Origin of the sequence: Sphingobacterium tenebrionis (assembly GCF_037126265.1) — a bacterium.
GTDB classification, from domain to species: Bacteria; Bacteroidota; Bacteroidia; order Sphingobacteriales; family Sphingobacteriaceae; genus Sphingobacterium; species Sphingobacterium tenebrionis.
Genome location: NZ_JAYLLN010000017.1, coordinates 1 through 57,671 on the forward strand (window position 1 = coordinate 1; position 57,671 = coordinate 57,671).

Here is a 57,671-nt window from a genome sequence, read left to right on the forward strand (position 1 = left end):
ATAAAAACCTTCACGGAAAGAGAATTTGCCGCTACCGTTTTAGGTAATCTTTCTAAAAGGATAACTTAAACAATTAACCCTTTCTATTATTATACAAATCTAAAGGACGGGTAAAGATTGCTTCGTTCCTCGCAATGACGAGCCCCCTTACTTCAATTTCTCCGTTAAGAAAACAATCTCTTTATAATTATCCTTTTCATACACAATACCCATCAGTTTCGGTTTGATCAACACAATATCCGAATACGCAGAATACGATCCTTTATACCCAGCCGGGCTTTTCGCAATCACTTTATTAAAATACCAGGTTTTTCCCTTATCCTTCGACAACCTCAACGTCAAATTATCCCTGTTATTCTGATCCGCAGCATTAATATGCGCCAAGATAAAACCCTTCCCCTTCTTCCAAGAAAGCACAGCTCCCTGGTTGATCGGATCAGGCAGATTCGGATCTGGTGCTGAAGAAACCCAAGATTCACCCCCATCATGAGAAATAGAAATAATCCGTTGCTTCGGTTGGATCTGTTGATTTCTCGAACTCATATACACCTCATTATCCCCGATCTGTGCTGCCAAAGACTCATTAGATCCCTTAAAAGGCACATTATCACTCAACTGAAAAGTCTTTCCGTGATCATCGGAATAAAATGCATGTGCATTCCAATCCTTTCCGGCAGGGGCAGGGTCGCCAGCACTATGATTAGCTGCCACATAGATCCTTCCTTTCTTCGGTCCGGAAACAAATTGAAAAGCATGGCCAGGCGTATTCGCATATGTTCTCCAATCTTCTGAGAAATTATAAGAAGGGTTCAACTGCGGTTGCTTCGGACGATGCGTCTGCGTGGTAATATTTACCGGTTCCGACCAGGTCTTCGCACCATCCACCGAAGTAATGTACCATACCTCACGAAGTCCTTTTCCTTTTCTCACCTCGCCCTCATGGTTATTACCAGTATTATAGAACAAAAATATTCTTCCTTTAGGATATTGCGGATCCGTTAGGTCCACTACTGGCGCCATATTACCCGCCTGCAACTTATCATAATCAGCAGCAATCGCCAATTTCCCCCAAGTTTTCCCATTGTCCTCACTGATCTTATACACAATATCCACATTTCCATAATCTCCAGCATGGTCAACTCGTCCTTCCGCAAAGGCTATCAGGTCACCGTTTTTGTTTTTGATCAAAGCCGGGATGCGGTAACTGGCATAGCCATCTTCTCCAGAACGGAAAACAACGGTTTCCTGGGCCTGTGTGCCCGAAATAAAGCAAGCAGCAAGTAAGGATAAAAGTAATTTTTTCATATATGATGTTTTTGTTGGTTTACGGTATCGGTGTAAAGGTATACATCCATTTCACTGGATTCTGCCAATCTTTCCCTGCAAATTTACCCACAGGAACCTTGATTAGCACCTCATTCCAGCCTTTTTTTAATTTTATTTTTGTTGGCATCCGGAAAGAATACCCTTCATCGATCAATGGAACTTCCAAGCTACCCTTTCGGCCTGGAAAAAGCCAAGAAGGAGCAGGGATAGCCGAGCCATTTACAAAAACCCGGCTCGAAAGGTCATCCCAAGTCCCTTCCTTAGGTGTATCGCTAGCATAGGATCGGGAAAGGTTTCCAAATCCGATCCAAAAGGAACGAACTTCCTCCTTGTCACTCCATATTTTTGTCCTTGCATACCAGGTGCTGTTCGGTTTTGGATCATCAAGCGCGCCTTTGACAACATCCGCCCACCAGTGCCTTAAGATCACCGTGGCACCAACCTGTGTTTTGGCTACTTTCAAATGATCCGCAAAAGGAGCTTGCTCAATATCAAAACGCTTTTGAAGATCGCCTCCATTGTCAAAAGGACCAATCAGTTCCCATTTTAGCTTCGTCTGCTGCACATAGGGAAAAGGCATCCCTTCAAAAAATCGTTCCTTATGCTGCAATAATCTCGTCTCAAATTCCGAAAACGCCTCGAACGATGCCGTTCCTTCCTGCGGTAAATTAGCCTTCCATTCCGTTTCTCCATTGCCCCGCCAAGCCCTTTCTGCAAAGGTTAACAATCCTGGGTAGATAGCACTCTGTAGGAACATATCTTCCGGATGGGCTACCGCCCGATCTGGCCAGGAACATAATATAGCACCTTTCAACTGTTCACTTTCCTGCTTTTGCTCGGCAAACTGCCGGAAGAAAAGGGTGGTTACAGTTTCCAAGGGGTCCATATGGTTGATGTAGAGGTGCTTGGAATCGATGAACTCAAACTGGCTAGCCTGATCGATGGCTTTAGGACCACCCATCCACAACTGCCGAACAGTTCTTGCCTGCAGGTTACTTCCAGGATCCCAACCATAGGTTTTAAATCCCAAATCTTCCACAAATCGCGTGATTTCAGGCATGAAATTCTTATTGCTGATTTTGACCTCATCGCCCCCAATGTGCAGATGCGTTAAGGAAGGATAGGTTTCCTTAAACTCCTTTAATAGGGATTTGATATAGTACATCCCCGAATCCGACTGCATATTATGCCCAAAGTACCTTTCGAAGGCAGCACTATGGCCTGGCATATCGATTTCGGGCAAGAAAAGAATATGCCTTTTTTTACAATAATCGATCAGTTCCTTAAATTCCTTTTCGGTATAATACTTTCCAGGCCAACGGGTCATATTTTTGCTGGCCGTTAAGCCCGGATATTTTTTGCTCTCCAATCGCCAAGCGATGTCCTCCGTGAAATGAAAATGCAGCACATTCAATTTATACTTCGCCATCACATCGATCTGCTCCTTGAGCATAGCCATGGGCTGATAATTTCGGCCTACATCCAGTAAAAATCCCCGAAAGGAAAAAGCGGGAATATCCCTTATTTTGACATAAGGGAGCTTTTTGTTCTCCAGTAACAATTGCTCCAATGTTTTAAGGGCATAGAATAAGCCAGTCTCCTGCTCAGCTCCAATCGTAATCCCCTTCGCATTGATCTCTAAATTATAACCTTCGTTTCCTAATTCGGTCTTGGTCAATAATTGTAAAGTAAAAAGAGGCTTTCTTCTCCCTTCTTCAAAATCCTTTATATTATTCTGTTCAAAAAACTGTTTAACAAGGCCCATCTCATTCTTGAAAAAAAGATAATTTGGAATAAAAATCCCTTTATCCAAATTCAGTGTACCTTTCTTCCAGCTCAGCTCTTGAGGAAGGGGGATGAGTGCCTGTTGGGCAAATAAGCTCGTAGGAATACGCAGCAACAAGACCAATAAAAGAAAATAAGTAAATTTTAGTTTCATTATTCCAACGATTAAGAGTTTATGGATTTATCGGCCAAGAATTGCTGTATGATCTGAGAACAATACCATTCTTGCCTTGGTAGATGGAATGGTCCTTTGAACAGATTCCCTTTGGCAGTTTGGGCGATCCGGCCATCCCGATGCAGGTAACCAAACCATTCGCCATTTTCCTTATCATGAAAATAGGCATAGGCATAGTCATGGATCTGTTTATGCATTTCGGCATATTTCTTTTCATTGGTCATCAGAAAGGCCAGAAGGCAAGCGATGATCGCCTCGTTCTGAGGCCACCAGAATTTCATGTCCTGCCAATATTCCTGAACTGGTTTATCATAAACATCCCGGTAATACAATATTCCGCCATGTTCTTTATCCCAACCTCTTTCCCACATATAATCCAACATTCTACAACCTAAATCGATCATCGCTGGATCGTTATTTCTATATCGGGCTTCGTGCAGGATAAACCAGGCCCCTTCAATCGCATGTCCCGGATTCAAGGTCCTACCATCGATGTGGTCAATGATACTTCCATCCGGTGCCACTTGTTCCATCACACAACGGATATCATCCTTCACAAAATTGCTTTCGATTTCTTTTATCCAATTGGCAATTGCCACATCACAACGGGGATCTCCGATGCTTTCCCGCAATTGTTGTGCGGTGTTGATCATGATCATCGGTATGCCAATACCCTTGGATGGTCTCGTATCCTCAAACTTCGGATCCATTTTAAGGCTTCCATCTGCATATTGCATACAAGTACCAAAGATTTTCCGCGCCAATTCCGCAGCCTCTTCATCGCCCGATGCTTTCGCATAAGCAGCGAAGGCGATCACCGCAAAGGTCTCCGAGAAAAAATAGCGACGCATCCGGATCGGGTTGCCAGCTCTATCCACGTGGAAATACATTTTTCCTTCCGCGTTGAAACATTTTTCCTTCAGGAAGGCGTATCCCAGTTGGGCACCTTTCAACCACTCTTCTTTCTGCTCCACTGTATTGTACAGGGTTGCCAATAGCCAGCATGCCCGGCCTTGAATCCATACCGCCTTATCTGTATCGATCAAACTGCCATCCGCATCACGCATCAGCAGGTATCCTCCAAATTCCTCATCAAAAGACCTTGGAAACCAAAAAGGGACCGTATCGTTCAACAATTGGTTCTTATAAAAATCGGCAAGTTCGGCAAGTTCCTGGGTCGTATACATGGTGTTATTTTATAGCTATAGAAAAGGTCGATGCGGGAGTACCCATCTCATTCTGCAGATTTGCCCTGGTAAAAGGCTCATAGGCATATAGTATTCGGGTCGGTTTCTCCGCGGTGGTTATGATAATGTTGTTTTTTTCGATTTGAACGGCTTCAAGATCCACTATTTTTCCATAGATATCCATGATCTGGAAGCCTTTTAAGGGCTGATTTCCTTTCGTGGAAAGGCTTTTGCAGTTATTGAATTTAAGCACATACCGGTTGCTTCCTTTTAGCTCATAGCTTACGGCATAAGGAGCATCAGCGTTTATTGGCTTCTTGAATTCATGTTGTTGGACCAGGGCCGATAGCCTCAAACCCACTGGAACCTTATCCCTTGGATGTACATCCGTCGAGTCGCCAAGATCCGAGGAAACGGCCATATGTACGTTTGGCAGCTTTTGGCTTAATAGGAGTTGACTCTCCCGAAATCTTGGCCAAGATGGACGGTTCAGGCTGGAAAGCTGAACGACATAAAAGGGAACATGCTGCTGCAGTTCCTCCCGCCATGATTGAACCAATGTTCCGAAAAGATGTTCATGTAATTCCAGGTTATGGGCATTACTTTCCCCTTGATACCATAGAATAGCCTTAAACTGTACATCCTTCCATAAAGCCATACCAGCCTCATAATTGTAGGCAGGTTCATACGGGTGTCTTTGGTTTTTGAGCGTGGAGTTCTTTAAGTTTACGGATGCTCTCTCCCGACAAAAATCCTGGATGAAATCAGCAGTTTTCCAAGAATGTATATAAGAGGCTAACAGGTCATCATCCTCCAGAGCTTTCCTCGGAATCCAGGATTCCGTATTCGATCCACCCACAGCCAATTCAATTATCCCTACTGGTACCCCTGATTTCAATTGTATATCCTGGGCAAAAGAAAGGGCGACGGCCGAGAAATCAGCGGCATGTTCTTTTGTCGGCTTTTCCCATGTACCATTAAAGTAGGCTAAGTCGTTTACTTGTTGCAGGATTTCCGCAGTCCAAGCCTGGTTATTGGTCTCTGCAATCGCTTTATGCTTGAATAACCTGATGTTAGGATTGTTGCTGGTCTTTTCGATCCACTCTTTCGATTGCAGGGCATGTTTTAAAGGAAAGGCCATGTTGGATTGGCCCGAAGCTAAATATACATCCCCAAACAATATATCTTCTAAAGTTAGGTTTTCCCCTTGTGCATGAATGACGATATCCGTTGGGCCTGAGGTTGGAGTGGGCGGAAGATCTACTTTCCAATTTCCCAAATAATCTGCTTGTGTTTGGTAGGTTCTACCTTTAAGTTGCACACTGATTTCCGAGAAAGCATTCGATTTTCCTTTTAACACATTCTTCCTATCTCGTTGCAACACCATATGGGAACCAAAAGGATGCTCCACCGAAAGTTCTTGTTCCTTCGGAACCAAATGTCCATGCACTTGTTTGGCGATCATTGCTGCACCTGCTTCCGAGGGATGGAGGAAATCGTTGAACAGATCGATCCGACTGGCAAGGGATTGATGATTATCGATCAATGGGATATCATGCTGCTTGGCAATAGCTACGATCTCTTTTTGAATCTGATCATACCAATCCCGAGTCCCCGATAAAAAACGAGGATGACCACTGAAAATCGGCGTCATCTTACAGATATAGAATTCCACGGCGGGATTGTTCTGCCAGAAAAGTGATAATAGTTGATGATAATCTTTTCTGAATTCCATCTGATAATTAGGCCAATTCCGCGGATCGGTATCATTTAATCCAAGCGCGATAACCACGATATCAGGCTGGAACTCCAACGCTGCTTTTAATTCTTCAGATTTTAAATAGGGGTTATGCCCATGCTGGAGCAATGTAGCCCCATTTCTCCCAAAATTTTCAACGATATAATCTTCACCCAATAAGGACTGAAGTTGGTCTGGATAGGATTTTCCCTTGGCCAATCCATAGCCTTTGGTAACCGAATCACCGATACAGGCCACCTTCTTTTTTTGTTGGGCAAGAAGGAGTTGAATGGAAAAGAGGAATATAAGAATGGAACTAAGATACGGCTTCATGTGACTTTGGTCTTAAAACGGCTAATTGAATGATCAGCACCAAGAGCACGATACCTGCCAAAAGGGCAAAATCACTTCCCAAACGGCCTTCATCGGCAGATGCACCTAAGATCTTTGTAATGTATGCACCAGCAAAAACACCGACCATATTCATGATCCCATAAGCGGTTGCTCTGTATTTGGAAGATACAAACTGGCAAAGGATCGGCATATTATTGGCGTCGAACATGCCAAATCCAAACCCGAACATCAAACCTGCTGCGACGATTGCATAGACATTGTCGCCAAATCCCATCAGGATCACGGCAGGGATGGTCAAGGCCAAGCCAATGGCACTGGTATAGATCCTTCCTTTAATGTTTTTCTGTATCCAACGGTCGGATAATATTCCCCCCAGGATGACCCCAAAGAAGGAGGATAGCGCAATGGTAATGGTGGCCAATGGGCCAGCTTGTTCCATCGGGATATGCAGGTTTTCAGAGAAAAGGGTTGGCAGCCAATTCTTCGTTGCCCATCCCGGCAGACTGGGGATGGCAAAATATAATAGGATGACCCAAAACGCAATATTGGAAAATAGCACCGATAAGCCTTTCCATACAGGTACTTTTTCCTTTACTAGGGTGTTGGTTTCGCTGCGGTGCGGAGCCTCTTGAAGGAAGAAGATCAATATAAAGGAATATATAATCCCGATCAGTCCGAAGAGGATAAAGGTATAATGCCAGGAATAGGAGGCAGCGACGGTGGCACCAAATCCCCCTAAGGCCTGTCCAAAATAAAACCCGGTCATGTGTATACCTATGGCCAGTGATCTGGTCTTGTCGGAATGGTAATCGGCGATTAAAGATAAACCTGCAGGGATGTATAGGGCTTCACTAACGCCCATAATAGCCCGTAGGGCATATAATTGTTCGTAGGTATCTGCATAGCCCATAGCCATGGTTACGGCCGACCATACAAACAGACTCCCCACGATCAACCATTTTCTGTTCCATTTGTCGGCTACAATACCCGCTACCGGGCTCATAAATCCATAGATCCATAAAAAGATAGCCATGAGGTTGCCAAATACGGCGGCACTCTCCAATTCAGAAATATCCAGGGCCATCGCTGGTCGCATGGTCGATAGAATTTGCCTATCCATGTAGTTCAGAAGAGCCACAAACCATAATAATCCGACAATCACCCAAGGATATTTTCTGCTATTTTTCATGGTAGTAAAAAATTATTTTAATTGCCCCAATAAGATCTGATCTGTTCTTACGCCGGCTTTGATCTCCCCCGAAGGAATAATCAATAAATCTTGATGTAATAGGGCAGTTGTCGTTACTGTTCCTGCTGATGGTAATGCTGCTAATGTTTTCCAGGTCAAATCACTTAGGTTTAACGCCAATGCCTGGCGTTCAAAACCAGGATGGTTCACCAAGATATTGTTTTTGGCGGTAATAAGGCTATCCTTTTTAGAAGGATCGCTATTTAAGTTGATGTTGGCGATGGCCTGTTCTACCTGATGGAAAGTACGGGCATCATCTCCTGAAAACAATAGGAGATGGTTTTTATATAATACACCGGTTCCTGCAGCCATCGGCTTTGCTAATCTACTGATTGCTTTTATTTCCTTGCTGCCTATATTCACTTCAAGGACCTGATCGTAGATATCGCTCTTGGCATTCACATTCTTCTTTCTACCCCCAACGATATATATCTTTTCTTTTCCGTCGGCCAACACTACAGCATTGGAAATCGGGTAGGGCAGGGTCAGGAATTCTTGCCAGCCCTTATTATCTTGATCGATTTGATAGCAATATATCTTATTGGAAACCAATTCGGCATTTTCCCCACCAACGAAATAAAGTTTGTCCGAAAGATGCACAAGCCCAGCGTTGGTCAACGCTAAGGGCAACTCGGATAGTTCTTCCGTTTTCAGCTCCTTATTTTCCGAGATCGAATAGGCTTGGAAGTTCTTGATAGCTCCAGTAGAGTCTTCTCCACCAGCTCTATAAAGCTTATCATCCATAACCACATTGGCCGCGTAGGCAATTTCCCTATCCAAAGCAATTTCTTCTTTGAACTGCAATTCCTTTCCTACGATATCATAGAGGTAAATGGAGTTGTGATAATTCTTTTTACCACCCTCCCAAGGCATTCCGTCAGGAAAATTTGCGCCTCCAGCAATAAGTAACTTATCCTGTAGTATGCCGGTAACAGGACCTGCAAGACCCAGATGCGCCTTTTCTTCCTGCATAGGCAGGTTTGCCGAAGGTAGCCATTGTACTGCTAAGGATGTGTTTTTCGGTTCACATCCCGTTAATAGTATGGTCATGATCATAAACCCGATGTTTCGCATCAACGAATTGATTTAAAATGTTCAAAACCGAGGTCAGCCACATCTGCTTGGAATAAGGCAAACTGCTCCTCTGTCATATTGGCAATAGGTAAGCGGAATGTTCCACAATCCAAACCTATTAATTTCATATAGGCCTTTCCGGTTGCAATACCTCCATATTTGCCCAATAACCGGATCATATCGATCGATTTTTGCTGAAGGGCATTGGCGTTCTGGAAATCAGAATTTTCATAGGCTTCCATAAGGTCCAAGTAAAGCGGGGCGGCGTAATTATACGTACTGCCCACTGCACCTTTAGATCCAAGGATTAGGGAAGATAACATGTTTTCATCTCTTCCCCATAACATATCATATTTTCTGTTCTTAAAATTTAAACAGGAAAGGAAATCCATAAAATCTTCATGGGTATATTTTATGCCTTTAAAGGTTGGAATCTGTTCATCGATTTCTTGCAAAAGGTCGATCATGTTGAAGGTTCCACCCGTCAAAACCGGGATATGGTAATAGTAGAATGCAGTCTTTGGCGCAGCAGAAGCAATTTCCTGGCAGCATTTGGCCAATTGTTTTACGTTGGCCGGTTTGAAATAATAGGGGGAGGTAAAGGAAATGGCATCTGCACCTTCCTGTTCCGCTATTCTTGCCAATTCTTGGCATTCTTTCACATTTGTTCCTCCAAGAAACATCATCAACGCAAAATCATCATCGCTTTTGGTTAGGGCAGTCCATGCTTTTAAGGTGGCTACTTTTTCCTGGAAGGTTAGGGATACACCCTCACCCGTAGATCCGCAGATGAATGCTCCTTTAATCTGGTTCTTTTTTAAAGAATCATAGTAAGAAGGGATGAGTTCTAGGTTCAATTCGCCTTGTTCGTCGAATGGGGTAAAAGGGGCAGCAATTAATCCTTCAATTTTTTTATTAAGCATGGGTTCTGAAATTTTCTCAGGGTAAATGTTACGTTTTGTTCTAATTGATTAATATTTGATTACAAACATATTTTTGCCTAAATGGTTCTGGTCTGTAATTTTTATACCTTATACATGTTTAATAATCGAATATATTTTATAAATTAGATTATGTCATACATATAATGATTTCAAATGTAAGACTTAATGTTTTACTTCCAAATTTTTTTTTGATATAATTGTACCTTTTAACATTAACTATTTAAATGCACATATGGAGTATCCGAATGAGAATATGGGGAAAATAGGCACCATAGACACCTCCAGTTTAGTCGACAAAGCAGAGGAACGCATTGTTCAATATATCCAAGAGAACAAGATGGTCATTGGTGATGTATTGCCCAAGGAGTTGGATCTTGCGCTTAATCTAGGGGTAAGTCGGACCGTCATCCGGGAAGCTCTTTTACGCCTGAAGACTATCGGGTTGGTGGAGTCCAAAAAACATAAGGGTGCAGTATTGCGCAATCCGGATGTATTGGGATCATTACGTAAAGTATTCCATCCATCTATTTTGGATGATGCTACCCTGAAGGATATGTTCGAACTTCGATTGGGATTAGAGGTCGGGATGGCCGATTTCATCGTAAAGAATATCACTGATGAGGATATCAAGGAACTAGAAGATATTGCGAACCAGGTAGGGTCGGGTGATACGGCGCAGACCTGGCAGGTGGAAGATGAGATCAGATTCCATAGCAAATTGTATAAGATTTCTAAAAATAGGATCCTGTTGGAGCTACAGGTGATGCTGATGCCGATTTTCAATTATGTTCATGAAAGTGGCCTATTATCGAGTGAGGTGGTGACGGGAGATTTTGTTTCCCATAAGGAATTGGTGGAAGTATTGAAAACGCGCGATGCAGATGCTTACCGGAATGCCATTCGGAAACATTTGAACAACCACTTCAAGAGGATTTTAGGCTAAGTTTGTTTCGTACAGGCTACTTACTGCAAGTGAGGTGTAAGTGATGTGTAAGTGAGTTGTAAGTGACTTTATGCACTTATATCTTGCTTACATCCTGCTTAGAATTTACATACATAGCGAATGAAAATCGAAGCTACTTCGACATTGGAAGGAACAGCGTCATTGCGAGAAACAGCGACATTGCGACATACAGCGTCATTGCGAGGAACGAAGCAATCTTTACACTAATCGAAAGATTGCTTCGTCGTACCTCCTCGCAATGACGAGATAGCCTCCTCGCAATGACGAGAGAATATAAAAAAAGCCAAGCATACCGCTTGGCTTAATTTATATTATATAAAATTCGGACTTTCTACTATTTAATTGGATATTCCTTGAAAATACCTTGAACCACTTCCGGTAATTTATTGATCGCTTTTTCTGGAGCTTTGATCTCTCCCGATCCACGAGCTTGCCATACCACGGAATTTGTTCTTCTATCCACCGCTTCTATGATCAAATGCGAATACCGGTATTTTTCCTTTCCGATAGGATAGGAAGGGCTCATGTAATAGCCCCAAGGACGGTACCATCCCCAGCCGCCCCAGCCACCCATGTGGCCATAGACCATACGGCTCTTGTTATTGACGATGGTCACATAGCGAAATAGGATATCCGGATCGTTCTTGCTGTATTGCATACCACGGGCTGCTAATTCCCGATTCGCTGCAGAAAGGATGTTCTCTCGCGCAATATCATTGTTGAAATAGTTTTTCGACAAGGAATCTACAGGCGGTAACCATCCATATGTTTTATATTGTGAAAAGTCTAATTGCTGCACCCTCGTCATGTTATAATTGTACGAGGCACAGGAAGCCAGGAATAACACGATTCCTGCCATGAAAAAAGTCCTAAGCGTCTTCATAATTCTCATTTTTTTAATTAGACTACATGGGTTGCTAAACGTTTAATGGCTAGAAAGAAAATTTTGCGACCAATGGCATGGCCCTTCCGGGACCAAATGCTTTCGGACTAACCCTCAAAATTGGTGGCGCTTGGAAGCGCTTGAACTCTGCATTGTTCAATAACTTATTGACCCGTAGAACCGTTGCTTCATCAAAGCCCAAGGCAATCACTTCGGTATATGGTTTTTCCTTTTCGATCAATTGGTAAAGTATGCTATCCAAGATGTCGTATTCCGGAAGGGAATCCGAATCTTTTTGACCAGGGCGAAGTTCTGCGGAAGGCGGTTTTACGATGGTGTTCAATGGGATGATCTCCCGGTCCCTATTGATGTATTTTGCCAATTGATAGGCCTGGGTTTTGTACACATCACCGATCACGGATAAGGAACCCGCCATATCGCCATACAAGGTTCCGTATCCCACAGCAGCCTCACTTTTATTGGATGTGTTCAATAAGATGTTTCCGAATTTGTTGGATAGGGCCATCAATAAGGTTCCACGCGTGCGAGCCTGGATGTTCTCTTCGGTGGTATCAGGGTTCCGACCTTCAAATGCTGGAGCCAATGTTGCCTCAAAAGCCGCTGCAATGTCTTTTATCGGAAGGATGAGCTTTTGGCATCCGGTGTTTTCCACTAAATCCAAGGCATCCTTCAAGGAATGGTCGCTGGAGTAAATGGAAGGCATCAAGACCGACAGCACGTTTTCTGCGCCCAAAGCTTCACAGGCAAGAGCGGCTACCAAGGCAGAATCCAAACCTCCGGAAAGCCCTAGAACGGCTTTCTGAAATCCTGATTTCTGGAAATAATCCCTTAAACCCAGGATGATCGCATCATGGATCAATGCAATTTCCTGATGTTCTACGGATTGATGCGCCTGCTCACTGTGCAGATCAATGCCTTTTAATTCCACAAATTGTAGGTCTTCTTCAAAGCTTTTCATTTCGCTTACCAATTCACCTTTTCTGTTGAGGGCCAAAGAACGGCCATCGAAAATAATATCCGTATGGGCGCCCACCTGATTTACATAAATCAGCGGGGCATTCCCTTTGATGACATTCCTGCTCAATACGTTTTTCCGATTTTCGAAATGGGTATAGGAAAAAGGGGATGCCGCAATATTGATGATCAAGTCGGGATGTTCCTTAGCAAGGTCCTGCATCAGGTCGCCAACATAGGAGTTTGGTCCATCATCATCCCAAAGATCCTCACAGACGGTTAATGCAATCGTGAGATCCTTGAACTTGATGCAATTACTTGACGGATTAGGCTCGAAATAACGGTATTCATCAAAGACGTCGTAATCTGGTAATAGGCTTTTCTTGACCACTTGTTTCACCTCGCCATCTGCCAATAAAAGGGCAGCATTGAACAAAGGTTTTCCTTCGGCATCCTTGTTAGGGACTGGTGCTCCAATGATACAGGCAATGCCTTCACAATATTTTGCGATTTCATCCACGCTGGCATAACAAGCCTTAAGGAAGGCGGTATTTCGTAGTAGATCTTTGGCTGGATATCCCCCAATTGCCAATTCTGCAAAGACGATCAGTTCTGCCCCTTGTTCCTTGGCATCCGTTATAGCCTTTACTATTTTTTTTGTGTTCTGTTCGAAATTACCGATATGATAGTTTAGTTGAGCTAATGCAATCTTCATATGTATGTGTTTAAGGTAAAATTAAACATAAATTTTAAAAAAATAAGGCGGCACCCAAGGGAATAGGTACCGCCTTATACTATATAAGTATGAATTGTTGAGCTTATATATTTTTGATATCGATTACTTCGACCTCGTATTCTACTGGAGAATCTTTAGGAACAATCACTTTACCCGAATTATCTTTTCTTTCTCTATTGTCGTATACAATTGGAGAAGGAGCAATAAACTTGAATTTAGTTCCTTTTTTGATTCCATTAGGAACCAGTCCGTATAAAATATCTGTTCCATTGATCGTTACGTTTCTTGGAAGGAATGCTCTGATCCAAGCTTGAGTAACATTGATATTGGAGTTTGGATTCAAATAGAATTGTTGAGCAGTACCTGTAGCATCTTCAAACACTTCACCAGTCAATAATAATTTACCTTTGTATTTTACCGTGATCTGAGGAGAGATGAAAGAGGAACCTTGAAGTACATATTCATACGATTCGTCTGTTGCTGGCGTAAGGATATCCAAATACATGCCTACTGAATCATTGTAATAACGATTGTCTGAATAATTTTCCGCTGCATAAGCTGCTAGGATCGGCTTTTGTTTATTCATTGTGGAATCGTAACGAGCTTTTTCTTTTGCATAATCCCAACCATCATCAATGGTATCATTCTTCATACATGAAGTGATACTGATAACTCCCAACAAAGCAATGATTAATAGTCTAAAGTTTTTCATAAAATGTTATAAGTATTGTGAATATTAAAGGAGATAACGCATAATCGTATCAATGTGCTACACCTAATCTGTTAAAATTATAAAATATTTAACATTTGCTTTATACTTATATAGTTAAATTTTCTTTGGGTCACCTTGAAATCACGGTCTAAAAAGAGACTGGTTGGGAATGTTGGCTTTTTCGAATCCTGCATCAATAAACGAAACAACTGATGGTATTGACCTGTTTTTTTTACGGTTTGGGGGTTTGTATAAAGTACCCCATCGAAGTAAATACTGTCCAGAGATTCGGCATCCATTTCTACTGCATAATAGTGTTCATTGAGCTTTTGAATCACTTTCGGATCCTTAAACGTTTCTCTTTGCATTTTTTTGCAATAGCTGCACCATTCCGTATGGAAAAATAAAAATACCGGTTTAGGGTTCCTTTCGAGCGAATCGCTGAGCTGCTCGAAAGGAATCCAGTTGATGGCTTCTTTGGTCAAAGGCTGCGCCTTAATTTCCCAAGAAATCAAGCCGATGAATAATATGCCTATTTGTAACAGTTTCATTAGTGAAAATGTCCTAATTTTATTCCAAATGTAAATGTCCTTGGACGGGATGGTCCATAGATATATTGGGAGTCACGGAGTGCGCCGGTATCAAAATCCTTTTGGAAAGCGTTGAAAATATTCTGGACCCCACCAAAAAGTTCGATACTGAATTCTTTCTTCACGGAAAATGTATAGCCAATCCGGGTATTGATCTCATAAAAATCATTCGCCTCCTTCAACAGCATCTTTTCGGGCTCAACCAGGTGCGGAACGATCATTTTTCCGGTATATACGGAAGTGAGGTCTAAACTCAATGCTTCTAATGGTTTCCAGTTGGCATTTAGGTAACCATAGATATTGGGTGTGCGGACGAACCGCTTACTGCTTACATTTTCATTGGCAGTTGGTCCCTCGAACAAAAGCTGTGCTTCCTTAAATTCTGAACGTTGAATCGTTCCTCCCGCCTGAAAGCTGTACCTCGAAGAAGGGGCAATATTCAGCTCTAGGTTGGATCCATAGACACGCGCTCCTGTTCCATTTCGCATCTCTTCGATGATCAGGTTCTCCTCTTCAGAGGTCATGATGGTGGTGAATGGATTGTTCAATTGGGTGAGGAATCCTTCTACCAAGAGGCTGGTCTGGGTAGTTCCGAAGTTCTTCGTGAAATTCAACGATCCGGTATATGCGTTGGAATATTCGGTTTCCAAGTTCTCACCGATCAGCACGAATACCTGTTGTCCGCCTACCGAGGTGACATGCATATCTTCATTGAAAGCTTGTGGAGCACGGAATCCGCGGGCAAAACCTCCTCGGAATTGCAGGTAATCGGTAATGTCATACAATAAGGTCACCCTTGGGCTGAAAGTGCCAAAGCTTTCGGAGGAGTTTCGTTGATGACCTGCCAATTCATAGTTTCCATCTACATAGGTATAATCGTACCGGGCGCCCAATAGGGATTTCAGATTATCCAAGATGTTCCATTCGTACTGCACATAGCTACCTAGGCCATGGGTCTTCTGATCGATCAGACGTTGGTAACCGGGAATATTATCTTTGGTGCGGTTGCTATTGAATTCGACACCGGCAGTCAAAACATCCTTTTCGAATGTATAGGTATACTGCGAGCCGGCTACCATGGCAAAATCATCCGTATCTCCATAGGAATTGGAGGCCAAAAGGCTATCCTGTTTGGTTCTGCCGCCACCTAAACCACCGTAAAAGCTTTCCCGGTTGGTGAATTGCGCAGAAGAATATAGGGAGATTTTATGTTTGTAATCTTTGGAATAATGGTCATAGGTCAATCCGCCGATAAAGGAATTTGTGCGCAATTGTTCGGTTACATCCGTAAAATGGGGCGCGAGATCCAATCGGTCGCCACCACGTCTGAACTCATTGAGCACACTGAGGTCCAAGGTGATCCGGTCGAAATCGGAGGGTTTGTAAAAAGCCTTGGAGCCGAAGGTGAGGTTCTTCAATTTGGTCATTTCGGAGAAACCATCGTTATTGGCATCATAGGCTTCCCGGTTTCTATGCATCCCATAGAAGGTGACGCCTGTTTGCAGGTCATTATCTACGTAGGAGCTGTTGAAATCCAAGCTATGGTCCCAGGCTTTTCCCCCGATCAGGGAATTGGTGGTTTTCAGTTGCCAATCGTTTTCAACCGGGTCTTTGGTGATGATGTTAATGGTTCCGGCAATGGCATTCGCGCCAAATAGGGCAGAACCTCCTGAACGGACTACCTCGATGCGGTCGATCATGCTGGTAGGGATCTGATCCAGGCCATAGACACTGTTCAGGGCACTGAAAACGGCGCGGCTATTGATCAGGATCTGGGAGTAGGCGCCTTCCATGCCGTTCAATCGAACTTGTGTAAATCCACAGTTCTGGCAGTTGTTCTCCACGCGAACTCCGGGTTGGTAGTTCAGCGTTTCGGACATCGCGACCGACTGGGTGGCATTGAATAATTTGGGGCTCAGCACATTGACAATCACCGGTGCTTTCTTGCGCTCCATGCCGTATCGGGAGGCACTTACTACGACCTCACTCAGGTTGAGGTTGTCTTCCTGCAGGGTGATGTTCAAGGGATTGTTCCTATCGGCTGCGGTCAGTTGTTTTTTGATGGTTTGAAAACCGATTGCGCGGATACTGATGCTTTTTATGGGCGTTTTACCTTCTTCCAGGATGAACTGTCCTAAGCTATCGGTGGATGTTCCTTGGTTGGATCCATCTACCTGTACGGTAGCATTGGCAATGGGTTCATCTTTTGGATTACTGATGGTTCCACGAATTTGTGCGTATAGGTTTGTTTGGCCCAAATAACATAGGGCTATTATCAGGCTTAACCTGAAAAAAATAGATTTCATAGTAAAATTTAGCAATGATCAATAAGGTATGGCCTGGGATTAAGCAGGCGACATACAAATACAATAAGGACCATGAAAATTTGATTTCATGGTTGGAATAAGATTATGCTAAATGGGTAGGAGGGTCTCTTCCGGTGTTGAAAGAGATGTATTGTTTGATTTCCGCGAAGGTTTTCTCCGCGAAATGGATTTCTGTAAGGACTTGTTGGATAGGAGCGGTGTAAGTTTGCGACTCCCAGTTTAGGTAACTGCCCTGGAAAACAATGTCCAGGTATTTGATTTCATCATCGGAGTGGTGTTGGTGATGTTTTTTTTCGCCAAGATCGTAAGGGTGGATGTGGGTGACAATCTCTCCGGTGGAGGTGACCTCTTTGTGCATAAAGACAATTCCGCTGATGATGATGCCGCAGATCCAGAAGAAGAGGAAATGGGCGATTATTAGGCGGTATGGATGTATTTTATGCATGCAGATGTGAAATCTGGGATAAATTTAGGGAATTTTTTCCGTGATTGGGAGATTTTTGCATCATTGCGAGGTGTTTTACGTCATTGCGAGGTGTTTTACGTCATTGGGAGGTTTTTTACGTCATTGCGAGGAACGAAGCAATCTTCCCGCATGTCATGCTGAGCGAAGTCGAAGCATCTACGTATGGTACCCGAACAGATCCTTCGACTTCGCTCAGGATGACACTTAAAGAAAGGATGACACTTAAAGAAAGATTGCTTCGTCGTGCCTCCTCGCAATGACGCGTTGTTGTCATGACGCGATGTTGTCAATGACGTAATATTGTCAATGACTCCTAACCCTTACACCAACTTATTATTCTCATCCGGGAAAATAACAGTTGGTTTAAAAGTTTTGGCTTCTTCGCGATCAATAGTCGCATAAGAAATCACGATCACAATATCACCAACCTGCACCAAACGAGCTGCAGCGCCATTCAAACAAAGAATTCCGGATCCACGTTCGCCAGGAATGACATAGGTTTCCAATCTGGCGCCGTTATTATTATTTACAATTTGTACTTTTTCTCCAACGATCAAGTCTGCCGCATCAATCAAATCTTCATCAATGGTGATGCTTCCAACATAATTCAACTCCGCTTGTGTAACACGAGCGCGGTGAATTTTCGATTTCATTACTTCAATAAACATAATGCAAAGTTAGGGTTTTCCCGTGTAATAGCTTTGTAAATTAATCAAGTGCTAATAAACAAATATTCTACGCTAAAATAATATTATCAATCAAACGCACATTTTCCACCCAGGCCGTAATCAAGGCAACATACTCTTTTCCGGCTTCAATTTCCGATACCGGTTCCAAGCTACTGGATTCACAGATCGCCAAATACTCCAACGTAACAGCCGGGTTCTCCGCAATCATCACCTTGCTATCTACCAATAATTCCGCTACTGATCGCTTCTTGATATTCGTCTTGATAAATCGCAATACCTTAGACAAAGTCAATGCATCCGCTTTCCCTTGTTCCGACAATCTTGCATTTCTAGAGCTTAATGCCAATCCTTCTTCACTACGCACCGTAGGGCAGATCAACAAATGGATAGGCAGCTCCTTAATATCGATCATCCGCTGGATCACCATCACCTGCTGGAAGTCTTTTTGCCCAAAACAAGCCTGGTCAGGTTCTACCAAAGAAAACAACTTGTAGACTATTTGTGTAACACCTTGGAAATGCCCAGGCCTATGCTCCCCTTCCCAGATCTTATCCAGATTGCCAAGATCAATATGCCACTCCGGATCGTTTTCAGGATACATCTCTTCCACCGATGGAAGGAAGAGGATATCACAATCTACCGACTCCAATAAAGCGATGTCCTTTTCAATAGGGCGAGGATAATTTTCCAGATCCTTTGGGTCATTGAATTGGGTTGGATTCACAAAAATGCTACAAACGATGATATCTGTCCTTGGTTTTGCGTATTCGATGAGGGATAAATGACCCTCATGCAAGGCGCCCATGGTGGGTACCAATGTTATTGTTTTTTCTTCTTGGCGGATATCTTGCAAAGCAGCTTGCAACTCCCCCTTTGTACGAAATATTTTCACGGCGGAAATTTAAAATTAGGTGCAAAAATGAGGAATAATCTTTAAATTATAAAACGATGATTTTTAATCAATTGTAAAATTGATAAATTATGTGTATCTTTGTAGACCGATTTTACTATTCAATAAATAAAAAAACAGTTGGAGATGGCAAAAACGAAAATCTTGTTTATTACCCATGAAATGTCGCCTTTCCTTGAATTAAGTAAAATTTCTGAAATAACACGCCAGTTACCACATGCAATGCAGGAAAAAGGATTCGAAATTCGGATTCTAATGCCTCGTTTTGGTAACATTAATGAGCGCAGAAATCGTCTTCATGAAGTGATAAGGTTGTCGGGAATGAACATTGTGGTGGACAATAATGATAATCCGCTAATTATTAAGGTAGCATCCTTGCCGGCAGCAAGAATGCAGGTTTACTTCTTAGATAATGAGGAGTATTTTCAGCGGAAGAAGGTTTTTCGTGATGAGCAAGGGAAATTCTTTGATGACAATAACGAACGTTCCTTGTTCTTCTGTAAAGGAGCTTTGGAAACTGTCAAGAAATTAGGTTGGTCACCGGATGTGGTACATTGCCACGGATGGTTTACCGCGATGGTACCGGCTTACCTAAAAACTGTATACCAAAACGATCCTACATTCAAGGATGCTAAGGTTTTCTATTCCCTTTACAAAGAGGATTTTGAGAACGCAAGCCTTGGAACGAAGTATGCTGAAATGGCTAGCCAATCAGATATCGCCGCTGATCAAGTGAAGGATTACGCATCCGGATCTTACGTGGATATCTGCAAAGGCGCACTTTCTTTCACGGATGTCGCTATCAAATGCGATGCTGACATCAACCCTGAAATTACCGCGTACATCCAAGAACATAATATTCGTACATTCGAACCGACTTCTGATGAAGATTACGAAGCATTCGGCGAATTATATGACGAGTTTGTAAACGAAGAAGTCTCAGCTTAGTAGAGTATAAAGTATTGAGTATTTAGTATTTAGACCTATGCGGGCTGTCAAAAGCAAGTATAGGTCTATTTATTAAATACTTTTTTAATGCGGTATCCATTTCTCGAGATAAAAAATCTCTTTTTATCTTTAATGTGGCATATTCAAACTATAAAAAGTCATAATGCAAACAAACTATACAGAGTCTTAATACTAACTACTAAATACTAAATACTAAACCATGATACGCGTAGGTTTTGGGTTTGATGTACACCAAATGAAAGAAGGACATCCATTTGTGGTAGGAGGAGTGACGTTGGATCATCATGCTGGGGCATTTGGGCATTCGGATGCGGATGTGTTGGCTCATGCGATCTGCGACGCTATTTTGGGTGCTGCAAATCTAGAGGATATTGGCTATCATTTCCCGAATACCGATGATAAATGGAAAGGTGCGAATAGTTTGGACCTTTTACGCCATTGTATTCAATTGATCAAGGATAAAGGATATTCTTTGGGAAATATTGATGCGATGTTATGTTTAGAGGCACCGAAGATCAAGCCTTATATTCCAGAAATGAAAAAGAACATTGCGGAAGCTGCGGGCATTACAGTAGAGGATATCTCTATTAAGGCTACCACCAATGAGAAGATGGGATTTATTGGCCGTGAAGAGGGCGTGGTGGCTTATGCGGTCTGCCTTTTGGAAAAATAATTGATAACAAGGATGACGGCAAACAATGCCAATAATCCACCAAGATAAAATGGAGCGCCTGGGAGATACACCGAGGCGTTCTTTTTTGTAAAAAAGGAGAAGAGGCTGGTCATCAGGATAGGGCCAATTATGGCCGTTAGGCTGATCACACAGGTCAATCCACCTTGAATCTGGCCTTGCTCATTGGCCGGTGTCTGGTTAGAGATGGAACTCTGTATGGCCGGTCCGGCAATTCCTGCAAATACATAAAAGAAACTGGCCACATACAGCCAAGCGGAGGTAGGGGCTAAACCCATCGCGATCAATGATCCTGCATTCAGGAGCAAGCCGATGATGATGCTCTTGGCAATCCCTAATTTGGGGATAATGATCCGGATCAATCCTGCTTGCACGATCGTAAGCAACACCCCAATAAAACCCAAAGAATAGCCTACCATACGTTCGTTCCATTGGAATTTCTCCATCGTAAAATAAGACCAGGTACTCTGTACGGCATGCGCCGCTACGTTGATCAGAAAGATGCAGATAACCAAGGTCTGGATCTGGGGATATTTTCCGATATGCCGGAAACTCCCGATTGGATTGGCATTGATCCATCTGAAGTTCCGTCGGTTTTCTTTATTTAAGGATTCTGGCACTACAAAATACCCGTATACAAAATTCAGGAAGGATAGACCAGCAGCGGCAAAGAAAGGTACGCGAGGTCCATAATGCCCCAGGATACCGCCCAGGACAGGCCCAATGATAAATCCTAATCCAAAAGCGGCACCCAATAGGCCGAAATTCTGGGCTTTGTTCTTCTTCGTGCTCACATCAGCTATGTATGCTGCAGCCACCGTATGGCTAGCGCCGGTAATACCAGCTACAATTCGTCCAACAAATAACCAGAAAATACTAGGAGCCCAGCCGATCAATAGGTAGTTCACAGCGAAACCGAACAAGGAGCAAAGCAGGACTGGTCTTCGGCCAAAATGATCACTCAAATTTCCAAGGATGGCCGCAAAGAAAAATTGCATGAAGGCATAACAGAAAGTCAGCCAACCCCCATACGAAGATGCCTGGCTTAAGTCGCCATGTATCAATTCTTTGATCAATGCTGGCATCACTGGAATGATGATACCCAATCCTATCGAATCTAAAACTACGGTGATGAAAATGAATAGTAAGCCAGCTTGTGATTTATTGTTGGGCATATATACTAAGGTAAAAGAAAATTATGGTATTTTTGTAGCGTTCAACAAACAATTGGCACACTTACTGATATTATGCATTTCATGGTTATCCAGTTTAAGTGGGTAATTGATTATTCATTACTATAACAAATGAAGAGAGAATCACAAAGTAGCAAACTTACCGAAGAGGATGTAAAAAGATATACACGGAATTATTGGAAATTTCTGTTGGGAATGATCGCTTTTGTAGCGTTGTTTTTAGTGAGTGTAAGGGTCGGTTTGTTTGGTAAATTGCCAACATTCAAGGATCTTGAAAATCCCAAAAGTAACCTTGCTTCCGAAATTATTACTGATGATAACCGCGTTTTGGGAACCTATTATGTCCATAACCGGTCTAACGTCAAATACAGTGAATTATCACCCTTCCTCGTGGAGGCTTTGGTTTCCACTGAAGATAAACGTTTCTACGAACACTCAGGTATTGACTATTCCAGAACTTTTTCAACGGTACTTTTAACCCTTGGCGGAAACAAGCAAGGGGGTAGTACCATTACCCAACAGTTGGCGCTGAACCTATTCGGAGAATCCAGAGCACGCAATCCGATCAAACGTATTATGCAGAAGTTGCAGGAATGGATTACCGCTGTACGCTTGGAACGTAACTATACCAAGGAAGAGATCATCATGATGTATTTCAATACAGTAGATTTCGGAGCTTACAATACCTATGGTATCAAATCGGGAGCAAGAACCTATTTCAATACGACTCCAGATAAATTAACGGCAGATCAAGCTGCGGTCTTGGTGCAGATGTTAAAGGGTACTTCCATGTATTCGCCAGTATCGAATCCAGAAAAGGCTTTAGCACGTCGTAATCTGGTTTTACAGAATATGCGCGATCAGAATTTCATCAGCAGTGAGGAGTTCGAGAAGAGCAAGGAAAAGCCTTTGGGTATCAAGTTGACCAAAGCCAATTATGGTGATGGATTGGCTCCATATTTCCGTGCGGTATTGAAGGAAGAGATCAAAAAAGAATTCCAACGTTTGGCGATTACCAAACCTGATGGAACACCATATGACCTGGATCGCGATGGATTGAAAATCTATACACCGATCAACTATAAAATGCAGCAATATGCGGAAGAGGCGCAGAAAGAGTGGATGAAGAAGCTGCAGAATGAATTTGATAAGCAATGGCGCCGTCGTAATGCCTTCACCGGAAAGAATGCCAACCTTTTGGTTACCGGAATGAAGCGGTCGGATAGATGGCATACCTTGAAATCAGAAGGGTTGTCGGAAAAGGATATCCGTAAGGAATTTGACAAGAAAGTAAAGATGAACCTCTTTACCTGGAGGGGAAATATTGATACCATGATGACGCCGATGGACTCCATCAAGTACACAAAATTGTTCTTGCGGAATGCGATGATGTCCATGGAGCCTCATACCGGCTACATCAAAGCTTGGGTTGGAGGTATCAATTTTGAACATTTCAAATACGATCAGGTACGCCTTGGTACCCGTCAGGTAGGATCTACGGCAAAACCATTTGTCTATGCTTACGCCATCGATAATGGTTATGGCCCATGTGTTTCCATTCCGAACCACATGAGAACTTATGGCGATTGGACACCAAAGGGAACCGTACAGGGAGGTGATCCTATAACCTTAAAAAATGCGATCAAATATTCCCAGAACTATGCGTCTGCTTATTTGATCTCCGAAGTGGGAGCATCATCTGTAGCCGATCTGACAAAAAGAATGGGTGTGAACTCCAATATTCCGAATAACCTTTCCATTGCATTGGGATCTTATGATGCATCCTTATTTGACATGGTAGGAGCCTATTCTGCTTTCGTAAATCAAGGTACTTGGGTAGAACCAACAATGATCTTACGAATTGAGGATAAAAATGGTGCTCCGATCTATGAAAAGGCACCTAAAGTATCCAAAGCATTGAACAGTGAAACGGCTTACGCCATGGTGGATATGCTGAAAGGTGTAGTGGATGGTGGTACAGGTAGTCGATTACGTTGGGATCCAAACTTCGGTGGATTGAAGAATCCAATTGGTGGTAAAACGGGTACAACGAACGATAACTCGGATGCTTGGTTCATCGGTATCACGCCAGAATTGGTGACCGGTGTTTGGACAGGTGCTGAGGATCGTGGTATCAGTTTCAGCAGTATGCAATATGGCCAGGGTGCGGCAGCAGCGATGCCGGTATTCGGCTTGTACATGCGGAAAGTTTATGCCGATAAAGGGCTAAACTACACCCAGGAGGATTTCCCGCCTCCAGCAGGTGGAATCACCAGATTTGAAATGAATTGTTCTAACTTTTCCCAATATTATGGACGTGATCCAAACCAATCGAACGGCAGTACAGAACTGATGGATGACGATCGGTTAGGATTTTAGGCATATCCTTAATGGAGTTTGATTATAAGAAAGAATTAGGAAAAATCCCCCATAAACCAGGTGTCTACCAGTATTTTGATAAGGAAGACACCCTGATTTATGTTGGTAAGGCCAAGGACCTTAGGAATAGGGTCAGTTCTTATTTTGTCAACACCCAACAACTCAATAGCAAAACCAAAGTTCTTGTCCGAAAAATCAATCGGATCGCCTTTACCATTGTAGATACGGAGATCGATGCCTGGTTATTGGAAAATAACCTCATCAAAAAGCATCAGCCACGCTACAATGTCATGCTGAAGGATGATAAGACTTATCCTTGGATTGTCATCAAGAACGAACGATTTCCCCGTGTTTTCTGGACCCGTAGATACATCAAGGATGGTTCCAGGTATTTTGGGCCTTATGCCTCTGTGGGCATGATGCACATCGTATTGGATATGATCCGGGAGCTCTTTCCCCTTCGCACCTGTAACCTCAGCCTGACCGAAGAGAACATTGCCAAAGGCAAGTTCAAGGTCTGTTTGGAATACCAGATCGGAAATTGTAAGGGACCATGCGAAGGCTATCAATCCGAAGAAGACTATGATCAGAACCTTTCTGATATCAAGGATATCCTGAACGGGAAGATCAGTATGGTGACCAACCGTCTTAAAGAGCAGATGCAGGAGGCAGTGCAGGGCATGGATTTCGAAAGGGCGCATAAACTGAAGATCAAACTCGATAAGCTCGATAATTACCAAAGCAAATCGACCGTTGTCAATTCTTCCATCAGCAATGTGGATGTGTTCAGCATCGCATCAGAAAGTAATTATGCTTTTGTCAACTTCCTTAGGGTGGTTAATGGGGTAATCATTCAGACCCAAACCGTGGAGCTGAAAAAGAGACTCGATGAGACCGATGCGGAATTATTGGCGATTGCCATTCCGGAGATCAGGTCCAGGTATAGTAGTCTCTCCCGAGAGATCATTGTGCCATTTGAATTGGATATCGAAGGCAATGAACAGATCAAGTTTGTGGTTCCAAAATTGGGCGAGAAACGGAAATTATTGGATCTGTCCCTTAAAAACGTAGCCTATTTCAAGAAAGAAAGATTACTTCAATACGAAAAACTCAATCCTGAGGTAAAAGTTGAAAGGGTATTGACCCAAATGCAGAAGGACCTTCGCTTGCCGGTTCTCCCGCGGCATATCGAATGTTTTGATAACTCGAACATACAAGGAAACTATCCTGTTTCTGCTATTGTGGTGTTCAAGGATGCGAAACCTTCCAAAAAAGATTATCGTCATTTCAACGTGAAAACGGTGGAAGGTCCGAATGACTTTGCAACGATGGAGGAGGCTGTTTTCCGTCGCTACAGGAGGTTATTGGATGAAGACCAGAGCTTACCTCAATTGATCATTATTGATGGTGGCAAGGGGCAATTGGGCGCCGCATTGAAGAGTTTAAAGCTTCTTGGGATCGAGAAGAAAGTGACTGTGATCGGGATTGCCAAACGATTGGAAGAATTGTATTATCCGGGCGATCAATATCCCCTTTATTTGGATAAAAAGTCCGAAACCCTGAAGATCATTCAGCACCTACGGGATGAGGCGCATCGTTTCGGTATTACCTTTCATAGAAACCAACGAAGTCGGAAGACCTTTGTTTCGGAATTGGACAATATTCCCGGTATAGGAAAAGTGACGGTTCAGAAATTGTTGACCAGCTTCCGTTCTGTAAAGAAAATAAAGGAAGCGACGGATGAGGAACTAAAAAAAGTGCTTAATCTGAAACAGATACAAGCACTTCGTCAATATTTTTCAGCGCAATAATAATTCCTGCGCCTTAATTATAGTTGGCGAATTATAAGAACCCCAGTTCTAATTTAGCCTCTTCGCTCATCATATCCTTGGTCCAAGGTGGATCAAAAGTAAGTTCTACGATAGCTTCTTCAATTCCTTCGATCGCTGCCACCTTTTGTTGAACCTCATTCATCAATTCCCCCGCTACAGGGCATCCGGGAGCTGTAAGCGTCATAACAATTTTAGCCTGCTTATTCTCCTTCGTAATAATCTCGTATACCAATCCCAAGTCCAGGATATTTGCCGGTTTCAATTCCGGGTCGTATACTGTTGCCAATGCCTCTTCTATCTGTGGGGCAAGCCCCAATCTATCCATTACGATGATATTCATGTTGATTTCTTTAAATTTTCGTGCGCTGCTCTTTAATTACCTCTTGGTATATATGCTCCAATTGGTTCATCACCAGCGTCTGTTCATAATGTTTCAGGAAGGTATCCCTGCAGTTCATCTTCATGATCTCCTTTTTATCAACCGGAATAGCTTGCCACTCTGCTAAGGTCTGGATGATCTGAGGGTGATTATGCGGATCGAATAACATTCCTGTATACAAAGGTACAACCATTTCATTTAATATGCCAATATTGCTGGCCAGAACAGGCACGCCAAGGGCATAAGCTTCCAGGACTGCCAAAGGCATGGATTCATAACACACCGACGGTACGATTACCGCTGATGCGCCAGCCATATGGTTACTGATCATCTGCTTATCCTGAAATCCAAAATAATGGATATTCGGATGGCTATTCGCTATTTTTTCTACCTCTTCCTGTAAGGGGCCCGTCCCAAAGATCTTTAATTCATGGTTGGATGCGGTCCAGGCATGTAATAAGGGTAAGATCCCTTTTTCTTCGGATAATCTTCCTACATAAACAAAAGCCTGACTTTGGATAATCTCGGTAGGAGCGACTTCCTTTACAAAATTTGGTTTCACCACGAAATTCTTGATGGGAACCTCAAAGGTCGATCGATGAAATAGATTTTTAGCGAATTCCGATAAGGCGATAAAACGATCTATTTTTTTGAAAGTTCCTCGTTTTCGATGAATCCAATAGGTAAACGCCGTCCAAAAGGTTTTGATATAGGAGTTCTCCAAGGCTTTTTTCCGAACAGCTTGCCAAGGGAATTTCTGGGTAATGGAATCCAAAAAGAGGTTTCCATCATGGAAAAGCGTAGCTGATGGACATAACAACCTAAAGTTATGCAGGGTCATGACCATCGGGATTCCTAATTTTTTGATATGCAATATGAACAATGGCCCCAAGGCATAGTGCATATTATGAATATGAATGATATCTGGTCTGAAATGTTTGATGCGTGTTTCCAAGCGATTAGCTTCTTTCCAATTTAATGGATAGCTCAGGTACTGCAGATAACCTGCCAAACCCTTTACATTTTTCACTGTAAAAAGTTCAACCTCATGCTTTTGGAGCAATGCTTCTATTTCCTGCTTTACAACGAAATCCTCGCCACCTATATGTTGATATTCGTTATGAATAATTAAGATTCGCATCCTGTGGATATAATTTACGCAATTTACATAGACTAAGCTGAATATTCAAATAGGCTATTCCATGCTATTCATGTTAAATGCTTATCTTTGTAACAATTTTTTAATAAGTATGTTTGAACAGAATCCCTACAGCAAACTCATCTCCAGTTATATTCAACGCGCCGAATTTCCGGCAGATCCAGCAGACCTCTACGACCCCATCCGATATATCCTTTCCCTAGCCGGAAAACGAATTCGTCCGATGTTGGTATTGATGTCGTCCAATATGTTCGGATTCAAGGATTTAACGCTTGCCTTGCCAGCATCGGCAGCCATTGAATATTTCCATAATTTCTCCTTGATCCACGATGATATCATGGACAAGGCGCCATTGAGAAGGGGTAAGGATACGGTTCATCAAAAATGGAACGATAATGTGGCTATTCTATCTGGTGATGCCTTGTTGGTCAAAGCCTATCAGGAATTGGGAAAATCCCCTGCGGACAAGATCCCAGCTTTGTTGGAGGTATTCAACAAAGTGGCGTTGGAGGTCTGCGAAGGCCAACAGATGGACATGGATTTTGAGAAAAGAACTTCCGTTAGGGAAGAGGAATACATACAAATGATCAAGCTGAAAACCTCTGTGCTACTGGGAGGCGCTTTGCAGATGGGGGCAATCCTGGCTTCAGCATCCAAGGAACAACAGCAAAAAATCTATGACTTTGGGGTAAACCTGGGCATTGCTTTTCAATTACAGGATGACTATTTGGATGTCTATGGAGATCCATCCAGCTTTGGAAAACAGGTTGGGGGAGATATTTTAAGCGATAAAAAAACAATCCTTCATATTCGTACGCAACAGCTATCGGAAGGGGCTGATTTATTGGAATTCAATGATTTAGTTTCTGCCCAAGAAATCACGAAGGAAGAGAAGGTGGGGCGGATGAAAAACTTATATGCAAAATATAACATTGATCAATACGCAGAAGAGGTAAAACAGCGTTATATGCATTTAGCTTATGCTCAACTCGAATCATTAGACATTGATCCGGAAAGCAAGCAGGAGATGTTTGTTCTGGCGGATATTCTCATGCATAGAGCGAAGTAAATTATGTTTTTTGTGTAGTTTTTTATATTTTGGTAATATAAGTGGATTGTATATAAATGGAGCCTTTAAAAATAACCATATTTCAAGCCTATCTTTTTTGGGAGAACGTGGATAAGAACCTGCAGAATCTTGGCTTAAGGTTGTCTGCGTTGCGCGAAAAGACAGATTTGATCATACTTCCGGAGATGTTCAATACGGGTTTCACCACCAATGTGGAGAAATGCGCAGAAACGATGTCCGGAAAAACCATGCATTGGCTTTTTGAGACCTCTCAGAAGTTCCAGTGTGTAGTGGCTGGTTCATTGATTATTGAAGAAGGTGGAAAATATTATAACCGCTTTGTATGGATGTCGCCGGATGGCAGTTTTGTACATTACGATAAAAGGCATCTATTCAGCATGGCCAATGAAGATAAAGTCTTTACGGCTGGTGATTCTCGAATTATCTTCCAATTGAAGGGTTGGAAAATCTGTCCGATGATCTGTTACGACCTGCGATTCCCAACCTGGTCGAGAAATCAAGGCGCTTCTTATGATCTATTGGTTTACACAGCCAGCTGGCCAGACAAACGTTCTGCACATTGGAGAGCATTGATTCCTGCGCGTGCTATCGAGAATCAGGCCTTTGTGATCGGTGTGAATAGGGTAGGACATGATGGGAAGGAAGTCTATTACTCCGGCGGATCTATGTGTATTTCTCCAAATGGGGATGTCGTTTATTACAAGCCAGAGGATGAAGACCTCTATACCTTTACATTAAATCCAAAGGATCTCGAAGAAAACCGAAATAGCTTTCCATTCTTGGACGATCAAGATGAATTTAAATTATTATAGTTTAATCCTGGTAGGGACGGTTTAGGATAGCTTGTTGAATAACAGCCTGTCTAAGATCGAAGTGTTCGTTTTTGTCCAATTCCTCTACCTGAACAGGTTCTAATCTTTTCAACTTACCTTTTAGGTTTTCATTCCTGCGCTGTTGGTTTTGGGTTTGCAGCCTTTTTACTTCATCAGGAAGTTCTGATGCTGGTTCAGGCTTACTTTCTTCCCTAATAACTGGTGCAGGTCTTCTTTCCTCTCTGATAACCGGCGCTGGACGTCGTTCTGGCTGCTTTTTTTGTTCGAATTCAGGATAATCTGTTACAGTCTGATGCTTGCGCTTTAACTCTTCCAAACGTTTTTTTGCTTTTGCTTGTTCCTCTTTATAAGACTGATAAATCTTATAAATGATACCGGCAACCACCAATAGAACTATACCAAAAGGATTCTCCATAGGCTAAATATACTCATTTTTGAATGCTAATCCATTGTTGTCCATAAAAAAATTTGCTTTTACCTATTTTTATTTTATTATTGCAATGTTAACTTGTTACCTTATTAACCTTTTTTCACAATGATTAGCAATACACTGTATGCTGATGAATTCTATTCCTTTCTAACGGGTAGAGTATCAACAGCAATTGGCCGAAGATTACAACGTAACTTCAAGGAGAGCGGATTAAACATTACTGCAGAACAATGGAGTATCCTCTATTTTCTATGGGATGCAGAGGGATTGAGCCAACAGGAAATTGCGCGTCTTACCTTTAGGGATAAACCTTCCGTATCCAGGTTGATCTCTAATCTTGAAAAACAGAAGATCCTGGTAAGGGTGAACAGCAGTGGAGATAAGCGGACCAACCAGATTTATTTAACTGCATTGGGCCATAAGATCAAAGATAAGTGTATGCTACAAGCAGAAAAAACTATCTCTGAGGCGATGTCTGGTGTCGATAAGAAATCGATGCAACAGGCTCAAGAACTCTTAGAGATAGTTTTTAACAATCTGAAGTAATCAGCAATATGATGTTAGTCGAATACTTCCGGAGCGAAGTCGCTACGGCTATTCACTAATTTTCCGGTAGATTTAAAGTAAATATCCTGGAAACTCAAAGTCGTCTGGTTATCCACTTTACGGAAGAACTTCTCTGCAGAAACATCCTCCAATGTTTTGAAACCACATGCTTCCATGATCTCTACAGTTGCGCGTAGGGTGTTTCTATGGAATTGGGCAACACGTACATATTTATCATCCACGTTCAATCCTTTGTAAAGGTGAGGCTGTTGTGTTGCCACCCCAACCGGACAAACGTCCTCATTACATTTCAGGGCTTGGATACATCCCAATGCGAACATCATTCCACGCGCTGAGTAACAAGCATCAGCACCCAAAGCAATAACTTTCAGGATATCAAACCCCGTAACGATACGGCTGGATACAATGATCTTGATGTGTTTCTTCAATCCAAAGTTGATCAAGGTCGTGGTTACAAAGGCTAATGCATCATACAATGGCATACCTAAGTTATCGGTAAACTCCAATGGTGCCGCACCGGTACCACCCTCCGAGCCATCCACCGAGATAAAGTCTGGCATGATCTGCGTTTCTTGCATCGCCTGACAGATATCAATAAACTCCTGTTTATCTCCGATACATAGTTTGAAACCAACCGGTTTACCATCCGATAGATCACGTAATTGTTGGATGAAGTTCATCATGCCTACGGCAGAATTGAATGCGGAGTGCGCAGGAGGCGACATTACATCCGTTCCAGGTACTACGTGACGAATAGCAGCAACCTCTGGGGTGTTCTTAGCCGCAGGAAGAATACCTCCATGACCAGGTTTTGCACCTTGAGAAAGCTTCAATTCGATCATCTTCACATATGGACGGGTAGATTTTTCGCGGAATAGGTTTGGTTCAAAATAACCATTTTCATCCCTACATCCGAAATAACCTGTACCTACTTGCCAGATTAGATCCCCACCACTGATGTGGTATTGGCTGATACCCCCTTCGCCGGTATTATGGGCAAAATTCTGTAGGGCAGCACCCTTATTTAAAGCGGTGATGGCCGTGCGGCTCAACGCACCGTAACTCATCGCTGAGATGTTGAATACACTTAAACTATATGGTTGTTTACAGGCACTGTTCCCCACCATGGTACGAAGGTTATGGTCATCGATATGTACCGGGAAGATACTGTGCGCTGCCCATTCGTTTCCGATGGTTTGTGGGTCGGTCTGCATACCGAAAGCAACGGTTTCACGTTGGTTCTTCGCACGTTGGTAAACGATACTTCTTTGGCGTCTGTTGAATGGACGACCATCGGTATCCGATTCCCAGAAATACTGACGTAATTCCGGACGGATAGACTCCAAGAAATAACGGAAATAACCAACCAACGGGTAATTGCGCAAAATCGCGTGGCTTGTTTGAAAGCTGTGATATACCGCGACGATCAATAAAGGCATTGGGATCAGTAACAACCAGAACCATCTTGGTGTAAAGATTAGACCAAAAGAGATGATAATCAAATTGATGACGATCATGATACCGAGAATGAGATTTCTTACAGGCATGATGCTTATAATTTTGCTTATTTTAATTCTTTAATTAAGATGCAAAATTAGGATTTACTTGCTGATAAAAAAAGAATTAATCCCGTCCGAGAAGATTTAGTGAATTATTAATTTTCTCCGTCCTTCGCTCTTGTTTTTGTAATAAGGTCGGATATTTTTTGGTAAATAAGTTGCCAATCAGGATTGCTACTGATAAACTGCAAATGCTTCTGCATCGTAGTTTTGTCATTTCGAATGGCAGGGCCCGTCTGAACCTGCTCAGGAAGGTGATTTTGGACCTTCGTAGCGGTTTCTGATATGATGGGACGAATCAGATCGAAAGGTAATTGATGGCTTGCTAAAAGCTCATAGGCCACCTGAAATAAGGCATTGGAAAAGTTGTTCGCAAAGACCGCCGAAACGTGGATTGCCAAGCGCTGTTCGCTGCTGCAAGGAAATACCTCAGCAGATATTTCTGTAACAAAATCCATTAATTGCTGCTGTATTTCGGCTGTTGATCCTTCTATTCCGAAGGGTACAGCAGAAAGGTCAAGGTCTACTTCTTTTGAAAAACTCTGCACCGGATAGATCACGCCATATCTTTTCAAGGTATGCAAGACCTGCATATCCGTAGCACCCGAACAATGTACGAAAACACCGCTCCATGCCGGGCTAAGCTGCTCAACGATCTCAGGAATGGCCGAATCACTAACGGCCAACAGATAAAGATCGGCATCTTTACTAATCTCCGAAAAATCTGAAATTGCCTGGGCAGATAACACATTAGCCAATGCGGCAGCATTGGCTAATGTTCTACTGTATACTTGCATGATTTCATGATGTCCTGTAGCAACAATGGCTTTCCCCAAATGGGTTGCTATATTTCCGCTGCCTATCAGAACGATTTTCATGACACCAGTTCCTCGCGGTTTTGTTTGTTTCTTCCGTCCTTAACACGGCGATAGATCGCCATACAGAATCCAATGGTCATGACGATGGTACCACACCAGAAGAAATTAATATATGGGAATTTGATGGCTTTGAATACCACCCATTTTTTCTGAGGCAATGGTTTTTGGTAGGCCATTAATTCCAACTTTTTATCAGCCGGCAATACCTTCGTAAACCGGAACATTAATCCTTGCTCTTCCACCGTTTTCGGGAAATCGAAGTAATTGTTGTTTTTCAGTACAAAAACTGGTTCTACCGGATATTCTTTTCCTTCTGCAGAAACCACTTTGATCTTCATTTTGACCATCAGGTCATTCTCGCCCTTGGACATGTTCTCTACCGTTGCATTATGGTCTAGGCTTTCAATCACATAGTAACCATTTCTGTAACGTAAGGTATCTCCAACCGCCACCTTATAGGTCGCCGGTTCATCGTATTCTTCTAAATTGGTTCCTTCGCCTTCTTGCTTCGGAGTGGCAGCCGCCTGCGAATCCGATGCTGCAGCCGTGATCAAGGTATAGATATCATGGGTCAGGAAGTGTTTGGTACCTGGAGTACCGATCAATCCACCCATTTGCGGGTTGTTCTGGGCAAATGGTGTTAGGATAAAGGATTCCAACATCTGCCCGGTTTCCTCATCGATCTTTTCATACTTGATCTTGTAGAACACATTTGGAGCAGCTACAGAATCTCCCACGTAGGTAATTTTGTATTCGCCCATCTGTACAGGCTCGCCTTCGGTCAGGAACAGGTTTTCGCCTGGTTTTTCTACTTTATCGAAACCTGCTACCGCGATGTAGTTTTCCTGGTTCACCGAGATCACCTCATTGGTCGCTGCCGCAATAAGGGCACCGATCAATAACAATCCAAATCCGATGTGTGATACCGCAGATCCGGCCAATCTCCATTTTCCTTTAAAGGCATCGCCCAAGATCCTTAGGTTTGCCAGGATACAGAAAACTGCAGAGAAAGTAATCAGGATATACATCACATTGGTATATACATGGGTAAAATAGATGATCACCGCAGATATCAGGATCGCGAAAACAAAGGAAGCCAGGGTGGCTGCCCAGAATTTTTTCGAGTCCGAACGTTTGTATTTCAGGAATTGGGTAAAGGCAGTCAAAAGCATCACCACTACCGCAAATGCCCCTTGCCATTTGTTATAATGCGGGATAGGATCGATTGGAGGCGCTACTTTGGTACCGAACAAAGCATTGAATACCGGAATGGAGGTCGTGGCGATCATCTGAACACAGGCAACTGTAAGCACCAAGGCACCGATGAACAACCAGAACTCTCTGGAATAGATTTCTTCCTCTTTCTGTGTGCTCGGCATTCCTTTTTTGCGGGTTACCAAGAAGAAGATCATTAAGCCCAGGAAAGTCAGGTTGAAGATGATCAATTGGCCAGACATCCCTAAACTGGTGAAGGAGTGTACCGAGGTTTCACCAAGGATTCCACTTCTCGTCAAATAGGAGGCATAAATTACCAATACAAAACTGATCAGACATAGAAATGCAGAGGTAAAATAAGCATGGCCAGAATTCTTGAACGCGATCATTACATGGACCGCGGCAATCAGCGTGAACCAAGGAATGATAGAAACGTTTTCTACCGGATCCCAAGCCCAGAAACCACCAAAGTTCAAGGCTTCATAAGCCCAGAAAGAACCCATAATGATTCCGGCTCCCAGGATCATCACGGCAAATAATGCCCAAGGCAACCCCGGGTTGATCCATTCTTTATATCTTTTTTGCCATAAACCAGCTGCAGCATAGGCAAAAGGAACGATCATCGACGCAAAACCCAAGAAAAGGGTAGGCGGGTGGATGACCATCCAATAGTTTTGTAGTAAAGGGTTAAGTCCGCGACCATCCTTGATCATGCTCAAGTAGTTAGGGTCGCTCAGAATAGGCCAGGTCATGGCTTCGCGCAACAGAATAAAAGGCGAACTACCGATCCTGCTGCCGAATATTTCCACACCAATAAGCATGGAGGATAAAAACAACTGGCAGAGCATGACAAAGGTCATTACCGGCGCTTCCCAGGATTTGGATTTAAAGACCAAAACGATACCCAGGATCACCTGCCAGAACATCCATAACCAAAAACTACCTTCTTGACCTTCCCAGAATGCCGAAATGATATAGTGGGTAGGCAGGGTAGTGGATGAATGTGCCCAGGCGTAATGATATTCGAATAAATGATTGTAAATGATGTAGAAAAGGGTTGCTCCAATCACAAATATGGAAAGGGCATTTAGCCAGAAGCCGATTCGCCCTAATTTTTTCCATGAAGTCTCTTCAGGGTTTTTAGCGGCAAAGAAATAGGATATAAGGGAAAATAGAGCTGCACCAAAGGAAAGGATGACAAAGAATTGCCCGATCTGTCCTGGTAGCAGATTTTCTCCTACGAATTTAACGTCCATGTGTTGTTATGACTGATTTATTTACGATTGCTGTTATTGGGGATCGCTTAGTTAACGAATGCTGTTTTAGGTTCCGCTGTCGTTTCGATAACCTCCATTTGATCTTGATTGTATTTCGAAGGACATTTCATCAAGATTTTACTCGCATGGAACGTATTACCTTCCATTTTGCCAGTCAATACGATCTGCTCCGAACGCTCGATATCCTGCGGTTTGGAACCATTGAATACCACCTGGCATTCCGTGCTGTCGTTATCATACATATAAAAAGAGAAGTGATTGGCATCCTTTACCGGATCGTACATCAACTCCTTGTCTTTATTTAACACCCCAACCACGTACAATTCTGTCTGTTTTTCCTTTGCTTCGCTAAAGGTAGAATAAGTGCTGGAATCGGTGTAAATGACCAAAATCATCGCAATCGCGATCGCAATAATTCCAATTAAAATGATTGAACTTTTCTTCATTTTCTACAATAAACTATTATCCAACTGCAAATTTACGAAATAGGAAGCTAAGGAATGAAAATAGCAAATTTTTGCAGTTATTTAGAATTGTTCTAATCTAGGCTTCCAAGCTGTCTTCTTCAAATTTTTCCCCCGAAAACTTGGTCACCAGCATACCCGCCACGGTATCACCTGTCGCATTCAATACTGTTGCTAAAGGGTCCACCAAGGCACCGATGATCAAAATTGCTGGAACAGCCTCATTCGGGATGCCATAGATGGAGATCATCAACATTTCCCCGATAAAACCGCCATTCGGAATTCCGCCAGCAACCATCGATACCAATACGGTTATTCCCACAGCGGTGATCAAGGTCGCAGGTTCAAAAAAGTTCCATCCTAAAATAGAAAAGGCTACATAGATCTTCAAAATGGAAGAGATTGCCGACCCATTTTTATATAAGGTATTTCCGATAGGCACCACAATACTGGCGATTTCCTTCGGGATACCCATTTTATTGGCCGCCAATAGGTTGGCAGGCAATGTTGCCAAGCTGCTACAGGTACTCAATGCTGTTAACGATGGCGAGATATTATGTTTCCAATAGGAACCTACACCCTTTGTTCCACGTGATACAAAGGCATAAAAACTAAAGGCCAGGATAAAAAACACCAATCCAAAGCCATAATAAAAGCCTAGTGGTTTGGCATAGAATCCGAACAGATCCGGTCCCAATGTTTTGACCTGGTAGGCAAAATAAGCTCCCAAACCAATGGGCCCAACTTTCATGATTAAGGTCAATAGGTTTTCCATGACTTTATTACCCGCATTCAGAAACGCGGTGAACTGCCTTCCTGCTTCTCCCGATTTTCGGGTGGCCACGCCTACCAGTAGGGCGAAGATCACAAAGGCTAATATACTTTTACGGGATAGAAGATTTGCAAATTCATCCACGGTTAAGAACCGTACGATGCGGTCACCCCAGGTTTCATTGGCATTCCCAGTAATGGGTTCCAACACAGCTGAAGCATCTCTGATCGCTGTAACTGGAAAGGCCCATAAACCAGCAATGGTAGCTACAGCGGCAATAACGATGGTCAAAACAAACACGATGGTCATGATGACGATGGTATGTCCCAATTTCTTGCTGTCTTCAATATTGGCAATTGATGAAGAAATCGCAAAAAACAATAAGGGGATTACAGAAACGAACAATAAGTTCAGAAAGATATCTCCGATAGGTTTCAGGATATCAACCAATTGTGGCGCAAATAGCCCAATAAGACTACCGATGCTTATCCCTAACAAAAGTAGGATGATACTTCCGTAATTTTTTAAAAGGTTGTTCATTTAAGTAATTTGTTAAGGCTAAATTAATTGTTTTTTTGAGAATCTTGTAGATTTGCAAAAAATAAGCAACATGGAATTTGTAAATACCGGCGATGGATCCAAAACATTATATCATGCAGAAGTGGGCGAGCACTACCATTCCAAGCATGGTGCCTATCAGGAAAGCATCCATGTTTTCTTAAAGACCGGCCTTCAATATTGGTTGGAAAAGGAAAATAAACAGGCTGCTGCCATTCTGGAGATCGGATTTGGAACAGGTTTGAATTTTTTGCTTAGTGCGAATTGGGCGATGAAAAATAAGGTGGGCTTGGATTATGTGGGTATTGAGGCCTATCCCTTGGAAAAGGATCTCTTGATTCAGTCCGGTTATGATAGTTATATAGCAAATGAACTTTGGACTGCGTTTACCCAAGAATACGAAACTGCGCAACAGGGTAAAACGCCAATTACCGAACATATTCTTCTAAAAATTGCGGTTCAAAAAGTGATGGATTTTCAGACCGATCAAAAGTTTGATGTGATTTATTTCGATGCTTTTGCCGAAATCCATCAGCCGGAGATGTGGACCGCGGAAACATTGTCTCATGTGGTTCAGTTCCTGAACCCAGGTGGTGTCTTTGTAACTTACGCCATTACCGGAAATCTAAAAAGAGCCATGAAAGCTTTAGGGTTCAGTATAGAAAAGGCAGCAGGTGCCCCCGGCAAAAGAGAAATGCTTAGAGCTACGAAGCTATAACTAAATTAACTTTAATAATTTTTTGATAAATAAAGTCTTTTCCATAGAAATGCTGTTTTTGTAAAAAAAATTATTGACAAATTTTTCTTTATTTTCTTCACTAAATTTTATTTCAACCAATGCTCCCTGAATTTCGTTCTTTTCATCCAAATCAAATTCAAGGTTAAATGGAGTTTGAATAGATGGATCTATAACTAAATTATAGATTTCCTCTTGGGATTTAAATTGGATTTCTATACATTTTTTGTCGTTATAAATCTTTTCTTTGATAAATCCCAACTTGAGATTTTTTGACTTGATTTTTTCTGGTAAATTTTTCAATTGGAAAATATTAAAATCAACCAATTTTGAGTAGTCTAAAGCTTTTTTTTCTGATAGTTTTGGGTTGATTAAATCAGCGGTATAAACATACAAGCTATTTTTTGCGGTGTCAATGACTTCAATTCTCCATAATTTTTGAAAAATGGTATCCTTAATGATATCTAATTCTTCAGCTACAGTTACATCTTGCTGGAATATAGTCTTATTAGGAAACCTGATTACATAAGAATCGAATTGATAAATAGTGTCTATAGAATTAAAAAGCAAATTTTTTGAATGGCATATGTAAGTCCAGTTCTTTAATGAGTCTTGTTCATTTGCAAAAGTTAGCTGTGGTAAACCAAAAAAAGTAAAGAATATTAAAAATATCGAAGTATAAAGAACCTTAGAAACTTTAGATTGAGGATTTTTATGGCAAGAATAAAATGAATTTGTTTTCATCATAAATGAAGCTAATATTAGTGCGATTTTTTCTGATTCGACCTAAATAAATCTTATTCAATGCTAAGAAAAATCGATTAGCTGATTACAAATGCACTATTATCAAATTGTTAAAGCACAATTTTAATCTCTTCTATTCGCTCCCTTTCTGTTGGTTAAATTATCACCCAGATCAGCTCTAGCCTCTTCTGCCATCTGTAACAATTTTTCTTTTACATCAGGATGTTGCTCGATCACATTATACCTTTCTGCTGGATCCCTACGCAAATCGAAAAGCATTAAACTATCCACCGTTTTACTATTGTATTTTCCGCCATTTCCATCATTCCCCGGCAAGATATCCTCGTAAGAGCGATAGCGATGCGGGAATACCAACTTCCAATTCTCCAACCGGACAGCCTCCAGATCATTCTTGTTGTAATAATAATACATCCTATCCCGATGGGGTTTGGCCTCCGCATCTTTCAGATTGGGCAAAAAGCTGAGTCCATCTATCTGAAAAGGATGTTCTTGATAATTTACAATATCCGCTAAAGTGGCAAAGATATCCATACTGCTGCTGAGGTTATTCTCAATCCTTCCTTGCTTGATTATCTTTGGCCATTGGATTATACATGGCACTCGTTGTCCACCTTCCCAGCTCGTACCTTTTCCCTCCCGGAATCCACCGGAAGAACCATTTTGATTTCCAAAATTCAACCAAGGACCATTATCACTGGTAAATATCACGATGGTATTGTCCTCGATCTTGGCATCCTTCAATGCTTGTAGGATAGTACCCATCGACCAATCAATTTCCGCCATCACATCTCCATACAGTCCCTGTTTTGTCTTACCTATAAATTTTTCTGAAGTAGCAATCGGCGCATGGGTCATATTATGCGCTAGATATAAGAAAAAACGATCCTTTTTATGCTTTTTGATGTAATCAACCGCTTCCTTGGTATACCGTTGGGTAAGGGTTGCCTGATCTTTTAAATCCTTGATGATGCCGATGGTATCCGGAATTTCCTGACCAACCTTACTCTGTAGAAGTGGTAATTTCGGATAATGCGCAACTCGACCGCCTTTTTTGGCTGGGGAACCATCAAATTCCACCGGCCACATATCATTAGAATAGGGTAGACCCACATATCCATCGAATCCTTGTTTTGTAGGAAGGAATTCTGGTTCATTACCAAGATGCCATTTACCGACCATATACGTATGATAGCCTTTGCTCTTGAGCATTTCAGCGATGGTTATTTCTGAGGATTTCAAACCTGCTTTCGCATTGGGCATATACGCCCCATGCACTCCCATCCGATTTGGATAATTGCCGGTCAATAAAGCAGCGCGAGAAGCCGAACATACCGCTTGAGGAACCAGGAAATTCGTGAAACGAATGCCATGATTGGCCATCTGATCCAATATGGGGGTTTGGTAATCCAATGCTCCCGTTACGCCCAGGTCGCCGTAGCCCATATCATCCATGAAGATCAAGATCACATTGGGAAGGTCTTTTTTATCCACTCGAGTTCCTTTATGTTGGGCAAACAAAAACGCTGGAAAAAATAAAAGGAATAACATAAGGTATCGGTGGTTTCTCATGGATTTAAATTTGGTTCTTTAAAAATATTAAAAAAAAGTAGAAGCGGATACAGAAAGATAAAACGCAAATGCTTCTAGGTGTAAGCATAATGTAAGTGTAGTGTAAGTGAGTTGTAAGTACCTTTTAGCACTTACAACTCACTTACACTACACTTAGACCTCACTTGCACTAAGTCTTTAAATCGAAAAAAAACGGTTGTAAAGCATTTGCCTTACAACCGTTTTATATAGCTTTTAGATTAAAATCTAATTTTTATTCGTGACCTTCAGTTCCGTCAGCACCATGTGCATGTCCGTGGGATAATTCCTCTGGAGTAGCTTCTCTGGTATCCAGGATTTCAATGTCAAAATTCAATTTTTTTCCAGCCATTGGGTGGTTCAAATCTGCAACTACAGCTTCAGGAGTAACTTCTACCACTACTGCACGGAATTGATTTCCTTGGTTGTCCTGCAAAGGAATAACCTCTCCAACTGGAGGAAGACCGATTTCTTGGAACATATCTGCTGGTAATTGTGCCATTGCACGATCATCACGCTCACCGTATGCATCTGCTGCTTCTAATTCGAAGGATAATTTATCACCTGCGTTCAATCCGGCAATATTCTCTTCAAATTTTGGAAGCATCATACCAACACCATATAAGAAAGTTAACGGGTTTTCCGTGGTTGTCTGCTCCACAAATGTTTTTTCACCATTCTCTTCAATTGTATGAAGAACATAGTTTAACGTAACTACGTTGTTGTTTTCTACTGCCATTCTAATTGATTTATGGGATCTTATCCCTGTTTATTATTTATAAGTTCTATGATATCTGCAATCGACGATTGAGGTAGACTGCAAGTTTTTCGTTGACAAAGGTAGGCTTTTGAATCCAAACCTTCTTTATGCTCTAACAAAGGAAGTTTACTTTTTGTTCCCCCAAGGGTAATTTTATTCGGAATATAATGCTCGTCGAGTTCTTTCCGCCATTCGAGGGCGTCCGATCCGGTCAGTGCCACTTCCCAGACACCATAGTGCAGTTCCAATAACTGGATCGCCCAATTGGAATAGGCCGATCCATAAGATTTAATATGTGGATAGACATTCGCAAATACCTGTTCCGCGATGCTTTGGTAAACATTATTATTAAATAAAAGTGCCAATTTGAACAGTTGGCGAACGATCGTTGAAGTAGAGGCAGGAATAACATTGTCCATGATCTCGCTTTTACGGGCAATCAATTCTTCTGCTTGGTTGCCGGTATAGTAAAAAGTTCCCTGACTGGCATCGAAGAAGAAAGATATGGCCTTATCCATGAGGTTTTTTGCTTTTTCTAACCATTCTTCCTCAAAGGTGGTTTCATATAGCGCTATGAAAGCCTCTATCGTAAAGGCATAATCGTCCAGAAATCCTGGGATTGCCCTGTTCTGATCGGCTGGCTGATGAAGCATTTCGCCATCATGCATGGCATATTGCTCCAGGAATTTGGCGGTATCCAAGGCTAGGCTTAAATATTTTTCCTTATTAAATACACGGTAGGCATCTAAAAGTCCTTTTAACATCAGGGCATTCCAAGTAGTCAATTGCTTGTGGTCCAAACCAGGTCTGACCCGATTGCTCCGATATTCCAGCAGTTTTTTCTTGAGCTCGCCCAAGTATTCATCCCATTGTGCGGTCTCAAATCCTACTTCACGGATAAGATCCTCATCATCTGGTCTTACAAATGGGATATTGGTCTGTTCTTCCGTCCAATTCCCACTTTTAACGATATTGTAATATTGTCTTGCCAACTCCGCATCGGCACCTAGGATATCAAATTCATCGTAATCAAAGGTATAGAATTTACCTTCCACCCCTTCGCTATCCGCATCCAGGGCACTGTAGAATCCGCCGTTGGCATCCAGCATTTCCCTCACCGCCCAATTGATGGTCTCTTCGACCAAGGTTTTATAGAGCGGCATGGGCCTTTCCTGGTAAGCCTCACTGTAAAGGCTGATCAGCTGGGCATTGTCATATAGCATTTTCTCGAAATGGGGTACATGCCATTGTCCATCCACGGAATAACGGGCAAAACCACCTGCTATCTGATCGTAGATCCCGCCATTGGCCATCTTTTTAAGCGTAAAATGCACGTGATCCAAAACAGCTTGGTCCTTTGCCAAATGCCCATAACGCAAAAAGAACAACCAGTTATTGGGCAAAGGGAATTTTGGCGCCCTTCGATAACCGCCGTCTTGATCATCAAAATGGTTTTTCCAAGGTTCGACCACCTGTTTGATATCTTCGAATGTATATTGTTCTGGAATTTCCTGTATAGGAAGCTTTTCAGCATTTTGAATGCCTTCCGTCAATCGGTTCGCATAATCCAAGGCTACCTCTGGTTTTTCTTCCCACATCTGGGCAATCTGAAGCAAGACCTGTTGCCAATCATGAGGTTTAAAATAGGTCCCTCCGTAGATTGGTCTACCGTCGGGTAGACAGATGCAGTTCAACGGCCATCCACCGGCATTGGTCATCAACTGAACCGCGATCATATAGATCTGGTCGATATCTGGTCTTTCTTCTCTATCAATCTTTATGGAGACAAAGAACTTGTTCATGGTCTCAGCGATCGCTTCATTCTCGAAACTTTCCCGTTCCATCACATGACACCAGTGGCAGGCGGAATAGCCTATGCTCACGATGATCAACTTGTTTTCTGATTTTGCCTTTTGGAGCGCTTCTTCTCCCCAAGGATACCAATGCACCGGATTATGTGCATGTTGTTTTAAATAAGGGGAGTGTTCTGCCTGTAATTTGTTTCCCATACCTTACTAAGGTAAAAATTTTACTTTAAAAATTCGATGAGCGATGCGGTGCCGCCAGCAAGCATGGAGAAGTTGATTCCTTCCTCCAGTTGGAGAACAGCGACATTGGAAGTTGCCAATTCGACCTCCGAATGGCTCAGGTAATTGCATAGGTTGGATAAGCCTGGGTTATGACCGAATACCAATACCTGATCGTATTGATCATCGACATCATTGATCACTTGAAGTATTTCCATTAAATGCGCCTCGTAGATCTTCTCCGTAGTTTGGATATCCTGAATGGGATAACCAATGATCGGGCAGAAAATCTCTGCCGTTTGAAATGCTCTATTGGCTGCAGAAGAAATGACCAAGGTATTTTCGTCAACCGTTAGCTTGTCCGCCAATTCTTGTGCAATCCTGTTCGCACGCTCTCTACCTTTATCCTGTAGATCCCTATAAAAGTCACTCTTGGCAAATCCATGTTCCTCTGCTTTGGCATGACGCACTAAATATACTTTTTTCATATCCTCTTTTCTGTTGTTAAAGCATACAATATAATTATTATAAACGCTTTTAAGATTAGGAAATTGTTAAAGATTGTCTGTAAAAAGAAATGATAAATACAAATTTTGATAAATACTCAGTAGCTTTGCCCACGGATTTTTCGTTCCATCGAAAAACTGACAATAATTATTTACAAACCAATGTATTGGAAGCATTTTATCCTTTTGGCATCTATAGTTTTCTTATGGAGCGGATGTAAGCAAACTTTGGAAGAATTGGAGCCTTTGGAAGAGAAGAAGGCTGGATTTAGAAAAGTGAATTCCCTTAAAGATGATTTTTTAGTTCAACCTATCCTGGTTCAAATCCAGACGATTGCCAATGGAAATTATCCAGGCTTGCATACTAGCCAATTTTTAAGGGATCTGGGCTTTTTTCAAGATGGTTATTGCCATCCCGATGTTCAATATTTTCCAAACGGATTTCGAGGCTATAAATTTTGGATGGTTTTCACACCCTATTTTGGAAGTGTGGGCTATGATTTCTATGCCAGGCGCTATGAAAACCCGACTGTGGTAGTTTCCAATGATGGTATCAATTGGGTAGAGCCGGAAGGAATTTCCAATCCTATCCAAAAAACAGCATCCTTTAAAGAGAGCTTTTTGGAGAAAAAAGGGGAATTGGTGCAGGGGTTCTGGTCGGATGTCGATTGGATGTTTAGGAACAACCGTTTCGAACTTTATTACAGGGGAAGTTTTATCAAAGCTACAGCCTTGAAAAAAAGAGGGGTAAATAACCAAAATAATCGCCATAAATTAATGGAGAATGCGCTTCGAACTATTGTGAGGCAAACCTCAGTGGATGGGATTAATTGGGAACCTTTAGAAGTTATTTATACGAGCAATGCACCTGCTACTTCTAAAGATAATCACATTCTTTCGCCTTCCTTTGTAGACGTCGATGGAAATATTAAAAGCTATGAAGTAGAGTTCAACAAAACACAGAATAGATTTAAATCTGATGATTTGACATTGGTAATCAACAGATCCTCATTAAATGGATTGGATTTCAGTAACTACAGGGCTAGTAAGGCTGTAAACTTCTTGAATGAGCCATGGCTAACATTAAATCCCAACAATTCGGTATGGCATTTGGACGTTACTTATCAGGATGGGTATTATTTTATGTTATTGGCAGTGGGGGATGTCAAAAAATACACTTCGGATCTTTTATACTTGGCATATTCCAAAGATGGAATTAATTTTTTGGTTGAAGGCGCGCCTATCGTGAAGGAGAGAGCCTACCGTTCTACAATTTTTGCCATGGATAAAAATAACCATCATATAGAATTTGGATTGATTTTAGGCTCAAAGGTTGGTCAATTTAAGTTTGCCAAAATTAAAGTAGATACCGAAAAAATTGAAGACGCTTTTTAGAAGGGAATTGCATGAAGGAGAACTATAAGAATATCAAAGTTTCTGTTGTTATACCGGTTTTTAACCGACAAAAATTTTTGGGGGAAGCTGTTGAAAGCGTTCTAGCACAGGACCTGACCGAAATCGAAATCATTATCGTCAATGATGGAAGTACTGATCAATCTGCAGTTGTAGCCAAAGAGTACCAAGCAAAAGACCGTAGAGTAATTTATATGGAACAGGAAAACCAAGGGGTTTCTGTTGCCAGGAATAAAGGAATGGCTATGGCGAAAGGGGAATATCTCTATTTTCTGGATTCAGATGATATCCTTGGTCAAGGGTTTTTGTCGTCCAGCTATGCAATGGCTACTGAAAAGAAGTTCGATCTGCTAGTTTGTGGAGCTTATTTTTTGGATAGATTTCCTCAGGTAATGGCTCTTCAAACCTGTGCACTTTTTATGAAAAAATCCTTTTTAGACCTGCATCCGGATGTTCAATTTCTAAAAGGTATTCAGCCAGGGGAGGATGGTGTGTTCTCTCATGAACTATTGGCATTGACCGATAAAATAGGGATAAACCTGAACACGACCTATTTTTACCGGGAGCATGAAGGCCAGAATACTTCTCAAATAAAAAAACAGACTGATAAAGTCCTCCAAGTAATCCCCATCTGGTTGAAGGAATTGGAGGAATTTTATGAACGCTATAATCTTTGGGATAAAAAAGCCCTTCATCTGGCTCGATTTATCGAACATGAGCCATTTGAGTTCAGATATATGGCCATGCCCTTTCAGCAAGAACAAAAACAGCATCTTTTCCAAACGATCCGGGACTTTATGGATAGTAAAGTGCTCCCAAGACTAACAGACAGAGATAGGAACGTACTTTCAGCAGCATTTATCGGTTTTTTACAAGCGCGATCAGCAGAAGAATTTGATGCTTGGTATCAAGCAAGAAAATTAAAGAACAGAGCTAAAGTAAAAGCTTTATATTTAGTCAGTAAACTGTTACCCAGCCGAAAATGGAAGAAAAGTTTTCGGGCTAAGATGAAGAAGAAATACGATTGATGAAAATTCTGATCCTACAAAACCAAGGCTTTTTGAACAGTCAGGGTGGAACTGAAAAGATGGCCAGCTTTTATGCGAATAGTTTCTCGAAACTAGGACATGAGGTCGTTATTGCCACGAATGATCCAAAGGATGGAAAACCTATTTTCTCTTTGGATCAGAAAGTTAGGCTTGTCAATCTTTTTCATGAAGGTATGGATACCATTGAACTGGAACAACCTTATACTTATAAAGGCCGAAATCCTTTCCGTTGGATTTATTTTAAGGCGAAGAAGAAGGGCCAAAAATGGCGAAATGCTTCTCTAATGCGCAAGCGCGGGTTGAAAAATAGGGATGAGGTGTTTTTGCATAACCTGCAGAGCAGATCTAAGGTATGGAAACCCTTTTTCGAACAAGAAAAGCCCGATATTATCCTCAGCATGTCCATTGCTACTTTATTGGAGATAACATATTCGGATGCTGTAGCATTTCCGATCATCAATACCGTACATGGAAGGCCAGATTATGATTATACCGATATTTTATGGTACCGAAGCGAACAGGAGATGAAGCTCCTGAAGGAAAGTTATTCAAAACTGGATGCGGTTCAGGTGTTTTTTGATAATTATAAAGCTTTCCTGCCGGATAATTTTAAAGGGTTGGCGAGAGCGATTCCAAATCCCATTCCACAGATGGATGACCTGGAAATCGTTGACCATCTTAAGACCAAAGAGCGCTATAGGATCGTCCATATCGGATCCTTGATCAATGCCGGAAAACAACAGGAATTGGCTATCCAAGCATTTTCGGAATTGGCTGAACAATTCCCGAACTGGGATTTATGGTTATGGGGAGAGGGTGTAGATAAAGCATATTTGGAGGAAAGGATAGCTTCCTTGAAATTAAAGGATAGGGTGTTTTTGGCAGGATTTACCGACAAACCTATGGAAAAGCTTCAAGAGGCGGATATTTTTGTTTTTCCGAGTAAATACGAAGGCTTTGGCTTAGCGCTTGGCGAGGCAATGACTGTTGGATTACCTGCTATCGGCTTAAAAGACTGCTCTGGTGTGAACGAATTAATTCAGCATGAAAAATCGGGTTTTCTAGCAGCAGATGGGCAGGAATTCAAAGCTTATTTAGGTATGTTGATGGGGGATAGGCAGCTTCGTGATAGGTTAGGAAAAGAGGCTCATGAGCAGATGAAAGCGTATAAGGACTCCCTTGTAATCGCGCAGTGGGAAGACTTTATGGATATGGTGGTTAAGGACCATCAAAAAACCTAAAGGGAGCTCAGATTTTATTATCTTTGAAGCACAAACCTTTGTTAAAAATATTCTGATGGCAATTCCAAAAACCATATACCAAACGTTCAAAAGCAAGGATATTCCTTGGTTGACCAAATTCTACATCTGGATTTTCAGGCAGAAGAATCCAGACTACGCTTATGTGTTTTTTGATGATGCAGCGGTTGATCGGTTTATCCAGGAGAATTTTGAAGAAAGGGTGTATAAGGCTTATAGCCGACTGCAGATAGGGGCTGCCAAAGCCGATTTCTTTCGCTATGCGGTATTGTATATAAATGGTGGAGTTTATCTGGATCTGGATTCTGATTTATTGGTGTCTTTAAACAAACATCTTCAAGCGAGCGATGTCGCGGTAATCAGTCCGGAGAAAAACCATCCAGAATACTTTGCCCAATGGGCATTGGTCTTTGATAAGGGACATCCCTTCCTGAAAAGGACCTTGGATTATGCCGTGGAGAACATCGAACAGAAAACCTATCCGCATGATGTGCATAAAACGACTGGTCCATCTGTTTATACCCGCGCCATACAAGATGAAATTAAGGAAAATCCTTCCGTAGCCTATCGCGTGGTGGAGCCTGATTATAAAGGCCTCATGCAGTTCAAATACAAATTGGGAAAATTATTGATCTATAGAGATCGTAAAAACCATTGGAAGAAATTGCAGAAACGGATTACCGTTGTAAAAGAAGATAGTTAAAGCGTGTTATAGCAGTTCATGATTTGGGCTGCTATTTTTTCATCATTGAAGCGTTGGACATAGCGTTTTCCTTTTTCGCTCATTTCTTGCCTTTTTTCAGGGTTGTTCCATAAACCAACTATTTTTTCCTTCATTTCTTGGATGTTCTCCGGATTGATGTACAGGGAATCTGGTCCAGCTGCTTCAGGGAATACACCGGATCGGTTAGTTATCACTGGGGTTCCGGTATATAGCGCCTCAATAATGGGGATGCCAAATCCTTCGAACTTGGATGGATAGACAAAAATACTTGCCATACTGTAAATCGCTGCCAGCTCTTCCATTGTGAAACCTTTTAGAAAAATGACCTGTTTTTCCATGCCCTTCTCTTTGATATAGGCTTTTATTTCATCAGCATAAGGAGTTTCCTTGCCAAGAATGAGAAGCGGAATACCCGTATTCTCTATGGCTTTTACGATCTGAAAGGCATTCTTACGGGGCTCAATAGATCCCACATTCAGGATAAACCGTTCAGGTAAATTGTTTTCTTGGCGTAGCCTATTCTGAATATCCTCGGATATAGTTTCCTTGAATGCCGGATGACAGACCTGATAGATCACTTCGATCTTCTGTTCATCGACTTGGTAGAATTGCAGGATATCTCTTTTGGTCTGTTCGCTGATAGCAATGATGCGGTCTGCATGTTCGATCGCATATTTCGCTTTACGATGGTAGATCCATCGATCCAATGGCTTATAAAGCTCGGGATACCGAAGGAAGATCAGGTCGTGGATGGTGACTACGGATTTGATCTTGGCTTCTTTGAGGCCAATAGGAATCTCTCCGGATAGACCATGATATACTTGGACCTGGTCGCGTTTCAGATCTTCCACAATGCGTCTATTTCGCCAAAGGCTGGGAAAAAGATTGTTGATAAATCCTTGGGGTAGTTTATTGGTCTGGTTAAAGTCTTCAGAACCGAACCAGAACCCTTCGAACTTTGGGCTGTATTTGATATAGCGATTTTCAGGATAATGGTCTTCCAAAATACGGATCAGATCTCGGCTGTAATTTCCAAGACCTGTTCTGTTCAAAAAATATCGTTTGGCATCATAGCCTATGATAAGCTTCATTAATCCCGATTGATAAGCTTTATTAATCCCTATTGCGCTATAAAGATATTATTTTTTCCAATAGCATTTCTGGACTAATTAAATCGATCGCTTCCATACCATCGCAGGGGCAGGGTTTATTGCCATAAACAGAACTTGGGCGGTTGGGATGTTCGACTTGGACACAATCATCCATGGTTTGCCCAAAGCCTAAAAAACCTGCAAAAGGATGCGTAGCTCCCCAAATAGAAATGCAGCGGGTGCCAACAAGGGATGCCATATGCATTCCCGAACTATCCATACTGACCATGAGGTCTAAGTGGGAGATGATATCCAATTCTTGCTGCAGTTTGTATTTTCCGACCAGAGAATGTACTCCTGGGTATTTGTTTGCCCAGGCTTCGGTAATCTTCTGTTCTTCTGCTCCTCCGCCGAATAAAAGGACTTCATAGCCTTTTTCCGCCAGTTGCTGCACGACTATTTCCATTTTTTCCAAAGGAAATACCTTGTAACTGTGTTGGGCAAATGGGGATATGCCTATTTTTTTCTTGGTTCCGGCCAGGATAGGCATCATGCCGGGAGGAATGAGTCGAAAATCTTTTTCCAATTGATGGCTGAGCGATATCGGAAATCCAATGTTTCGGAAGACATCGGCATAGCGCTCTGTAGTGAGTTGGAGTTGTTTTTTGATTTTGTTTTCAGGACGGGTCAGTGCTTTTTTTTCAGCCCTGCCTTTATCCAAAATGGCAACCCGTTTTCCGATTCCTTTAAACAGCATATCCAAAAACCTGGATCGGATGTTATTATGTAAATCGGCTACTGCATAAGGTTTGTAACTCTTCAATTCATTGAAAAGGCTCAACAGCCCAAAGACTCCTTTATGCCTGCCCTTCGGTTGGATGGCATGAAAGGTTAAGCGCGGGATTTCCTGAAAGAAGGCAGAGAACAATGGTCTGGATACCATGATGATTTCCGTATCCTGATGCTGTTGTTGAAATTCCTTCAAAACAGAGGCAACCATGGCGACATCGCCCATTGCCGAAAACCTCATCACCAGGACGCGTTTCATGCTTGATTATTTTTGGGTGCCGTATAAAACAGGATTAAGATTCGGATCATTGTACATTTTCATCTGTTTATAGACTTTCATGTATTTTTTTCCGCTTTCAATGTCGCTTAATAATTCATCGATGCTTTGGGAAAGATCTTTACGCTGCTCCAATAGCACGTTAAGTTTTTCTGTACAAGCTTGAATATGGGCATTGGAAACATCTGTTCTTAGGGTTTCCTGTTCCATGTGGAATATTTTCAGTGCGAGGATGGATAATCGATCTATTGCCCATGCCGGACTTTCAGAATTGATCTTGGCGTCTGTTAATGGCTGGATATCTTTGAACTTTGACAAATAATAGCTGTCGATGTATTCGACGGTATCTGTTCTTTCTTGATTTTGGCGGTCAATGCGGCGCTTCCAATACAATCCTTCGCGAGGATCGATATCTGGATTGCGAACGACATCTTCCATATGCCATTGCGCAGTGTCGATCCAGCATTTCAGATAAAGCAGGTGCTCAAGTGTTTGGCTATCGTAGGGATTGCTGATCGGATGGTCGATCTGATCATGTACATGGTAATCTTGAATTACTTGCTGAAAGATTTTATTTGCTGTTCCACTAATCATACACAAATATAACATTTAGCTGTTGATGCTAAAGATATTTAGCGCAAGAGATGGGAAAATTCCTAATAAAAGGACCAAGATGGTGAGTAGGATACCGATAAGGTAGAGGATATTGAAGGGGGAAGGAGCGGTTGAAGGGGAAGAAGGGGAAGAAAGGGAAGATTGCTTCGTCGTACCTCCTCGCAATGACGCGGGTATTTCTTCTGATGCCACGGGGGTTTCTTCCGATGACGCGGGTGTTCCTTGCCATGACGCGGAGTTTCTTAAGAACGCGTATAAAGGGATCTTGAAGTAATAGAACAAGGAGATGACCGAGGTTAGGGCTCCGATGATCAATAGAGCTAAAAAGATGGAATCTTCGGAGGATTGGTACAACTCGAAAATACTGCTGAACACCAATAATTTCCCTACAAATCCAGCGGTAGGAGGTAATCCTACCAAGGAAATTCCGATGAAGGAAAAACAGGTGAATAGGATGGGATAAGTTTTGCCCAATCCGGTATAGGAGGAAAGCAAGGTGCTTCCTTCTTGTTTTTCCAATATGCTGATGAATGCAAAAATCGCTAAGTTCATCAGGGTGTAAGCCAGGATATAGAATAACAGGATATCCTGATGTCCATTGCTATAGCCGATAATGGCCATCAGCAAAAATCCGGTATGCCCGATCGACGAGTAGGCCATCATCCTTTTTACATCCTGCTGCCTTAAGGCGATTAAATTTCCGATGAGCATGGTCACCATAGCCACCACTGCTATGAACAAGAACGTAAGATCGCTGAAATAGAATTGGGTACTGATCCAGGCACTGGCAATTCGGCCAAACAGCACAATAGCGGCAATCTTCGGAATGGTAGACAGAAAAGCCGTTACTGGGGTAGGAGAGCCTTCATAAACATCCGGTGCCCACAGGTGAAAAGGAACAAAACTTAGTTTGAATCCGATGCCGGTGAATACAAACAGAAAGGCGATGCTGACCATCACTTTTGGCGCATCGATCAATCCTTGAATGTGTTGTTGGCTTGAAAAATCAAGATCTCCTGTAAAACCGTAGACCAAAGAAAGGCCATACAGCATCACCGCCGCACAGGCTGATCCAAACAAGGCGTATTTCATCGCAGCTTCTGCCTGTTTCTTGTTCTCAGAGAAATAACCGACCAGCACATAAGAGGAGATCGAAACCATCTCAATAGCTATAAAAGCCATTAACCAATTGCTGGTCATAGTGAGGATATGTAAACCAATGCCTGCTGCCAATAAAATGCTGTAGATATCTCCTTTTCGTTTATTGAAGATCTTATCCTTGAAGTATTGTTGGGAATAGATGCAGGCGATCAGAAGACTGACAAGGATAAAGGACCGAGCGAAAAAGCTCATCTTATCCAGGATCAACATCTGATAGAAACCTGAACTTTGGAGGTTGTATTGGGATAGAAGGATCAAGAATGCCCCTAAGCAGGTAATGATGCTGATATAAAAGGAGCTTTGTTTCCAGGTCTTATCTAAGAATAGGGTAGCCGCAATCGTCAATAGAAATCCGAATGCCAGCGCCAATTCCACCTTGAATAAAGGTAGAGAAGCAATGATATGATCTATATTTTCCGATACTTGGTAGCTAAAATCCATCACAGTATTATAAATAAGGATTAACTAAATTCAAAAGGCTCAAGACAGATTGGTTCAATAGGCCAAACACCAAGGATGGCATAACCCCCAATAGCAGTGCCAATGCCAAGGTTGGAAAAAGAATGATCTGCTCCCGTACGGAAAGGTCAGTAAGGCTGTTAGCCCAAGTTTCCCCACCTTTTAGTCGGGTCTCCCCGAAGAACATCCGTTGAAGAGTCCATAAGAAATAGGCCGCACTCAAAAGGATACCCAGGGAACCAAATATCGCCATCCAACGCGGAATTCCTGTTGATAGACTTTCTGCATTAAACGTTCCGATAATGACAAATGCTTCCCCAATAAATGCCGAGAACCCAGGCAATCCTAGGGAGGCAAAGAATGCAATGGCCACGTAGGCCGTATATTTTGGCATCAAAGAGGCAAGCCCTCTGAAATTATAGATGTAACGATCATGGACACGGTCGTAAAGAACTCCAACCAGGAAGAAGAGGGCGGCCGAAAGAAAGCCGTGGCTCAACATCTGGAAAACGGCTCCGGAAATACCTTCCGCAGTAAGGGATGCGATTCCCAATAAGACAAACCCCATATGGGATACCGATGAATAAGCGATCAATCGCTTCAGATCGGTCTGCGCTAAAGCATTGAATGCGCCATAAAGAATGGATATAATACCGATAAGACCTAGCCACCAATTCGCGTCTACGGCGGCATCTGGAAATATGCCCAAACAGATCCGGATAACACCATATCCCCCAATTTTTAATAGGATACCAGCTAAAATAATAGAAACCGGCGTTGGTGCTTCCACGTGTGCATCGGGTAACCAGGTATGTAAAGGTACAATTGGGATTTTAATAGCGAATGCCACAAATAGGACGATAAATCCGACCATTCTTGCCGGGATTCCCAAGATCTCTTGGCTGTTTCCTAAGCCTTCAAAGAAGGAACCTGGGACATAATTCGCCGGATCCATCATGTAGAGCATGTTGAAGGTATGCGCGCCGGTATTTGGGTTTTGGACCGAAAAATATAATCCTACGATGACCAGCAGCATAAAAACGGACCCAAATAAGGTATAGATAAAGAATTTGATGGCAGCATATTCCCGTCTTGCACCACCCCATATACCTATTAGGAAATATAAAGGCAACAGCATCACCTCATAGAATACATAGAAGAGGAAGAAGTCCAAAGCACAAAAGATGCCCATCACGGCGGTGTTCAACAGCATCAATAGGGCAAAGTATCCTTTTTTGCTCTTTTCAATACGCCAGGAGGCTCCTATGGCCATCAACATGACAAAGGCACTCAAGACCAATAGCGGAAGGGAAAATCCGTCCACCCCGAGGAAATAATCGATTTCCAATGTACCCATTGAGCCTAGCTGCATGCGTATCCAAGGCAATTGCTCCACGTATTGGTAGGCCGAAACAGCATTGAATGCGGCTTCGCTTGGTTGGAAGTTGGCGTAAAGATAACCGGACAGTCCAAATTGGATCAATGTCGCTGCCAATGCAATGTATTTGAACGAACCATTGCTGCGATTTGGAAGAACCAAGATCGCAAGAACAGCTAGTAGCGGTAAAAATATAAGTAAGGAAAGTAGTCCCATCTTATTTGAATATCAAATAAATTATTCCAATTAATAAAACCGTGAAGGCAAAACCCAAATAGTTCTGTAACCTTCCATTCTGAACCCATCGTAATAGATGCCCCAGGTAATACGTGCTTCCAGCGATGGTATTCACCAATCCATCGACGATATAACGATCGATCCAAGCCGATACGCGGGAAATAGCGGGAACCAATGATCCCGCTAGGTTAACCAATCCATCGATGATGTGTTTGTCGAACCAATATAATCCATTACTGAATTGCACGGTGCTGTTTACAAAAGCCTTTTGATAAAACTCATTCAGATAGCCTTGATTTAAAGATAATTGAAGAAGTGGGAATGTCATCCTGGACTTGCCCTCTGTCATCCTGAGCTTGTCGAAGGACCCCCCAGCCTCTCCCTGCGCATACCATCTGTATGCCCAGATCCAGATCAAAATACTTCCAATACTCATCAGCAAAGGAACCACCGTATGCAAAATATGCAGTTCGGTATAGTCCCGATTAAATTCAAATCCCCTCAACACAAAAGCTTGTTGGTAAGATAAAGGGTTTAAACTAAAAACCACAAAAAGCGAACAGATTCCTAGAAAAACCATAGGACCTAACATCTGTCCCGGAGCTTCATGTATTCCTGGATTTTCCACGTTAATCCTCAATTTCCCAAAAAACACTTTGAACATCAACCTGCCAATATAGAAGGCGGTCATAAAACTTACAATGATTAGTGTAATCGGGATCAAGAGCCAAAGACCACCTTGCTGCATGCCCCATTCTAGGGCATTGATTAAGATCGCATCTTTGGATAAAAACCCAGAAGTTAAAGGAAATCCGGCTAAGGCAAGCGATGCAATTGCCATAAGGATGAAAGTCTTGGGCATATATTTCCTTAGTCCACCCATATTATGGATATCCTGTGGATCGAAATCTAGCTGATGTTTGGTTTTAAGGTGTGCCATTTCATGGATAATAGCCCCTGCTGCTAGGAACAATAGACATTTGAAAAAGGCATGGGTAACGAGATGGAACATCGCAGCATCCCAAGCCCCAATACCAATGGCAACCATCATGAAACCCAATTGGGAAATGGTGGAGAAAGCCAATATGCGTTTGATATCCTGTTGCGCTAGGGCGAAATATGCAGCTATAAATGCGGTGATGCATCCAATAATGGCAATAATAAGCAAGACAGTGGTATTAAACAAAGGAAATACCGTGCTCAACAGGAATACCCCGGCTGCAACCATCGTAGCGGCATGGATCAGGGAAGAAACTGCCGTAGGTCCTTCCATGGCGTCCGGCAGCCAAACATGTAGCGGGAATTGTGCCGATTTGGCCATGGCCCCTAAAAAGAAACAACAGCCGGCAAAGGTCATCCATCCGCTTGAATCCGGAGGAACCGTACTGAGAAAACCATGCTCTCCAAATAAATCCACCAGATTTAATGTTCCGTATAAGCTGTATAAACTGGCTATGCCCAATAGAAAACCTAAATCCCCAATCCTATTGATGATAAAAGCTTTTTTATTGGCCTGAACCGCCGATTCTTTATGAAACCAGAATCCGATCAATAAATAGGAGGCAAATCCCACCAATTCCCAGGCAATATACATCAACAAGAGATTGTCTGCCATGGTTAATAAAAGCATCGCAAAACAGAATAGGCTGAGGTACATCCAATACCGATGTATGCCTGGATCCCCTTTCATATAGGCTCTCGAGTAGATATGAACGGGCAAAGCCACCAAACAAACGATCAATTGCATCAGGCTAGTCAGGTTATTCAATAGGAAACCGATCTGAAAATCTTTTGTGCCAATACTGAACCAGGTAAGGGCTTGATGCTGCGTGTCCTGGTTCCATATTTTTGGAAAGACTATGGTCGCACTGATCAAACAGCTCAATAAAATCGCAAGGAGCGAGATGGTTCCCTTTTGTGATCTCCTGCCGAGCATCGCTTGGATCAGGAAAGCAAGGAAAGGTAATATAACGACCAGTAGGCTGGCAACGATTGGCGATAGGTTCATCATTTGCACATTAATCTCTTAGGTCCGTAATATTATCCGGGTTAATGGATTTGTATTTTCTATACACATTCAAAATGATGGCCAATCCGACAGCAACAGCTGCAGCAGCCAGCACTATGGCAAAAAGAGCAAACACCTGTCCGCCATAATTGATCTTATCATACCTGCCGAATGCTACCAGATTCAAAATGGCGGCATTGATGATGAATTCTATCCCTACCAAAATCATGATGGCGTTCCTTTTGGCCAATACCGCATATAATCCGATACAGAATAGACAAGCGGATACTACCAAGAAATGAGTTAAAGTAATCATTGTTTATCCTCCTTTCTGGATAGATGGGCCGCCCCGATCAGTGCCATCAATAAAAAGATGGATATCACTTCAAAAGGAAGTAGATAATGAGTCATGAATTTGATGCCCAAATGGTTGATATTATTGTCGGAAGGTAAAATAACCTGTCCTTTATGTATATTTTGGGTAATCCAATTCGGGGTATGTTGTTGCCATTCGATGATGCCATAGATCATCACGGCAAGAAATCCCAACGTTAAGAGAAGGGATTGCCAGTTGGGCATGGATAGGAATCTGGAGGATGTGTTTTGTAGATCCGCCAATAGTTCCTTGTTGGAAAGCATGAAGGCAAAGATCATTAGGATCAATACGCCACCCACATAGACCATGATCTGGGTAATGGCGACAAAATCAGCTAAGGCAAACAGGAACAATCCGGCCATACCGAACAACACCACGAAGAAAAGAAATAAGGCACGTGCTGTATTTTTCAGGCTAACTACCAGAAGGGCAGAACCGATCGCCAACACGGCAAAAGAATAGAACAATACTAATTCCATTATTTAGCCTTTGCTGCCTCCTTTTCAGCTTGAAAACGCGTCCATTCTTCCTTGCGTTTTTGCACTTCCGCATCCGACATGTCCGAAAAAGTATAGGTTAGATCCGCCAGATTTGTGGTGCTGCGGTCGTAATTATCCGTCATAACGATGCATTCCGTAGGACAAACCACGGTACATAATCCGCAATACATGCATTTTGCCATATCGATCTCGAATTTGGCTGCATAAAGTCTCTTTACGCTTCCATCAGAGGTTTTTCCAATGGCTTCTGGGGATTTGATGGATTCTATGGCAATACAATCCACCGGACAGGCCTTGGCACATAAATCACAGACAATACAATCGTCTATTTCTACATCCAATTGATACCTGGCCACATCGGGGATCGGCATTTTTTCCGAAGGAAATTGAACGGTGGTCACACCTTCTTGTTTTTCGAAATAATTTACCTGTTTAATGTCCAGGGAGGTTCTTGATTTTCGGGCACTAAAAAGGTGGGCCACCGTTAAGCTGAGTCCCTTTATGGCCGTAGCCAATCCTTTAAGTGTAGATTTGATAATCATGTCAACCTATCAATATTTTAAACCATCACTGTAATTCGCCAAATCCCGGAAATGGCCATGCAAAGAAATGCCACTGGGATTAA

Annotated in this window: 52 protein-coding genes (1 of these 52 running past the window's edge); 13 read left to right on the top strand and 39 right to left on the bottom strand. The window is 42.3% G+C overall.

All coding sequences use genetic code 11. The annotated features are described in order from the left end of the window. Positions 1-147: 147 nt before the first annotated feature. Genes VJ786_RS08340 through VJ786_RS08370 form a run of 7 tightly spaced genes read right to left on the bottom strand, consistent with a single transcriptional unit; the run spans position 148 to position 9,811 of the window. Positions 148-1,305: a sialidase family protein gene (locus tag VJ786_RS08340; protein ID WP_099365870.1), complete on the bottom strand. Its 1,158-nt coding sequence runs from the start codon at positions 1,303-1,305 to the stop codon at positions 148-150. A gap of 19 nt (positions 1,306-1,324) precedes the next feature. Then, positions 1,325-3,265, bottom strand: a complete 1,941-nt coding sequence (locus VJ786_RS08345; protein WP_099365869.1) for a family 20 glycosylhydrolase — start codon at positions 3,263-3,265, stop codon at positions 1,325-1,327. An 11-nt stretch (positions 3,266-3,276) separates the two neighbouring features. Beyond that, positions 3,277-4,473: an AGE family epimerase/isomerase gene (locus VJ786_RS08350; protein ID WP_099365868.1), complete on the bottom strand. Its 1,197-nt coding sequence runs from the start codon at positions 4,471-4,473 to the stop codon at positions 3,277-3,279. 4 nt (positions 4,474-4,477) lie between these two features. After that, positions 4,478-6,544 carry a GDSL-type esterase/lipase family protein gene (locus VJ786_RS08355; protein ID WP_099365867.1) on the bottom strand — a complete coding sequence of 689 codons (2,067 nt, stop codon included), beginning with the start codon at positions 6,542-6,544 and terminating at the stop codon, positions 4,478-4,480. Continuing rightward, positions 6,528-7,754 (bottom strand): MFS transporter, encoded by a 1,227-nt coding sequence (locus tag VJ786_RS08360; protein WP_099365866.1) that lies wholly within the window; start codon positions 7,752-7,754, stop codon positions 6,528-6,530. The genes VJ786_RS08355 and VJ786_RS08360 overlap by 17 nt, the downstream gene beginning before the upstream one ends. Positions 7,755-7,766: 12 nt before the next feature. After that, positions 7,767-8,864 (bottom strand): hypothetical protein, encoded by a 1,098-nt coding sequence (locus VJ786_RS08365; protein ID WP_144038107.1) that lies wholly within the window; start codon positions 8,862-8,864, stop codon positions 7,767-7,769. Between the two features lie 23 nt (positions 8,865-8,887). Next, entirely contained in the window at positions 8,888-9,811 is a 924-nt protein-coding gene (locus VJ786_RS08370) for a dihydrodipicolinate synthase family protein (protein ID WP_099365864.1), read from the bottom strand. Between the two features lie 253 nt (positions 9,812-10,064). On the opposite strand from VJ786_RS08370, the gene VJ786_RS08375 reads away from it, so the two are divergent. After that, a complete protein-coding gene (locus tag VJ786_RS08375; protein ID WP_245153183.1) occupies positions 10,065-10,775 on the top strand; it encodes a FadR/GntR family transcriptional regulator in 711 nt (236 codons plus the stop codon). Positions 10,776-11,130: 355 nt separating this feature from the next. Here VJ786_RS08375 and VJ786_RS08380 read toward each other — a convergent pair whose 3' ends face one another. The 8 genes from VJ786_RS08380 to panC all read right to left on the bottom strand — a co-directional run bounded on the left by VJ786_RS08380 (position 11,131) and on the right by panC (position 19,066). After that, on the bottom strand, positions 11,131-11,679 hold the full coding sequence (locus VJ786_RS08380) for a DUF4136 domain-containing protein (protein WP_099365863.1): 549 nt from the start codon (positions 11,677-11,679) through the stop codon (positions 11,131-11,133). Between the two features lie 49 nt (positions 11,680-11,728). Continuing rightward, positions 11,729-13,369, bottom strand: coding sequence for an NAD+ synthase (locus tag VJ786_RS08385; protein ID WP_099365862.1), 1,641 nt, complete (start codon positions 13,367-13,369; stop codon positions 11,729-11,731). Between the two features lie 103 nt (positions 13,370-13,472). Further along, on the bottom strand, positions 13,473-14,102 hold the full coding sequence (locus VJ786_RS08390) for an FKBP-type peptidyl-prolyl cis-trans isomerase (RefSeq protein WP_336557619.1): 630 nt from the start codon (positions 14,100-14,102) through the stop codon (positions 13,473-13,475). A gap of 77 nt (positions 14,103-14,179) precedes the next feature. Further along, positions 14,180-14,653 carry a thioredoxin family protein gene (locus VJ786_RS08395; protein ID WP_099365860.1) on the bottom strand — a complete coding sequence of 158 codons (474 nt, stop codon included), beginning with the start codon at positions 14,651-14,653 and terminating at the stop codon, positions 14,180-14,182. Beyond that, complete coding sequence (locus VJ786_RS08400) at positions 14,653-16,998, bottom strand: TonB-dependent receptor (protein WP_099365859.1); 2,346 nt, start codon at positions 16,996-16,998, stop codon at positions 14,653-14,655. The genes VJ786_RS08395 and VJ786_RS08400 overlap by 1 nt, the downstream gene beginning before the upstream one ends. 103 nt (positions 16,999-17,101) lie before the next feature. Continuing rightward, positions 17,102-17,464, bottom strand: a complete 363-nt coding sequence (locus tag VJ786_RS08405; RefSeq protein WP_099365858.1) for a DUF8478 family putative metalloprotein — start codon at positions 17,462-17,464, stop codon at positions 17,102-17,104. Between the two features lie 341 nt (positions 17,465-17,805). Next, a complete protein-coding gene (gene panD, locus VJ786_RS08410) occupies positions 17,806-18,153 on the bottom strand; it encodes an aspartate 1-decarboxylase (protein ID WP_099365857.1) in 348 nt (115 codons plus the stop codon). 67 nt (positions 18,154-18,220) lie between these two features. Next, the gene (panC, locus tag VJ786_RS08415; protein ID WP_336557620.1) at positions 18,221-19,066 is read right to left on the bottom strand and encodes a pantoate--beta-alanine ligase; all 846 of its coding nucleotides are present in this window, start codon (positions 19,064-19,066) and stop codon (positions 18,221-18,223) included. Positions 19,067-19,210: 144 nt separating this feature from the next. Here panC and VJ786_RS08420 point away from each other — a divergent pair, with 144 nt between their 5' ends. After that, positions 19,211-20,032: a glycogen/starch synthase gene (locus VJ786_RS08420; protein WP_099365855.1), complete on the top strand. Its 822-nt coding sequence runs from the start codon at positions 19,211-19,213 to the stop codon at positions 20,030-20,032. 220 nt (positions 20,033-20,252) lie between these two features. Further along, a complete protein-coding gene (gene ispF, locus VJ786_RS08425) occupies positions 20,253-20,726 on the top strand; it encodes a 2-C-methyl-D-erythritol 2,4-cyclodiphosphate synthase (RefSeq protein WP_099365854.1) in 474 nt (157 codons plus the stop codon). Here the strand turns inward: ispF and VJ786_RS08430 are convergent. After that, positions 20,699-21,919: a TCR/Tet family MFS transporter gene (locus VJ786_RS08430; RefSeq protein WP_099365853.1), complete on the bottom strand. Its 1,221-nt coding sequence runs from the start codon at positions 21,917-21,919 to the stop codon at positions 20,699-20,701. The two genes, ispF and VJ786_RS08430, sit on opposite strands and share 28 nt — an antisense overlap. Before the next feature lie 129 nt (positions 21,920-22,048). Here VJ786_RS08430 and VJ786_RS08435 point away from each other — a divergent pair, with 129 nt between their 5' ends. Both VJ786_RS08435 and uvrC read left to right on the top strand, forming a co-directional pair. Further along, on the top strand, positions 22,049-24,316 hold the full coding sequence (locus VJ786_RS08435) for a transglycosylase domain-containing protein (protein ID WP_336557621.1): 2,268 nt from the start codon (positions 22,049-22,051) through the stop codon (positions 24,314-24,316). Between the two features lie 11 nt (positions 24,317-24,327). Beyond that, entirely contained in the window at positions 24,328-26,127 is a 1,800-nt protein-coding gene (gene uvrC, locus VJ786_RS08440) for an excinuclease ABC subunit UvrC (protein ID WP_099365851.1), read from the top strand. A 31-nt stretch (positions 26,128-26,158) separates the two neighbouring features. Here uvrC and VJ786_RS08445 read toward each other — a convergent pair whose 3' ends face one another. Both VJ786_RS08445 and VJ786_RS08450 read right to left on the bottom strand, forming a co-directional pair. Then, the gene (locus tag VJ786_RS08445; RefSeq protein ID WP_099365850.1) at positions 26,159-26,488 is read right to left on the bottom strand and encodes an iron-sulfur cluster assembly protein; all 330 of its coding nucleotides are present in this window, start codon (positions 26,486-26,488) and stop codon (positions 26,159-26,161) included. A gap of 10 nt (positions 26,489-26,498) precedes the next feature. Next, the gene (locus VJ786_RS08450) at positions 26,499-27,668 is read right to left on the bottom strand and encodes a glycosyltransferase family 4 protein (RefSeq protein ID WP_099365849.1); all 1,170 of its coding nucleotides are present in this window, start codon (positions 27,666-27,668) and stop codon (positions 26,499-26,501) included. A 109-nt stretch (positions 27,669-27,777) separates the two neighbouring features. On the opposite strand from VJ786_RS08450, the gene VJ786_RS08455 reads away from it, so the two are divergent. Together VJ786_RS08455 and VJ786_RS08460 are read left to right on the top strand one after the other, a co-directional pair. Beyond that, positions 27,778-28,755 carry a polyprenyl synthetase family protein gene (locus VJ786_RS08455; protein ID WP_099365848.1) on the top strand — a complete coding sequence of 326 codons (978 nt, stop codon included), beginning with the start codon at positions 27,778-27,780 and terminating at the stop codon, positions 28,753-28,755. Positions 28,756-28,811: 56 nt separating this feature from the next. Next, positions 28,812-29,588 carry an amidohydrolase gene (locus tag VJ786_RS08460; protein ID WP_099365847.1) on the top strand — a complete coding sequence of 259 codons (777 nt, stop codon included), beginning with the start codon at positions 28,812-28,814 and terminating at the stop codon, positions 29,586-29,588. Position 29,589: 1 nt separating this feature from the next. Here VJ786_RS08460 and VJ786_RS08465 read toward each other — a convergent pair whose 3' ends face one another. After that, the gene (locus tag VJ786_RS08465) at positions 29,590-30,024 is read right to left on the bottom strand and encodes a hypothetical protein (protein WP_099365846.1); all 435 of its coding nucleotides are present in this window, start codon (positions 30,022-30,024) and stop codon (positions 29,590-29,592) included. Positions 30,025-30,144: 120 nt separating this feature from the next. Between VJ786_RS08465 and VJ786_RS08470 the strand changes: the two genes are divergently transcribed. Next, positions 30,145-30,585 carry a MarR family winged helix-turn-helix transcriptional regulator gene (locus VJ786_RS08470; RefSeq protein ID WP_099365845.1) on the top strand — a complete coding sequence of 147 codons (441 nt, stop codon included), beginning with the start codon at positions 30,145-30,147 and terminating at the stop codon, positions 30,583-30,585. 14 nt (positions 30,586-30,599) lie between these two features. On the opposite strand, the gene VJ786_RS08475 is transcribed toward VJ786_RS08470, so the two are convergent. The 5 genes from VJ786_RS08475 to VJ786_RS08495 all read right to left on the bottom strand — a co-directional run bounded on the left by VJ786_RS08475 (position 30,600) and on the right by VJ786_RS08495 (position 37,311). Then, on the bottom strand, positions 30,600-32,153 hold the full coding sequence (locus VJ786_RS08475; protein WP_099365844.1) for an FMN-binding glutamate synthase family protein: 1,554 nt from the start codon (positions 32,151-32,153) through the stop codon (positions 30,600-30,602). A 107-nt stretch (positions 32,154-32,260) separates the two neighbouring features. Continuing rightward, complete coding sequence (locus VJ786_RS08480; RefSeq protein WP_099365843.1) at positions 32,261-33,043, bottom strand: Rossmann-like and DUF2520 domain-containing protein; 783 nt, start codon at positions 33,041-33,043, stop codon at positions 32,261-32,263. Continuing rightward, the gene (locus tag VJ786_RS08485; protein WP_099365842.1) at positions 33,040-35,514 is read right to left on the bottom strand and encodes a heme lyase CcmF/NrfE family subunit; all 2,475 of its coding nucleotides are present in this window, start codon (positions 35,512-35,514) and stop codon (positions 33,040-33,042) included. Before VJ786_RS08485 ends, VJ786_RS08480 begins: the two co-directional genes overlap by 4 nt. 47 nt (positions 35,515-35,561) lie before the next feature. After that, positions 35,562-35,981, bottom strand: a complete 420-nt coding sequence (locus VJ786_RS08490; RefSeq protein ID WP_099365841.1) for a cytochrome c maturation protein CcmE domain-containing protein — start codon at positions 35,979-35,981, stop codon at positions 35,562-35,564. A 97-nt stretch (positions 35,982-36,078) separates the two neighbouring features. Beyond that, entirely contained in the window at positions 36,079-37,311 is a 1,233-nt protein-coding gene (locus VJ786_RS08495; RefSeq protein WP_099365840.1) for a dicarboxylate/amino acid:cation symporter, read from the bottom strand. Positions 37,312-37,381: 70 nt separating this feature from the next. On the opposite strand from VJ786_RS08495, the gene mnmC2 reads away from it, so the two are divergent. Continuing rightward, positions 37,382-38,047, top strand: a complete 666-nt coding sequence (gene mnmC2 / locus VJ786_RS08500; protein ID WP_336557622.1) for a tRNA (5-methylaminomethyl-2-thiouridine)(34)-methyltransferase MnmC2 — start codon at positions 37,382-37,384, stop codon at positions 38,045-38,047. Here mnmC2 and VJ786_RS08505 read toward each other — a convergent pair whose 3' ends face one another. From VJ786_RS08505 to VJ786_RS08525, 5 genes are all read right to left on the bottom strand, one after another. After that, positions 38,048-38,812, bottom strand: coding sequence for a hypothetical protein (locus VJ786_RS08505; protein WP_144038105.1), 765 nt, complete (start codon positions 38,810-38,812; stop codon positions 38,048-38,050). It abuts the gene before it with no gap. Between the two features lie 120 nt (positions 38,813-38,932). Then, positions 38,933-40,399: a sulfatase family protein gene (locus tag VJ786_RS08510; RefSeq protein WP_218962188.1), complete on the bottom strand. Its 1,467-nt coding sequence runs from the start codon at positions 40,397-40,399 to the stop codon at positions 38,933-38,935. 253 nt (positions 40,400-40,652) lie between these two features. Continuing rightward, positions 40,653-41,156: an FKBP-type peptidyl-prolyl cis-trans isomerase gene (locus VJ786_RS08515; RefSeq protein WP_099365837.1), complete on the bottom strand. Its 504-nt coding sequence runs from the start codon at positions 41,154-41,156 to the stop codon at positions 40,653-40,655. A 20-nt stretch (positions 41,157-41,176) separates the two neighbouring features. Further along, entirely contained in the window at positions 41,177-43,186 is a 2,010-nt protein-coding gene (locus tag VJ786_RS08520; protein ID WP_099365836.1) for a thioredoxin domain-containing protein, read from the bottom strand. A 20-nt stretch (positions 43,187-43,206) separates the two neighbouring features. Continuing rightward, complete coding sequence (locus VJ786_RS08525; protein ID WP_336557624.1) at positions 43,207-43,692, bottom strand: SixA phosphatase family protein; 486 nt, start codon at positions 43,690-43,692, stop codon at positions 43,207-43,209. Positions 43,693-43,872: 180 nt separating this feature from the next. Between VJ786_RS08525 and VJ786_RS08530 the strand changes: the two genes are divergently transcribed. The 4 genes from VJ786_RS08530 to VJ786_RS08545 are packed head-to-tail and all read left to right on the top strand — an operon-like array spanning position 43,873 to position 48,134. Then, positions 43,873-45,105, top strand: a complete 1,233-nt coding sequence (locus VJ786_RS08530) for a hypothetical protein (protein WP_099365834.1) — start codon at positions 43,873-43,875, stop codon at positions 45,103-45,105. A gap of 11 nt (positions 45,106-45,116) precedes the next feature. Next, complete coding sequence (locus VJ786_RS08535; RefSeq protein ID WP_336557625.1) at positions 45,117-46,151, top strand: glycosyltransferase family 2 protein; 1,035 nt, start codon at positions 45,117-45,119, stop codon at positions 46,149-46,151. Continuing rightward, positions 46,151-47,413, top strand: coding sequence for a glycosyltransferase (locus tag VJ786_RS08540; RefSeq protein WP_099365832.1), 1,263 nt, complete (start codon positions 46,151-46,153; stop codon positions 47,411-47,413). Before VJ786_RS08535 ends, VJ786_RS08540 begins: the two co-directional genes overlap by 1 nt. Positions 47,414-47,468: 55 nt before the next feature. After that, positions 47,469-48,134, top strand: a complete 666-nt coding sequence (locus VJ786_RS08545) for a glycosyltransferase family 32 protein (RefSeq protein ID WP_099365831.1) — start codon at positions 47,469-47,471, stop codon at positions 48,132-48,134. On the opposite strand, the gene VJ786_RS08550 is transcribed toward VJ786_RS08545, so the two are convergent. The 10 genes in view from VJ786_RS08550 to VJ786_RS08595 are tightly spaced (at most 37 nt apart) and all read right to left on the bottom strand, a layout consistent with a single transcriptional unit that may run on beyond the window. Further along, positions 48,131-49,246, bottom strand: coding sequence for a glycosyltransferase family 4 protein (locus VJ786_RS08550; protein ID WP_099365830.1), 1,116 nt, complete (start codon positions 49,244-49,246; stop codon positions 48,131-48,133). The two genes, VJ786_RS08545 and VJ786_RS08550, sit on opposite strands and share 4 nt — an antisense overlap. Before the next feature lie 37 nt (positions 49,247-49,283). After that, positions 49,284-50,294: a glycosyltransferase family 9 protein gene (locus VJ786_RS08555; protein ID WP_099365829.1), complete on the bottom strand. Its 1,011-nt coding sequence runs from the start codon at positions 50,292-50,294 to the stop codon at positions 49,284-49,286. 6 nt (positions 50,295-50,300) lie between these two features. Continuing rightward, a complete protein-coding gene (locus VJ786_RS08560) occupies positions 50,301-50,906 on the bottom strand; it encodes a DUF4254 domain-containing protein (RefSeq protein WP_099365828.1) in 606 nt (201 codons plus the stop codon). 15 nt (positions 50,907-50,921) lie between these two features. Further along, complete coding sequence (locus tag VJ786_RS08565) at positions 50,922-52,529, bottom strand: NADH-quinone oxidoreductase subunit N (protein ID WP_336557627.1); 1,608 nt, start codon at positions 52,527-52,529, stop codon at positions 50,922-50,924. Positions 52,530-52,536: 7 nt separating this feature from the next. After that, positions 52,537-54,141: a complex I subunit 4 family protein gene (locus VJ786_RS08570; protein WP_099365826.1), complete on the bottom strand. Its 1,605-nt coding sequence runs from the start codon at positions 54,139-54,141 to the stop codon at positions 52,537-52,539. A 1-nt stretch (position 54,142) separates the two neighbouring features. Beyond that, positions 54,143-56,173, bottom strand: coding sequence for an NADH-quinone oxidoreductase subunit L (gene nuoL, locus VJ786_RS08575; RefSeq protein WP_257213694.1), 2,031 nt, complete (start codon positions 56,171-56,173; stop codon positions 54,143-54,145). A 7-nt stretch (positions 56,174-56,180) separates the two neighbouring features. After that, positions 56,181-56,486 (bottom strand): NADH-quinone oxidoreductase subunit NuoK, encoded by a 306-nt coding sequence (nuoK, locus tag VJ786_RS08580; protein WP_099365824.1) that lies wholly within the window; start codon positions 56,484-56,486, stop codon positions 56,181-56,183. After that, positions 56,483-57,025 carry an NADH-quinone oxidoreductase subunit J family protein gene (locus tag VJ786_RS08585; RefSeq protein WP_099365823.1) on the bottom strand — a complete coding sequence of 181 codons (543 nt, stop codon included), beginning with the start codon at positions 57,023-57,025 and terminating at the stop codon, positions 56,483-56,485. The genes nuoK and VJ786_RS08585 overlap by 4 nt, the downstream gene beginning before the upstream one ends. Then, positions 57,025-57,588, bottom strand: coding sequence for a 4Fe-4S binding protein (locus VJ786_RS08590; protein WP_099365822.1), 564 nt, complete (start codon positions 57,586-57,588; stop codon positions 57,025-57,027). Before VJ786_RS08590 ends, VJ786_RS08585 begins: the two co-directional genes overlap by 1 nt. A gap of 17 nt (positions 57,589-57,605) precedes the next feature. Beyond that, positions 57,606-57,671, bottom strand: the final stretch of a protein-coding gene (locus tag VJ786_RS08595; protein ID WP_099365821.1) for a complex I subunit 1/NuoH family protein. It continues 1,008 nt past the right edge of the window; only the last 66 of its 1,074 coding nucleotides appear in the window; the start codon falls outside the window, past its right edge — the gene reads right to left on this strand; it ends in the stop codon at positions 57,606-57,608.

Bases quoted from the DNA above. Each gene is read 5' to 3' on its own strand.
- VJ786_RS08395 (WP_099365860.1), bottom strand. From the start codon at position 14,653: ATGAAACTGTTACAAATAGGCATATTATTCATCGGCTTGATTTCTTGG.
- VJ786_RS08540 (WP_099365832.1), top strand. From the start codon at position 46,151: ATGAAAATTCTGATCCTACAAAACCAAGGCTTTTTGAACAGTCAGGGT.
- VJ786_RS08590 (WP_099365822.1), bottom strand. From the start codon at position 57,588: ATGATTATCAAATCTACACTTAAAGGATTGGCTACGGCCATAAAGGGA.
- VJ786_RS08545 (WP_099365831.1), top strand. From the start codon at position 47,469: ATGGCAATTCCAAAAACCATATACCAAACGTTCAAAAGCAAGGATATT.
- VJ786_RS08470 (WP_099365845.1), top strand. From the start codon at position 30,145: ATGATTAGCAATACACTGTATGCTGATGAATTCTATTCCTTTCTAACG.
- VJ786_RS08450 (WP_099365849.1), bottom strand. From the start codon at position 27,668: ATGCGAATCTTAATTATTCATAACGAATATCAACATATAGGTGGCGAG.
- VJ786_RS08505 (WP_144038105.1), bottom strand. From the start codon at position 38,812: ATGATGAAAACAAATTCATTTTATTCTTGCCATAAAAATCCTCAATCT.
- VJ786_RS08530 (WP_099365834.1), top strand. From the start codon at position 43,873: ATGTATTGGAAGCATTTTATCCTTTTGGCATCTATAGTTTTCTTATGG.
- VJ786_RS08400 (WP_099365859.1), bottom strand. From the start codon at position 16,998: ATGAAATCTATTTTTTTCAGGTTAAGCCTGATAATAGCCCTATGTTAT.
- VJ786_RS08420 (WP_099365855.1), top strand. From the start codon at position 19,211: ATGGCAAAAACGAAAATCTTGTTTATTACCCATGAAATGTCGCCTTTC.
- VJ786_RS08550 (WP_099365830.1), bottom strand. From the start codon at position 49,246: ATGAAGCTTATCATAGGCTATGATGCCAAACGATATTTTTTGAACAGA.
- VJ786_RS08355 (WP_099365867.1), bottom strand. From the start codon at position 6,544: ATGAAGCCGTATCTTAGTTCCATTCTTATATTCCTCTTTTCCATTCAA.
- nuoK (WP_099365824.1), bottom strand. From the start codon at position 56,486: ATGATTACTTTAACTCATTTCTTGGTAGTATCCGCTTGTCTATTCTGT.
- VJ786_RS08405 (WP_099365858.1), bottom strand. From the start codon at position 17,464: ATGCATAAAATACATCCATACCGCCTAATAATCGCCCATTTCCTCTTC.
- uvrC (WP_099365851.1), top strand. From the start codon at position 24,328: ATGGAGTTTGATTATAAGAAAGAATTAGGAAAAATCCCCCATAAACCA.
- VJ786_RS08475 (WP_099365844.1), bottom strand. From the start codon at position 32,153: ATGCCTGTAAGAAATCTCATTCTCGGTATCATGATCGTCATCAATTTG.
- VJ786_RS08370 (WP_099365864.1), bottom strand. From the start codon at position 9,811: ATGCTTAATAAAAAAATTGAAGGATTAATTGCTGCCCCTTTTACCCCA.
- VJ786_RS08390 (WP_336557619.1), bottom strand. From the start codon at position 14,102: ATGAAAAACTTTAGACTATTAATCATTGCTTTGTTGGGAGTTATCAGT.
- VJ786_RS08515 (WP_099365837.1), bottom strand. From the start codon at position 41,156: ATGGCAGTAGAAAACAACAACGTAGTTACGTTAAACTATGTTCTTCAT.
- VJ786_RS08350 (WP_099365868.1), bottom strand. From the start codon at position 4,473: ATGTATACGACCCAGGAACTTGCCGAACTTGCCGATTTTTATAAGAAC.
- VJ786_RS08520 (WP_099365836.1), bottom strand. From the start codon at position 43,186: ATGGGAAACAAATTACAGGCAGAACACTCCCCTTATTTAAAACAACAT.
- VJ786_RS08570 (WP_099365826.1), bottom strand. From the start codon at position 54,141: ATGGGACTACTTTCCTTACTTATATTTTTACCGCTACTAGCTGTTCTT.
- VJ786_RS08565 (WP_336557627.1), bottom strand. From the start codon at position 52,529: ATGGATTTTAGCTACCAAGTATCGGAAAATATAGATCATATCATTGCT.
- VJ786_RS08430 (WP_099365853.1), bottom strand. From the start codon at position 21,919: ATGCCCAACAATAAATCACAAGCTGGCTTACTATTCATTTTCATCACC.
- VJ786_RS08380 (WP_099365863.1), bottom strand. From the start codon at position 11,679: ATGAAGACGCTTAGGACTTTTTTCATGGCAGGAATCGTGTTATTCCTG.
- VJ786_RS08495 (WP_099365840.1), bottom strand. From the start codon at position 37,311: ATGAACAACCTTTTAAAAAATTACGGAAGTATCATCCTACTTTTGTTA.
- VJ786_RS08535 (WP_336557625.1), top strand. From the start codon at position 45,117: ATGAAGGAGAACTATAAGAATATCAAAGTTTCTGTTGTTATACCGGTT.
- VJ786_RS08460 (WP_099365847.1), top strand. From the start codon at position 28,812: ATGGAGCCTTTAAAAATAACCATATTTCAAGCCTATCTTTTTTGGGAG.
- VJ786_RS08585 (WP_099365823.1), bottom strand. From the start codon at position 57,025: ATGGAATTAGTATTGTTCTATTCTTTTGCCGTGTTGGCGATCGGTTCT.
- VJ786_RS08480 (WP_099365843.1), bottom strand. From the start codon at position 33,043: ATGAAAATCGTTCTGATAGGCAGCGGAAATATAGCAACCCATTTGGGG.
- VJ786_RS08555 (WP_099365829.1), bottom strand. From the start codon at position 50,294: ATGAAACGCGTCCTGGTGATGAGGTTTTCGGCAATGGGCGATGTCGCC.
- VJ786_RS08510 (WP_218962188.1), bottom strand. From the start codon at position 40,399: ATGAGAAACCACCGATACCTTATGTTATTCCTTTTATTTTTTCCAGCG.
- VJ786_RS08485 (WP_099365842.1), bottom strand. From the start codon at position 35,514: ATGGACGTTAAATTCGTAGGAGAAAATCTGCTACCAGGACAGATCGGG.
- VJ786_RS08360 (WP_099365866.1), bottom strand. From the start codon at position 7,754: ATGAAAAATAGCAGAAAATATCCTTGGGTGATTGTCGGATTATTATGG.
- VJ786_RS08445 (WP_099365850.1), bottom strand. From the start codon at position 26,488: ATGAATATCATCGTAATGGATAGATTGGGGCTTGCCCCACAGATAGAA.
- VJ786_RS08560 (WP_099365828.1), bottom strand. From the start codon at position 50,906: ATGATTAGTGGAACAGCAAATAAAATCTTTCAGCAAGTAATTCAAGAT.
- VJ786_RS08375 (WP_245153183.1), top strand. From the start codon at position 10,065: ATGGAGTATCCGAATGAGAATATGGGGAAAATAGGCACCATAGACACC.
- VJ786_RS08435 (WP_336557621.1), top strand. From the start codon at position 22,049: ATGAAGAGAGAATCACAAAGTAGCAAACTTACCGAAGAGGATGTAAAA.
- VJ786_RS08345 (WP_099365869.1), bottom strand. From the start codon at position 3,265: ATGAAACTAAAATTTACTTATTTTCTTTTATTGGTCTTGTTGCTGCGT.
- nuoL (WP_257213694.1), bottom strand. From the start codon at position 56,173: ATGATGAACCTATCGCCAATCGTTGCCAGCCTACTGGTCGTTATATTA.
- mnmC2 (WP_336557622.1), top strand. From the start codon at position 37,382: ATGGAATTTGTAAATACCGGCGATGGATCCAAAACATTATATCATGCA.
- VJ786_RS08490 (WP_099365841.1), bottom strand. From the start codon at position 35,981: ATGAAGAAAAGTTCAATCATTTTAATTGGAATTATTGCGATCGCGATT.
- VJ786_RS08385 (WP_099365862.1), bottom strand. From the start codon at position 13,369: ATGAAGATTGCATTAGCTCAACTAAACTATCATATCGGTAATTTCGAA.
- VJ786_RS08340 (WP_099365870.1), bottom strand. From the start codon at position 1,305: ATGAAAAAATTACTTTTATCCTTACTTGCTGCTTGCTTTATTTCGGGC.
- VJ786_RS08525 (WP_336557624.1), bottom strand. From the start codon at position 43,692: ATGAAAAAAGTATATTTAGTGCGTCATGCCAAAGCAGAGGAACATGGA.
- ispF (WP_099365854.1), top strand. From the start codon at position 20,253: ATGATACGCGTAGGTTTTGGGTTTGATGTACACCAAATGAAAGAAGGA.
- VJ786_RS08465 (WP_099365846.1), bottom strand. From the start codon at position 30,024: ATGGAGAATCCTTTTGGTATAGTTCTATTGGTGGTTGCCGGTATCATT.
- VJ786_RS08365 (WP_144038107.1), bottom strand. From the start codon at position 8,864: ATGACCATACTATTAACGGGATGTGAACCGAAAAACACATCCTTAGCA.
- VJ786_RS08455 (WP_099365848.1), top strand. From the start codon at position 27,778: ATGTTTGAACAGAATCCCTACAGCAAACTCATCTCCAGTTATATTCAA.
- panD (WP_099365857.1), bottom strand. From the start codon at position 18,153: ATGTTTATTGAAGTAATGAAATCGAAAATTCACCGCGCTCGTGTTACA.